Here is a 57,671-nt window from a genome sequence, read left to right as displayed (position 1 = left end):
ATTCGGGAAACCTTCGAAGAAAGCGGCGTGTTGTTGGCAACGACTGCGGACGGGCACCATGCTGATGATCAACGACTGACACGCTTGCAGCAGCGAAGGCGCGCAATCGTCTCACAACCGCAGCTGTTTGCCACGTTATTGCAGGAAGAACACCTGCACTTCGACGTGGCGGCGCTGGTCTACTGGTCGCATTGGATCACTCCATCCGCAGTGTCGAAGCGCTTCGACACTCGCTTCTTCCTCGCCAGCCTGCCGCCGGAACAGCACGCCGTCGTGGACACGATCGAAGCCACCGAGATGAAGTGGATGACGCCGGCCGCGGTGATCGCCGCCGCGCATGACGGCAAGATGAACGTTTCGCGGCCGACGCTTTACAACTTGATGGAGCTTGACGCCAGTGTGCGACAGCACCTTTCCTTGAACGCAATCCTGCGCGCCGAAGCGAATCGCGACGTCGTTCCAGTATTGCCCAAGGTACTCAGTGGAGAATCGCGTCTGATCGTCATGCCTTGGGATCGCGACTATCATGCGTTCGCCGGCAGCGGCGTCTCGCAACACATTTCATATCCGCAACGTTTGTTAGCGCTGCCATCGCGAACCAAGGAGCGTTGACACTACAAAATATATGAATGCATGTCCCTCCTGCTCGGACTACATTCCTCCCGCACGGATGTGATTCTCGCGCCATCGCTTGCGACGCGCTCGAATCAGGAAAGCTCACCAGGAGGTTTGCAGGATGTCTCGACGGCAACGGCTTCATGTTGCAGGCGGCACCTACTACGTCGTCCAGCATGGCAACACGCATCATCCGATCTTTTCTCAGCCCGACGACTATGTGCTGTTCGAGCGATTGCTGGCCACCAGCTTGCGCCGTACCAATGCTCGGGTGCACGGCTACTGCTGGACACCGCAAGCCATTCACTTGATCCTGCAGATCGACGAGGTCTCCGTCGGCCGCATCATGCAAGGGCTCACCAGCCGCTACGCCCGCAGCATGCATCGGCGCATCGGCGAGTCCGGACATTTCTTCCGGCAGCGCTACAAGGCCGTGCTGATCGATCCCGTGCACTGTCTGCTGAAGCTGCTGCACTACCTGCACCACGTTCCGGTCTTGGGCGGGCTGGCCGAGCATCCGGGTGCGGCTGGACACACCAGCCATGGCACGTACTCGCGCCAGTCCGCCACCCCGTGGCTGACGACTCGCACCGCGCTGCGGCTGCTCGAGCTCAAGGATGGCGGCACCGAGTACGACGCATTCATGGCGCGCTGTCCGGATCCTGAAGACGTCGTTCAGTTCGAACGCGTCGGCTCGAACGATCTGCGCGTCATCGGCGGCGCCGAGTTCCTGGAGAACCTGCCTCGCAACTCGCGCACCTATCGCAGCAAGGCGTCGCTGGATCAGATCATTCACACCGTCACTTGCCGCATGGGTGTCGAACGCGACCTCGCGCTGTCCAACTCTCGTCAGCGCGAGTTCACCTTGGTGCGTGCGCTGATCGCGTGGTATGCCACTGAACGCGGCGTTGCAACGCTGAGCGAAGTGGCGCGTTGCCTGCGTCGCGATCCGTCGACGTTGTCGATGGCTATCAGCCGCTATCGCACGCGCCGGCCTGAGCTGTTCAAGATCACCGCGATGCACGACATCTCGCCGCTGGTGCCGATCGGCGGCAGCATCAAGGTTCACTATTGGGATGGCGCCGGCGATGCCCGTGACGGCGACGACGAGGACCGGCCGCAGCAAGGCGCGGCCAGCATGGTCTAGATAAACGCTTGAAGACGTCGCGCACCGAGCGGGCGCGTCGAACCGAGGCCCGACACGGACGTGGGCCGCTTTCGACGATGGGAGCAACAGGGAGTGGGCGGGCGTTGCCGGGCCCGGCAACGCCCGGAGGACGACCTGACCCCTGCCCGGCAACGCGCTGGCAGAACGCGACTGAAACGAAACGGCAGAAAGATGACTGATTGCAGTTGGGCACGAAGATATATCGAGCTTACGGCCGCAAACTATATTGACGCCGCATCGCAAACCTTGCAGGTTTGGCAGGGCAGCAGACCGTTGCTACATCGAGGGAAAGATCATGCAAGAAGTGGATGCGACCGAGAATGCTACCGACATCGAGCTGCTCGACCTGGGCGATGCCACCATCGAAACCAGGCAGTGGCATCTGTGGCCAGTCTGGTACGACTCGATATTTGGCCTGGGGCAAAGAGACGCCTGAGAGGCGTCTTACACCATATAAGTCCCATATAACTCAGTGGTGGTGGGGCTCGCTGCGGCGAGCCCCACTGTGGCAACAGGGATGCATTCAGCGTCGGCCAACCCGGGGTGGCAGGCCATGCACACCGATAAAACTTATTGGTTGCCCGCACACGTACGGGCCTGCTCCACGGCAACGGGTACCGTGTTACTGGACCTGCGCCGCAATCGCTACTTCGGCGTCGGGCAGAAGGAAACGGCCGTGTTGCGCTCGCTCGCCGGCAACTGGGACAGTCCGGTGGCGCCCGCGGCAAGCTTCGCCAGCGACGCGGAGTCCTTGCCACTGCAGGATGCGATTCGCATCGCCGACAAGCTGGTCGAAGCCGGCCTGCTCAGCAAGGACGCACCCGAGCCAGCCGCATTCACGCCCACCCAGGTGGACCTGCAAAGCCTGCTGACCAGCGTCGGCCACCAGATCGATCGCAAATCGCCTATCCGCTGGCACCACATCGTTGCCTTCTTGCGGGCTTGCACCTGGGCGCGCCGCTCGGTGCGCTCGCGCACCCTGTATCTGGTGGCCGAAGACATCGGCAAGCAAAAGAACGCCGCGGCGGCACCGTTCGATGCCGAGCGCGCCGTCGAGCTGGTCAGCATCTTCCGCCGGCTCCGGCCCCATACTTTCGCGGCACGGGACCAATGTTTGTTTCATGCATTGGCCCTGGTCCGGTTCCTGGCGAGCTATCAGCTCTACCCCACGTGGGTGATAGGTGTTCGCACCAAGCCGTGGGCCGCGCACAGCTGGGTACAACACGGCACATTGCTGCTCGACGCCAACCCCGAAGAGGTCTGCGAATACACCGCCATCCTGGCGATCTAGAGCGCGCAAAGGAGCGTGGCGATGTTGCGATATCTTGCGATGGTATGGGACGAAGCCAACCCGCAGCAGCAGGAAACCGCGCGTTTGATCGCCAAGCGTCTGTCGCAATTGTCGCAGGCATGGCGCCAGGAATTCAGCGTGCCGGGCATGCAAGTCTTCTGCGCGGGCATGCGCAGCGATGCGCCGCAAATCCATCGCGTCGGTGACGACGGCGGCATCGTCATCGGCTCACTGTTCACACGCAAGCGCGACCTGTCATCACCCGAGGCCGATACGCCTTTGCAGTTCGGTCCGCTCGAGAGCATGGCGTACGTGCAGAGTCGCGGGCGCTGGCTGATCGAGCATGCCTGGGGCGAGTACGTGGCGTTTGGCTGCACCAGCAAACATAGATGGGTGCTGAAGGATCCGACGGGCTCGTTGCCGTGCCTGCGCAGCCAGTTCCGAGGCGTGAGCATCTTCTGCTCGCGGCTCGGCGATTGCATGGATCTGCAACTGCTGCGCTTCACGATCAACGACGAGTTCCTGCGAGCGCACCTGATGATCGGCACCAGCATGCAGGACCTGTCGGCGCTCAATGAAGTGTCGCCGGTTCGTCGCGGCGAGTGCGTCGAGTTCCTCCATCACGGCTGCGAATGGAGCAGCGTCACGCACGTCTACTGGAGCCCGCTCACATTCACGGGCGCCGACGATTTGATCGAGGACCCGGACGTCGCCGCCTGCGCCATGCGCAACGTGATCAAGGCCACCACTCACAGCCTGGCCAGCCAGCATCGCTCGCTGTTGTTGCGTCTTTCGGGCGGCCTCGATTCTTCCATCGTGGCGGGTTGCCTGAAGGATGCGCCGATCTCGCGTTTCAGCGCCTACACTTATTTCAATCCGCTCGGCCGTTCCGATGAACGCCCGTGGGCACGACAGGTGGCGCAGTACGCCGGCTGCGAGCACATCGAGTATCCACTCTCGCCGCTCGAAATGGACCTGAGCATCGGCTTGCAAATGCAGCCGTCACTGGAGCCCTCGCCGCTGCTCGGCTTCATTCAACGCAGCACGGTCGAGCAGGAACTGACGGCGCGCACGCAGGCCACAGGCATATTCAATGGCGACGGCGGTGATTCGGGATTCTGCGCCGATTCGGTGAACTACGCGGTGCCGGATTTCTTACGCAATCATGGCCTCCGGCCCGGCGTCTTCCGCCTGGCCTCGCAAGTTGCGTTGCTGACGCAACGATCGAGCTGGAGCGTGTTGACCAATGCGATGCGCCGCCGGCTGACCGGCGATGTCGGTACGCCGCGTCATCTTCTGCTTTCCGCGAGTCAACTGGTATCCGCGGAGCTCAAGCACGACGTGCGACTCACGGAAACGATCTCCCATCGATGGTTCCAGGGTCTGCGTCACGTGCCGTGGGGCAAGATCCGCCGCCTGGGCACGTTGGTCATCCTGCCCGACTACTACAATGTCGCGGCTCCCCCCGACGCGCCTGTGCCGGAAATCGTCTCGCCGCTGTATGCGCAGCCTGCCATCGAGCTGCTGCTGAGGATTCCCATCTACACGCATTTCCATCAAGGCCGCGATCGCGGCCTGGCCCGCAAGGCGTTCAGCGCGGACGTGCCGGAACCCAACCTCAGACGCTTGTGGAAAGATCGCGCACCCGGCTTTCACGAGTATATCTTCGAGCGTCAGCGCCGCTTCTTGCAGGAAACATTGCTGGAAGGCACGCTGGCGCGCCAGGGCTTGCTCGACCGCGCGCTGCTCGAGGAAGTGTTGTCCGCCGGACCCAGCAAGAACACGGTGTATCCCGGCGAGATTTTCCGCCACCTGGATACCGAGCTGTGGGCACGTCACTGGCTGCAGGGCACCCAGCAACAGGCCGCCGCCTGAAGCTCAGAAACCCTTGGTCAACCGCACGTAGCCGAGACGGCCGATCAGGTCGCTCTGCGAGGCATCGAAGCCGATGAAGAAACCTGCGTCGGCGAACGGCGGCAACTCGTCGAACAGATTCTTTACGCCGGCCTGCAGGCTCAAGTCATCCCACAGCGGACTGGGACCCAATAGCTCGTCCATCGCGAAGCTCGCCTGCATGTCGACCACCGTGCGCGATGGCAGCCTGCGCCCGGTGAGACCAAACGCACCGGCATCCATATAGCCGGGCCGCCAGTCGAGAGTCGTGGACAGACCGACGCCATTGCGCTTCCAGCCGAGCCCGCCGACCACTCGCCAGCGCGGGATCGAACCCGAGGGGCTGGCGATGCCGACGCGATCGACCGGCGGAGTCTTTGGCACCTCGATGGCAGTGAACTCGTTCACCCATGTGGCGGACAAGCGCGGCGTGAAGTCACCCCAGCGCGTGGCGATCTCGTAGCTCGCTTCGATGTCCACGCCATTGGTATCGAGGCGGCCGAAGTTCAGCCGGGAGATATCCAGCTGCAGCAATTGGCCCGGTATGTTGGCCACCGTGTCAGCCGGTGTCGGCGCGTCGCGCACGAATCGGTCGCCGAACAGTTCCTCATTGGCGAGCAGCGAGGTGAAGTGCAGCAGCGTCACACGATTCTCGGTCCGGATCCTCCAATAGTTCGCCAGCAGGCGTAGCTGTGGCAACGCGCTCGGCGTCAGCACGAAACCCGCCGTCATGGATTCAGCTTCGATCGGCTGCAGATCCGGATTGCCGCCCGACACGAGAACAACCGAGCCGAGCGCGTCGTTGCGAGCAGGATCAGGCACCATGACACTCATGGTCGTCATGCGCGGCGCATGCAGCTCGAACAGCGATGGCGGACGGAAGCTCGTGCCATAAGAGGCTCGCAACAAAAGATCGCGCGCCGGCCGCCACATCAAACCGAATTGCGGATTGACCGTGCTGCCGAAGTCACTGTAGTCGTCGAGGCGCGCGGCAAGCGTCATCGACAGCACATCACCGCGCCCGTGAGCCGCACGGCCGATCAATGGTGCGCGCAGCTCCATAAAGAGCGCCTGCACATCCCGTTCATTCTCGACCGGCTGGAGAGCGTCGTCGTAATTGATTTTCTCGTCGTGCCATTCGCCACCGACCACGACTTCCACGCGACCTGCCGACCACTCGAACAGATCGCCACGCATGAATGCCGAGAGCTGGCGGCCGCGCGAAAAGTGATGATGAACATTGGGCTCGATCAACGATGCCAGCAGCTCGGGACTGCCAGCAGGGCCGTCGACAAAGGGATTCAGGGCACGAGCCGGATCGGTAACGGCCAGCGCTGCATTGACGCGCGCGGCACTCACTTGATTCGTACCGATAGCATCGTCCGTTTCGGTGCTTGCCGTGGCGGCAATTTCCCATTGCCACGACGATCCCAAATGCCCGCGCAATCCCACCGAGCCACGCACCATCTCCAGGTCATGCACGAATTGGCGCGGCTGCAAGCCGTCGAGCAGAAAGTCGACATACACCGGCTGCCCGAAAGGATTGAAAGGATTGTCCACCGGCACCTTTGCGTTCTGCACCGAATAGATTTCATCCTGCGAGGCGGTTTCGCGATTGGTGTACAGCACTTCGGCGACCGCCGTCATCCCGGCGCTGAGATCATATTCGACGAACAGCGCCAGGCTGCGCTGGTGGACTTCGGGAACGATGGACAGCGTGCTCGAGGTGGTAGCGGGATTGCGCATCCCGGCGGTCGCGGCGAAATCCGCTGGCGTGAGACCGACACCGGTACTGCCTTCAGGCACCGTGGCGAACGAAGACGTGAGTCCTGGCAGGTTGCCGCCGGTCGACGAACGTACGGTACCCGGCAGGCCACCGATCGACCGGTAATCCGTGCCGCCATAGCGTGAGTAGTCTTGATCGGCCCAGAGGCCGCGCTCGGCACCGAGCAGAAAGTCACGCGAGTAGTAGTCGAAGATCATCGATGACCGGAAACGGTCGGTCGAGTACCCGGCACTCAACGATGCACGCAGCAGATCTCCGCCGCCGCTTGCCCCGCCATATTGAACATCGACCACCGGCTGCGGAATTTCCTTTTTCAGCACCACGTTGACCACTCCGCCCATCGCGTCCGCACCGTAGATGGCAGACGCCGAATCGGACAGCACCTCGATCTTGTCGACCGCCGCGAGTGGAATCGTGTTCAAGTCGAAAGCGTTTAGCGTCAGGCTGTTCGAGGTCGGCACGACGCGACGGCCGTTGATGAGAATGAGCGTGGTGTCGACGCCGATACCGCGCATCTGCGAATACTGTGCGGCGCTGTAGTAGAAGTGCTCGGGCTGACTGAATGGCTGCTGCGGCACATAGCGCAACACGTCGGGAATGGAGGCAGCGCCCAACGAGTCGATAGTGCGACGTGAGAACACCTGCACGGGCGCGGGACCTTCGCCGCTGCGTTCGATGCGCGAGCCGGTAACGATGACTTCGTCGATCGGAGCGTAGGTCGATCTGCCATCGAGCTGAGCCGATCCCGACGCTGCAGCGTCGGCAGGGAATGATGTCGTCGGCGGCTGTCGTGGTCGCAGATAGGGTCGGCCTTCAGCCAGCTGCGCTGGCTCCGGCTCCGATACGGTCGCACCATTGCGAGGTGTGCCGAACAGTGACGGCGCCATCACCACGAGCGAACGAGCGTTGGTGCGCCTGAATGCCAGGCCACTGCTCGCCAGCAGCCGCGTCAACGCCGCTTCGGCGGTGAACTTGCCCCGCAGCGGCCCCACCAACACGGACTGATCCGTCTGTGCGTCCGGCCAGAAGCTCACCTGCAATCCGGTCTGGGTGGCGAACTCCTTCAGCGCATCGATGATGGGCAGGCGCGAGATGTCGAGGCTATGAGATTGGGGAGATTGGGGAGATTGGGGAGATTGGGGGGATTGGGCGGCTTCGCCCGGCGCCTGCGCGAGCAGATATTCGTTCGGGGCGTCAGCCGCGAGCAGCCGTCCGCCGCCCACGACGATGGACGCTACGAGTCCAGCGATGACTTGCTTCGCCACCATCTCCCCAATTAGATCCCTCTGATAAATCCCTGAAGTCGGACCCGGCCCCGTTGCCGGTCGGTGGCTGGAATCTAACGCATGCCGGGGCGCGGCGCTGCGACTTTGTTACTTAGGAGCCGCTCCCGGCAAAAATATAGCTCGATGCAGCCCACTCACTCGCCATTCCGGCAAGGGTCGGAGGCTCGCAAACCCGCCAGCCAGCGGCTCAGTCCCGCTCGCGGCCCACATTGGTCTTTCGCCTGCCGGTCGGTTTGCTGGACGGTGCCGCCGGCGTGCCCGGAGTCACCGGTTCCTGCCGAGAATCCCAACAGGAAAGCCACCGTCAGGCAGGCTACCGCCGCCGCGATCTTCCATGGCGCCAGCCGGCTTCGGGCTTCCACCGGCTCATGGGGGCGCGGCTGGCGCGGCATGAGCTCGATGACATTCGACAGCTCGTCCGGCTCCGACTCTGCGCCCGCCGGAGGCGTCCGGTTCTCCACCTTGCATTCCCGCAGCAGCGCGTGGACCTGCTGCATGCGCAGCAGCTCGGCGATATTGGCGGGCGACTCCTTCAGCCAGCGCACATTGCGTGCCCGAAGCCGTGTGGCCAGCCGTTCGTCGCGCAAGCGGATGAACCATTCCGCGGCCTCGTCGCTCAGTGCCTGCTTTGCGGCGCGCTCGTGTCGAGTTCCCTTCATGTCCGCGTCCTCATCATCCCTGACGGTCACAAGTCCTCCAATCGTAATTGCACACGCAACGTGCTGTAGGCACGCGTCAGGTCGCGCAATACGATCCGATAGGTCAAGCCACGCTTGCGGGCAATCTGCTTGTACGTGAGTCCCTCGTTCACGTGCAACAACAGAACGTCCCGTTGCCGTGGCGGCAGGCGGTCCACGGCAGCCTGCACATATTCCACTCTCCGCCGCTTCGCCAGGGCATTCTCCGGCTGCTCGGCGGATTCGATCTGGAGCTCGTCCAGCCAGCTGTCGTCATGGGGTTTGCGCACGCGGGAGCGCTCGCGCCATTCGTTGGCGACATTGGCGGCGATCCTGAACAGATAGCCTTGCGGGTTCTCGACGGTGATCTCGTCGCTGTAACGCAGGAGGCGCAGAAAGACCTCCTGGGCCAGATCGTCGATGTCCCCCGACGGCACCGACGCGCGGTTGCGCAGCCAGCTGCGGATCGGTTTGCGCCACAGACCGAACCACTCGACCAGGCGGCCGTTGCCGGGATGGGACCCGGCTTCCTCGGGACGACCGTCCCCTGGGGAGTCTGGCTCATCCTGCCTGGACGAGCTCCAACGACCTGGTTGTGCCGGATGCTTGTGCGGATCGATCACTTGGGCCCCGGAACCAAACGCCACGGTTTGAGCAGGACGAGCAGCCCCTATTGAACAGGACTGGGTCAGGACGACGGGTCATCCCTCCTGAGGGCCATGGCGGCCGGCTATTCGGGCAGGAGGCGGATAACGTCGGCGCTTTCGTAGGCGACCTGCACATCGGGCCGCGCCGCCAGCATGGCGGCGAACGTTTCGGGGTCGTCGAGCTTCACCGTGGTGAAGGGCATCGCAATCTCGCCGATCCGGTCATCGGCCATCACCACCTGCAGGCGATTGCGTCGATTGAACTGCTCGATCGCCTGGCTCACGGTCTCGCCGCGGAATTCGTAGTAGCCAGTGGCCCATTGCAGCTCGCGGGAGGCATCGACGTCTTTCACTGGCTGCGCGCCCGCGGCCGACATCACGATCTGTTGATCGGCGACCAGCTCCGCCACGTCGGCCGAACCGTCATCGGCGGGACGCCCATCGTGCGGCTTGGTCACCGCCACTTTGCCGTGCGCCACTGTCACCACGGCGGTCGTTGCGTTCATGAACGCCACGCCGAACTGCGTCCCGATCGCGCGCACGTCGCCGAGCGGCGTGGTCACGATGAACGGCCGATCGGGATCTTTGGCGACCTCGAAGACCGCTTCGCCTCGACTCAGCACGATGAGCCGTTGGCCGTCGTCGAACGACCAGCGCAACTGAGTATTCGGACCGATGCGCAGTACGCTGCCGTCGGCGAGCATGGTCCGGCCCCATTCGCCCACGTCAGTGGTGATCCGCTGGTCGAAATACGCGACTTTGACGATCCATCCGATCACGACGGTGAAGGCAATGCCAGCAAGCGTGGCGGCGATCTTGAGAACGCGGCGTCGGCGTGGGACCTCGCGCTTGTGATGAACCACGGTCGCCCCACGAGGTGTGAATGGGATGACATTCGCGCCGGAGTCCTCGTTGGGCATGGCGCGTACGTTCAGCTTCGCTTTGCGGCCGTAGCCATGATAGCGATAGATATCGAGCAACGCCTCGACGTGACGGTCCGACGCTTTCAACCACGCCAGGTATTCGCGCCGCTCGCGCGCCGAGAGATCGTTGGCGACCAGCCGGATGAACCAGCCCGCGGCCTGTTCGCTCAGGAGAGCGTCGATCTGCGTGTCGCTGCCCGGTTTCATGCCCCGCCCTCGCCCACCATGCGCGCTACAGATCTTCAGCCTTCAACTGCAGGCGCAGCGAGGCGTAGGCGCGGGTCAGGTCCCGCAACACGATCCGGTAGGTCACTCCCAGACGATCGGCAATCTGCTTGTAAGTAAGCCCCTCGTTGACGTGCAACAGCAGCACCTCGCGCTGCCGCCTGGGCAAGCCCGCCACCACGTTCTGCAAATGTTTGCTGACGCGGTTCTGGAAAGCGGCGTTGTCCGGCTGGTCGGATGGATCGATCTGCAGCTCATGGAGCCAGCTGCGGTCGTGCGGCTGGCGCACGCGCGACCGCTCACGCCATTCATTGGCAACATTGGCGGCGATCCGGAACAGATAGCCTTGCGGGTTCTCGACCGCGATGTCGTCGCTATAGCGCAGCAGCCGGAGAAAAACTTCCTGCGCGAGGTCATCGACTTCGGAGCTCGGCACGGAGGCTCGGCTGGAAAGCCAACCGCGCAGCGGCTGGCGCCAGCGGCCGAACCACGAACCGATGCGGCCGTTGCGAGCGTGCAGATCGCTCACGGGGCTTGCGGCAACCTCTCGCTCGCCGATTTCTCCACCAGGGTGCCTCTGTGCCGCTGCCGTGGACGCACGGGCAACGTCACCTCTCCCCAGATGCTTCTGACGATCCATCACAAGCATTCCCTTATCTGTTGTTAACCCGCTGTGCGCGAGTGTGCGGCATGCGGGAAGAAATCGCCATCAGATAGTAACGGGAGCGCGGTGCCCGCGGCGGTCCTCCGGAAGCAGAGCAAGCCTCCGGAGGCCGCGGCAGTATTATTTGTTTTCGGCAAGAAAGGGACGAAACAATAGTTCTTTGCAAATCACGGACACCAACTCGCGACGCCGCTGATGGTAGGTCCGTAGAGCCAGCTGCAATTCCTCCTTGTTGTTTTCGGTGTAGAGCTGCCGTAGCTGCGACAACTCCTCGACCGCATCTTCGATGATCTCGCTTTCGATCATGCGCGCATGATGCAAGCGGTCGTTGAAGTTTCGGATTATGTCTGCCAGCTCGCCAATGCCCGAACGCGCGGCGATTCGCACGAACAGATCGTCGACCGAGCGTGTGAGTTGCTCAGGCTTGTCCGACAACGGCACGGACGCGAAGACCTTGAACTGCACCTTGATGTCTTCCTCCGCCTCCGCAGCTGCATTCCATTCGAGCAGCGCCGAATCGAGCAACGTTTGATTGAGCGTATACAGCCCGCGCAGTTCGTCCTCCGATGCGGTCTTGGCGAAGAAGCCCCGCTTCGGCGCGAACACGATCAACCGTTCTGCAGCCAGCCTCGTCAATGCTTCGCGCACCGGCGTGGTACTCACGCCAAGCTCTTCGGCCAAGGTGCCGATCTGCAGTAACTGTCCGGGAGCGAGCGTGTGCGCCAGCAGCAGCGCCTTGATGCGGTCGTAGATTCCCTCCACGGCGTGATCGCTGCTGGGCTTGCGACTACCCGCCTCGTCCCTCTTCAACACAAAGATTCGCTTGCCTGGATCCGTCGAGAGCATGATGCGCCCTCCATAGTTGGCCAATGATGAAAGCTCCGAGACGCGGTCGTCTCACCCTGTCGTGGTGTCGTCACCCCTGCCTCCCGAGCGGCGCCGTTCTGACGGTGCGTGCGCCTTGAATTCCCGGGGGTCATGACCCCCGTTGTGATTTGGATACTTGCCGTGGTGTGGGCTGCTCGCCGGAGCGGCGGCTCGCCTCGTTTGCTTTTCCTGCGCGGGAGTGTTGGCCAACTGGCTGAGACCGAGCGGCCCGGCGACGTTGCACGGGCTGCGTTAGCGCGCGCACGGTATTGCGCGCCTGACACTGTTGGATCAAACCCTGCGCGACCTCGAAACTGATGCACGGCCGATTCCTTCGTCCACTACCCTTGTGGGGCGCCAAATCCTTTTTCGATCAATCCCTTGAGTCCTACTGCAACTCGCGAAGGATCGCTCGGCGCCACTGCTTTCCGGTCCTGCAGCGCCGGGCCGCAACGCAATGTGCGGTGCGGCATTCCACCCGATACGCGGCAATGCAGGACCGGGTAAAGCTAACAGAGCCCGGCTGGATGCATCGGCGACGGAACGGCAAATTCGGAAAATGCCTAGAGATGAACTCTCTGAGATAGGCGGTCTAGGACATTTTTTCGGCAACTGGAACGTTGCCGCCCGGTGGCACGACTGCAAGCACGATCTTCCCCCGATGCGCACTGCTTTCCATATACGCATGAGCCTCATTGGCTCGCTCCAGCGCGAACACCTTGTCGACGATGGGCTTGATCTCGCCCCGCTCCAGCAAGGGCCAGACCACCTTCAGCAGCTGATTCTTTATGTTGCCCTTGAAGGTGGCGTCGCGAGCACGCAGCGTGGAGCCAGTGATCGTTAACCTACGCTGAAGAACGCGCAACAGGTCCGCTTCTCCTTTCATGCCCCCTTGCGTGGCAATGATCACCAAGCGTCCCTCGATGGCGAGGCAGGCAATATTCTTCGACAGGTAGCTGCCGCCGACCATGTCCAGGATAACGTTGACGCCGCGCTTGCCTGTTTCTTCGGCGATCACCGTGACGAAGTCTTCGGTCTTGTAGTTGATCGCGCGCTTCGCGCCGAGCCGTTCACAGAATCGGCACTTCTCGTCACTACCCGCGGTTGTGAACACCGTGTGGCCCAAGGCCCTGGCCAACTGAATCGCAGTCACGCCGATGCCGCTCGAGCCGCCGTGCACGAGCAATGTCTCGCCAGGTTGCAACCGGCCGAACCCGAACACATTGCTCCACACCGTGAAATACGCTTCGGGCAATGAAGCGGCTTCGATCATGCTCAACGAGCCGGGCACGGGCAGGACCTGGCGTTCGTCCGCCGTACAGTATTCGGCGTAGCCGCCACCCTGAAGCAGGGCACACACTCTGTCGCCAACTTTGAATTCGCGGACCGCGGCTCCAACCGCGGTCACGACACCTGCCGCTTCCAATCCGGGATAGCTAGGCGCGCCCGGCGGCGGTGGATAGCCACCTTTCCTCTGCAGTACGTCCGCGCGATTGATGCCCGCCGCCTCGATCTTGATCAGGACCTCGGTAGGTTGCGGCGTCGGCACCGGCCGCTGCGCGACCACCAGTGCATCCGGACCCCCTGGATGCGGGACATCAATGACTCTCACTCGTCACTCTCTTCCGGACCCGGGCGGGTCAGTTCTTGACGCCCTCGGTCCGCAGTTCTGCCAGTCCATCGAGGTCCAGCTCTTCAGCGGCGGCGCGCAGCTCACGCACGCTGCCCGCGGTACCCTCGACCTTCACGGTGAAGCGATCGCCCACCACCACCGTATATTGACCTCTGGAATCGTTGCTGTCCCACTCTTCATGAATCAGCCGGCCATCGTCGCGAAAGGTCTTCTCGTAACGGCCGTCGGCTTGCTTCTCGCCTTCGACACCAGCCCAGCCCGCCAATCCCAGCAGGCCCTTGGCGCTGCCGGCATCGGTGATCTCCAGCCGCACTTCGCGGCCCGAATCATCCGAGTATGTGGCGTTGGCCTGAGACACCTGCAGCCCCAGCGCACCATTGCGCTCGGCTGCAATGCTCGATCGTGACAATCCCGCGAGCTCGTCGGGCACGAACGCTTTCAAGCGGTCCGGTGCGAGCGACTCGACTTGAGCGCCACCGCTCATCGCCGCGCCGAACACCGCTTTCAATGCCTCTTCCTGAGCCCCCTGATCGCCGGACTTCTGTGCCGCCTCGAGCTGCTTGCTGGCGGCTTCCATGGCCTTGCCCCACTGCTCCATCTTGCCCAGCGGACTGTCCTTGTCGAACTGCACGTCATCGCTCGAGGAGCGGTAGCCTGCGCCGCTCATCATGCCGCCCACGCCGGCGATGCCACCGACCAACGCGGCCGTGACGAAACCCAGCACGATGGCAATGATGATGGAGACGGCGGTGTATCCCGCTGCTTTCTCCGGCGGGCACTTCATGGTGTGCGGCAGGCCGAGATACAGCAGATAGATGCCGTAGACGGCGCCGGCCAGCGAGATCAGGAAGCCAAGGCCCGGAATGATCGCTGCAATACCCGCAACCCAGCTGGCCGTGTATGCATACGCGACCACCTTCAGCGCCTGAATGTTGCTCTTCTGCGCGCTGAACGTCGGCGCGAGCGCATCGACGATCAATGCCATGACATACACCATGATCAGCGCCAGCGCGTAGCCCACCACCATCGAGGTGAGGCCCGCGCCCACGCCGATTCGGATCGTGCCGGCGAACGGCACAGAGACCCCGATCACGCTCATCTGCAGGAAACCGAAAATCGCGGGGATCGCGGCCAGCGGAATGATGTACCCCTTGTACAGGTCCGCGACGGTGGCAGGCTCGCCGGCGATCACCGGCCATTCGCTCTTGGGGGACAGCAGAATCGCTTTGGCGCGAGCCACTAATTTATTGAGATCCACAAGGACTCTCCTGGTTCGTGTAAAGAATGTGGCGGCTGCATTCGGCACGTCGCGCAGGCGGGCGGCCCGGCCGTGCTGTTGTACTGCTCGGTAAGTATCTAATACGTCTGGGAAACAGGCAATCGGCGCGAACCGGATCGCAGCCACACGCGGCTATGTATGCCAGAAGGCGGCCAGCACCATTACTGACCTTTAGTGCAGGCTCCACGAGCGGAGCTGACGCGAATGAATCAAGCCAGCGTGCTGGCCAGCTCGCGGTAGCGACAATAGGCGTTCGCCAACTGTATTTGTCGTGGTGTCGAGCAGGCAGGCTCGAAGATGACTGGCGCGGCGATGAGCACGCACACACATTTCGCGCGCGAGACCGCGACGTTCAGCCGGTTCAAGCTGTACAGAAACTCCATTCCTCGTGGCGCATCGGCATGCGAAGACGTCGTCACCGAATAGAGCACGATCGCCGCCTCCTGGCCTTGAAACTTGTCCACCGTGCCGACACGAGCTTGCGGCAGGCGACGCTGGATCTCGAAAACCTGCGAGTTGTACGGCGCGATGATCAGGATGTCGTCCAGCGTGAGCCCGCGCACTCGTCCGTCGCGGTCGATCCACGTTCCACGCGCCGCCAATGTTTCTTCGACCAGCCGTGCGATCGCGTCCGCCTCTTCCGGCGAAGAGTTCTGATTGCCCTCATGCGCCACCGGCAGATAGCGCAGGCCGGCACCGTGAATCCGGCTCGTCGATTGCACCTCCTGTCGTTCGACGCCGCCTCGACAGCGCAATCGCCCCTCATAGAAAAGCTCCGACGTGAACGAGCAAATGTCTGGATGCAGGCGCCAGGTCTCCTCCAGGAACAAGCCCTGCTCGTTACTGACGGTCTTGGCGCCATCGAGCATGTGCTGAAGCGCTGACACATCCGTTCCTTCCGGATGGCTGCCCTGAATCGGCTGCTCCAGCTGCTGCGGGTCGCCGAGCAGGACCAGTGATCGACACGCCTGCGACACCGCCAGCACATTGGCCAATGACATCTGTGCGGCCTCATCCACGAACAGCGTGTCGACGACTTCGAACGCATCGCTCCGAGACCAGAGCCACGCCGTTCCCGCGACCACCTGGCACGATGTGCCGATCGCCGCGATGGCCTTCTCGTTGTCCGTCTCGAAGCGGATGCCATGCACGGCCTCGGCTTTCTCGGAGAGCTTCTGCAGACATTGAATGGACAGGCGCGACTGATCGGCGATTTCGACCACTTTATCCAGCAAGTTGCGGATGACCTTGTGGCTGTTGGCGGTCACACCCACCTTCTTCCCTGCTTTCACCAGCGCACAGATCATCTGCGCGGCCGTAAATGTCTTGCCGGCGCCGGGCGGACCCTGTATCGCCAGCACGCCCTGCGTGAGCTTCGTTGCTACGCGGACCGCCGCATCGCTGGCGGTTTCATTTGGCAACTGCAGGCGCTCACCACCGAGACGCGGAGGATGTTTGAGCAGCAAGTCTCGCGCTGCCTGATACCAACCCGGGCCCTCGATACCTCGCTCCGCAACGAAGCTACCAAGGTGCAGCAGCGCGTCCGCAATCACGTCGGTTCGCACCAGGTCGTGTGCAAAGGCCGCATGTGGATGGAGCTGCGTTGTATCGCCGCGTTTCTTTATATCGATCGTGCCGCTCTCGGCATGGACCGCGTCCACTGTCCCGAGCTTCTGTTCGGGGCTGACGTGCAGCGTCTCGCCACCGCGCAACTCGACTTCCTGCGGCGGGAATCGATAGCGATGGATCGGGGCCTTCGTGGTTCCACCCACGGCGCCTTGGAATGCCAGGCCGGCAATGCCGTAACGCTCATCCAGCAGGTTCTCGGCCGACAACTCGGCGAGGCGAAAGAACTCCCACCACGCAGACTTCAGCTCGCGTCGGTGCCAATCCAGCGAATGCGCCAGTATCCAACGCGCCTGCTGCTCACGCGTCCGCTCCGCACCATCAGTCGGCACATTCGCTGTCAGACGCTCGGCCAGGTCCGCAACTTGACGTTGCCGCTCGTCCAACTCCGGTGTGGGCTCGGGATCGCCTGGCGCCGGGCGAGGGATCACTACGCCATCCGCGACCAACTTGCCGCGGATCTTTTCCAGCCAGTCGCGCAATTCCAGCGCCGATAAACAGTCGTCGCGGTTGTAGCGAAGCACCACGTCTTTGCTGTCTTCCGTGATCGAAGCGGCGTCGCTCAGCTCGAGGCGCGCCTGCAATTTCGCCAGCGCGCTCCTGACTTCGACCAGCGGCACGCTGCGCTTGAAGTCGTAGAGCGGCTCCAGATTCTTGATGGAGTAACTCTCCACGCTCGCTCGGATGCTCTGCCGGGCGATGGTGTAGAGATCGACGAACAGCGACGCACGTAACATGCGGTCGATCTGATCCTCGCGGGTTGCATAGCGACCCATCAGCCGCTTCAGCGCGCTCGGCTCGTACGGTGCGTAGTGATAGATGTGCAGGCCCGGATGCTTGGCCCAGCGCGCCATCACGAAATCGACAAAGCGCTCGAAGGCGCTGCGCTCTTCGTCACGCGTGAATGCCCACTCGGCGACGTACCTGCCAGCGCCGCCCTTCGCGTCGATCGCGACATAGCCGAACAGGAATTCGAGCCCTTCCTCGCCGACGAACGGGTCCGCTTCGAGGTCGAGAAAGATATCTCCCGGCGAAGGCTCCGGCAGGCGATGCAATCCGGCATCTGGCGCTAGCGGCAATGTTTCATAGAGCACTTTCGCCGCCTGCCTGCCTTCCAGCTGTATCCGCGCCTGCTCGCGGCTGCGCTCGTAGGACTGCGGCAAGCCTCGCTCCGGCTTCCATGGCAAGGGCAGAGGCAACTCCGCCAGTCCGGTGAGCGTCGTGACTCCATGTCGTGACAGCTCGGCAATCTGTGAAGCGGAGATGCCCGCGACCAGGCACAAATGATCGTCGTGGCGCCGGCGAGCGTCGCATTCGTTTCGCCAGCGGCAGATATCGCAGTGATCCTTGGGATTCGGATAGGTCAGGGCAGCGTTGTTTTGCGCGAGGGAACGCTCCAACGCCGTGCGCACATGTCGGTAATAGGCGACGTACTCCGCCGTTCTATAACTGACCGGCCGGAAACTGCAGCCTGGAATTACGACGTGCATTTGCTCGGGCGGGCGGCCTTGCGCGCTGGCCAACAGATCCGAGTACAAACACAACTGCAGTACGGTACCGCCCTTGGTCTCGCGGGCGAGCTTTGTATCCACGACCTCATATGACCAGTCGCCCAACGCACTCGCGATTGGCACGCGGACGAGTACGTCGGTACGGCCGCTCCAAGCTCCCTGCAGAAACGCGCCCTGAACGATGACATCAACGCCCGCGCGCATGGCGACCACTGTTTGCTCGGCCTGCGCCGGCGAGATCCCGATGCCCGCGATCTCGACGATCTTCAATCCCTGCGCGCGCAGATGCTCCACATAGGCGCGCTCGTGCGCGGCGCCCCGCTCCCACAACACTTCCAGCGATGGGTCCCAGACTTCAGGTTTCGGCCTGGCGCCGGTGGCGACCAGCGTGTCGAGATGCGTGAGATGATGGCAATTGAGATAGCCAACCAGATCCGACGCGCTGAGCTGAATCGTTGGGCCGAGGTTGAGCAATGAAAAATTCCCGAGCTTGCAGCCCCGTCCTCCATGAGAGGCTGCTGTTCAGTTTTGGCTCGTTGCGGTGCCCGGTTCAGCAAGATTCGCAGCGGACCTCATCCGTGAGATCCACTACAAACCACCAAGGGCGAACCATAGCACCAAGGTTCTTGTGGTTAATCAGTCTCTATGTCACTTGGACCGGCTGACCGTGCCCACTTTACCCCTATTCTTTTATATTTTCACGCTATGAATCCATGATTCTCACCATGGCCGTAGCACGTATTGCTGTTGACTAACGGTAAGCGCAAGTTTCCCGACGGGCAGCGGGACGGTGTAACAATTCCTCAAAGGAACCGTCATGAACGACAGAAGAATGATGGAAGAGATTGAGATTGATGAGCTGGAGATGATCGATTTTGGGAATGCTGCGAGGGAGACCCGCAATTTTCACCCCGCGCAAGTAATTGTGGACAACTCGTTCCAGTTGGGAATTCTTTTCTTCCAGTGAATGACTCGCGCGAGAGGCCACTTGGACAGGCCTCTTGCGCCTTGACCGCTAGAATCCTTTTGCTATCCGAACGTATGCAAACCGTTGCTGCAACTTGGCAATCGATGGATCGTAGCCAAAAAAACGACCGACATTGGCAAAGTCTGCTTCTTTGTCGAACAGATTCAACACGCCGCCTGTCACCTTCAGTTCATCGAACGCTCTGGAACCAAACACCTGATCAAGCTTGACCCAAGTTTGTAGATCAACGATCGTGCGGGACGGCAGATGCCGATCGAGCACACCGTTGGGGCCAGAATCGCGGTACCGCGGTATAAACGATGCCACGGCGGAGGCACCCCAACCCTGCCTCTCCCAAGCCAACGAGCCGATCAGGCGCCACCTCGGAATTGTGCCTTGGATGTTTGCAATGCCAACTCGATCTTCCGGGAAGATCGAACCGATCTCTTGGGACGCGTACTGATCCACCCAGGTAACCGCAAATGCCGACTTGAGGTGACCCAGTTTCACATCTACGTCATACGACAGATCAAAATCGATTCCATCAGTCTCCAGCCTTCCGTAGTTCAGTAGTGACATGTCGATGGACTCGATCGGACCCGGCCACCCAGCCAACCTGTCTTCCTCAGCGGGCAGCGACCGCCGGACGCGGTCTGGGAATGAACCTTCTAGAGCATCCAAAGCTGCGCTCCGAGGAGAGACGATGCGGTTTTCCATGGCAACTTTCCAGTAGTGAACCCCGAGCTTGAACCCAGGCCACCAGCTTGGCTGGTACGTCACGCCAGTTGTAATTGAGTGCGCCGCCACGTTATCGAGCTCCGGGTTGCCCCCGTCTTAACTCTGACGTTAGATATGGCCCCCCCGCGACGCAGGTCGACAACGGGTAGCACGTATTCCGGATTGAGCGTAAGGAGCTCCAACAAAGACGGAGGCCGAAAGCTCCTCCCATATGCCGCGCGTATCAACCAGTCCCGTGTCGGGCGCCAGACGAGACCATACTGAGGGTTGATCGAGTCTTTGCTCGCCTCATAGGCGTCCCCTCGCACGGCCAGCTTGATTGACAGCTTTTCAAGCAGCGGCAGCTTGATTTCAGCAAACCAAGACGCGATGTCACGTCTTCCCTTCACGTCAATTCCTTCCTCCGCAGTCGCCCCATCGAAGAAACTGACTTTCTCTTGCCGCCACTCGCCTCCGACGACAAACTTGCTTGCACCGCCAGGCGCATCGAACAACTCGCCCTGCACGAATCCCGAAAGCTGCAAGGCTTCCGTGGAATAGGCGAAATCCAGGGGCCTGCCCACCAACGATGACAACAGAGCAGCGTCTCCCGCAGGTCCGTCTGAAAACAAGTTCAACACTCCCCCCGGTGCATTCGGCTCTAACGCCGCCTGAACGAGAGCGAGATCCAACTCGTTGAACCTTACTAAGTCAAATTTCTCATCACTCGCGGTAAGCACCAGCTCCCAGTCCCAGCGCTGCCGATTGCTGCGCGCTCCGAGCACGAATCTGCCGAGATCCGTGGTCGACTGCCTTGTTATGGGCTTCATCCCTGCCATGGAATAGTCCACAGCTACCGCCACGCCGAACGGGTTGTATGGATTGTCCTCGGGGACGATCTGTCCCACCAATGCCGGCAAGCCACTGAGGGCGACAGCGCCGGAGCGCGTCCAAAGTGCTTCACCAAAAACTGACCAACTCTGGCGCGGCGAGAATTCAGCCGAACCAAACACAGATCTTCGGTCTGACGCCGGTACGATGGACCAGGCTGCCATGGCACTATCCAGGCTCAGCACTCCAGCCGTCGATGAGAAGGCATCGGGCGTCAGCCCAACGCCCGTGCTACCCACGGGAACCGACGCCTGGCGCGTCTGTAGTCCCGGAAGCGGTTCGGCGGTTAGGGAGTAGACGTTGCCGGGATTTGCCGTGGGCACTCTGTAATCGGTGCCACCGAAACGCCCGTAGTCCTGGTCTCTCCAAAGATCACGATCGGCGCCAACGAGCATGCCTCGTTCGAAATAATCGAATGTGAGCGCAGCCTTGAAACGCTCGCTGGATTTGCCAAAGGAGCCAGCAGCGCGCCGCTCCTCCCCGCCGCCCGCCAAAGTCCCGTAATGCAGGTGCAGCTCCGGCGACTCGATGTTCGTTTTCAGGATAATGTTTACGACACCGCCGATTGCATCCGCGCCATAGATAGCTGACGCTGAATCAGACATGACCTCGACCCGGTCTACCGCGGTGATCGGAATGGCGTTCAGATCGAAGGCGTTCACCGAGACGCTGGACGCACTCGGTGAGGCTCTCCGGCCGTTGATGAGCACCAGCGTGGTATCTACGCCCAACCCTCTCATCTGAAAGTATTGAGCTCCGGCCGCATGCGACCAGTCACTCGTGGAGAACGCTTGTTGCGTGAAATAGCTCGCCAAGTCGGCCACGCTACGAGCTCCGAGTCGATCGATCTCTTCGCGCCCGTAAACACGAACCGGTGCCGGCCCCTCCTTCTCATCAGGAATTCGGCTTCCGGTGACGACCATCGCCGTCACGTTGCCATAGCCGTGCGGCGCTACAACCGGATAAATCCGCACCGTCCTGCGACCGTGCCATTTCGCCACGAGGCCGGTGCCGTCAAGAATGCGGCCGAGCGCCACTTGGGGAGTCAGTGATTCGTTGATATCGTCCACCGGTCGATCCTCGACACCCGGCGGCTCCCAATCGGCAGTGACCTGAATGCCCGTCTGTTCCGAGAACTGCTTGATCGCCTCGATCAGCGGGCTACGGTTGATACGGATGGCAATTGGCGATTCCATCTCTTCGCCCTGCGCGGCAGCGCGACCGAACCACGCGCTGAGCAGTGCGACGAGCACCGTCCGCAGGATGCCCCAACCGCCGTGAGACACGACTACTTGTTCCCTGAAGCACGCAGCAGCAGAGTCGAGCCATCTCTAGTCACGGTTACTCCCCGGCTTTCCATCACCTCGATGAAATCCTCGACGTTGTCGACATACATCAGCGCGAGGTCGACCGGCCGACTGGCAAGCTCGGCACTCTTGATATCGGCTTGTATTTCATGACGGCGATTGAATTGACGCACGATCTCGCCGAGCGTCGTGTTTCTCATTTCGAGGCGGCCCGTCACCCACGACAACTCGCGCGTTGCGTCCACTTCGGCGATGTTTGCTACGGAGAGTGTGGAGCGGGCCGCGGGCTGCACATACAGTTGCTGGCCCTTGTGCAGGAAGACAGCCGATCCCTCTCGCCCGTCGCGCGCCGTGACCTTGACAATGCCATCCTGCACGATGGTCCTGACACCCTTGTCGACTTCCACGCCGAAGCGCGTACCCACCGCCGTAACCTCGATACCAGCGGCGTTCACAACGAACGGCCGCCGGCTCTCCTTCACGACATCAAAGAATGCCCAGCCGTGATCGAGATGAATGACGCGTCGCTCCGCGGTGTACTCGACTCTGATGCGAGTGCGAGCGTCGAGATGAGCAATGCTGCCGTCGTCGAGCGTCACGCGTTGCCACTGGGCCGCCTGTGTCTCGACGACACGCCCGGACATTCCATTGAATGCAAAGTACGTAAACGACGTCGCCACTGCCAACATCGCCACGGCGGCGGCCTTGGCCCACGTCGACGACAGCATTTTCCGCCAGGACCCGGGGTCACTGATCTTGTTTTTCCGGATTACCACGTCGCTGACGGACTCGCTCGGCTGATAGTCATACTGACCGATGCCCGCGCCAAAGTCGGGCTCGATGATGTTCGATTCCTGGGAGCCACCGATGCAGTCCCGCAGCTTGCACTGCGCCAGCATGCCGTCGATCTCGGCCAATCTCAGGAAGGCAGTGACATTCTCCGGCGAGAACTTCCGCCAGCGGACCAACTTCAGACGATCGGCGCGCGGCATCCGCCGTTCATCGAACCAGCGGCAATACCAGTACGCGGCTTGCTGAGCCACGATCTGCTTGCGATCCGAGTCCAAGGACATGGCATTGCCCTCGTGTGCATCCGTCACTGGAGGTCTTGGCGATCGAACCAGGTGCGCAACTGACCGTAGGCGCGAGTCAGATCTCTGAGCACGATGCGCGGTGACAGCCCGAGCCGTGCCGCGATCTGCTTGTAAGTCAAGCCCTCGTTTATACGCAGCAGCAGCACTTGCCGCTGCCGCACCGGTAACCTATCGACAGCCCTCTTCACACTTTCATCGGTGTGCTTCTGGCTTACGGAATTTTCGGGTTCCTGCTCGGACTCGATCAGCAGGTCATCGAGCCATTCCTGATCGTGCGGCCTCGCGACGCGCGCGCGTTCCCGCCACTCGCTGGCCACATTACCCGCAATGCGAAGCAGGTAGCCCAATGGATTCTGGACGGTAGTCCTTTCGCTATAACGCAGCAGACGCACGAAGACTTCTTGCGCCAGATCATCCAGCTCCGCTGCCGGCACGGACGCGCGGCGTGACAGCCAATGTTTCACGGGTTGACGCCAATCCTTGAACCACTGCGCTATACGGTTATCGGCGCCGGGGGCGACATAGTTGGAATCGTCAGCGCTCGATTCCGATTTGTCGCCAGCGGTCACGGACGTTTGTTCTGCATCGGACGTAGCCGAGCTTTCTGCAGCCGAGCGGTCGCCGCGCCTGGGTGTATTCGAAGACGACATTGTTTCCCCAATTCTCCGGCAATGGATCACGAGCCTTGTAGGAGCCGAGCCTGCGACCACTCTTCTTGTATTACATTCAGCAGCGCACCTGAGTTTTATCCTGGCCGCGGCATGTTACGCAAAGAGGGATTACCACTGGGGAAGACCGGTTTCAGCGCCACCAATCCCCCCTGAAATTTCCGAAAAATTTCTTGTGGCGCAATACCTTAAAATTAAACGGCAGAAATGGCTGCCGCATTGCACGCGGCGTCGCTGAACAACGACCGGAGGGCGGTGACCGAGCAGGAATATTTGCATCGTGGCGCGGCTGATTGCACAGCCGCGCCACGAACGAAGATCGCGCGAGCGATCGGAGCAGCGTTGCTAGCGAGCGGCTTTCTTTTTCGGCACGTATAGATCGGTGAGCGTGCCTTCGAACGCTTCCGCCGCGAGCATGATGGTCTCGGACAAGGTCGGATGCGGATGAATGGTCAGACCGAGATCGGCGGCGTCGCAGTTCATTTCAATCGCCAGCGCAAGCTCGGAGATGAGATCACCGGCGTTCGGACCGACGATGCCGCCACCGATGACACGATGAGTCTGTGGATCGAACAACACTTTCGTCATGCCATCGTCGCGACCGAGCGTGAGTGAGCGCGCATTCGCGGACCACGGGAAGCTGCCCTTCTCGAATGCAATGCCCTTGGCCTTGGCTTCCGTCTCGGTCACGCCGACCCACGCGATCTCCGGATCGGTGTAAGCAACTGACGGAATCACGCGAGCATCGAAGTAACGTTTCTCGCCGTACGCAACCTCCGCCGCGAGCTTGCCCTCGTGCGACGCTTTGTGAGCAAGCATGGGCTGACCGACGATGTCGCCGATCGCGAAGATGTGCGGCACATTGGTGCGCATCTGCTTGTCGACGGGAATGAAGCCGCGCTCGTTGACCTTCACACCCGCAGCCTCGGCAGTGATCTTCTTGCCGTTGGGGCTGCGGCCGACAGCCACCAGCACCTTGTCGTAAATCTGCGGTTCCGGCGCCTGCTCACCTTCGAACGTGACGCGAATACCTTCTCTCAGGGCTTCGACCTGGGTGACCTTGGTCTTCACCATGATCTTTTCGTAGCGCTTGCTGATGCGCTTCTCCAGTGGCCGCACCAGGTCACGATCGCACCCAGGAATCAGTCCCTCGGTGAGCTCGACGACGCTGACCTTCGTTCCGAGCGCGTCGTACACGCAGGCCATCTCCAGCCCGATGATGCCGCCACCGATCACCAGCATGCGCTTGGGCAGATCGAGATCGAGCGCGCCCGTGGAATCGATGATGCGCGGATCGTTCGGCAAACCAGGCAAGCGCACCGATTCAGAGCCCGCGGCGATGATGCAGTTCTTGAACGAGATCTTGCGCGCACCTTCGCCCGGTGCATTCTCGCCCTTCGACAACACCGTCGTGGTCGGTGTCATGTCGGTATTGGCGATGGAAATCTCATGCGGCGATACAAACCGGCCGATGCCGCGAATCACTTCCACCTTGCGCTGCTTGGCGAGCATGCTCAGACCGCCGGTGAGCTTGCCGACCACTTTGCCTTTCCAAGCGCGCAGCTTCGTTGCATCGATCTGCGGTTGGCCGAAAGTGATGCCAGCGGTCTCGATCTCGTGAGCTTCTTCGATCACCTTCGCGGCGTGCAGCAACGCCTTGGAAGGAATGCAGCCGACGTTCAAACATACGCCGCCGAGCTGCGGCCAGCGCTCGACCAGCGCGACCTTCATGCCAAGGTCGGCGGCGCGGAACGCGGCGGTGTATCCGCCGGGACCGGCGCCGATCACGACCATGTCGAAATCATACGAGCCGCCGGAAACTGACGTCGCCGCCGGCGCAGCGGATGTTTGCGCGCTCGAAGCGGCAGCGGGCTCTTCTCGGACGATGGTCTCGGTGAACGGAACATCCTCTTCCGCGGCCGGAGCCTTCTCTGCCTTCGGTGCTTGTTCCGCAGCCGGCGCTGGCTCGGCCTTCTTGCTTTGGGCAGCGGCGCCCGCGGCCTCGACCTCCAGAATCAAGCTGCCCTTGGAAACCCGATCGCCCTTCTTCACCGCGACGGACTTCACGATACCAGCCGACGACGACGGCACATCCATCGTCGCCTTCTCGGTCTCCAGCGTGATCAGCGGCGTTTCCAGCGCGACCTCGTCGCCGGGCTTGACCAGCACATCGATGACTTCCACATCCTTGAAGTCGCCGAGATCGGGGACAGTCACTTGGGTCACGGAACAGCCTCGATGAGTCCACGAACGTCGGCGAGCTTCTGCGCCAGGAAGGTGGTGAAGCGCACGCCGGCAGCGCCGTCGATCACGCGATGGTCGTAGGCCAATGTGAACGGCAGCATCAGGCGCGGCACGAACTGGCCGTCCTTGTAGACGGGCTTCATGCTCGACTTGGCCACGCCGAGAATCGCGACTTCCGGCGCATTGATGATCGGCGTGAAGCCGACGCCGCCAATGCCGCCCAAGCTGGAGACGGTGAAGGTCGCGCCTTGCATCTCCGCAATCGTCAGCTTGCCTGCACGGGCTTTCTCGGAAAGCGTCGTCAGCTCGCGCGCGATCTCGTAGATATCCTTCTTGTCGGCATCCTTGATCACCGGCACGACCAGCCCGCCCGGCGTGTCGGCGGCGAAGCCGAGATTCATATACTTCTTGACGATCAGGTTCTTGCCCGACGGCTCCAGCGAGCTGTTGACGATCGGGAATTCCTGCAGCGCCTTGACGCAAGCGCGCAGCACGAACGCCAGCGGCGTGAGCTTGATGCCTCGCTGCTCGGACTCGCCCTTCAAACGCTTGCGGGTTTCTTCCAGCTCGGTGATATCGGCCTCGTCCATCTGCCACACGTGCGGAATGTTCAGCCAGCTGGCCTGCAGATGCGGACCGGAAATCTTCTGGATGCGGCTGAGCGGCTTGACCTCGATCTCGCCGAACTTCGAGAAATCGATTTCGGGAATCTTCGGCAGCGCGGTGCCGCCAGCAGTCGCAGCAGCAGCCGGCGCGCTGGACGTGAGCGCCTGTTTGACGAACGCCTTCACGTCGTCGGGTGTGATGCGAGACTTCGGGCCCGTGCCTTTGATGCGCGTCAGATCGACTCCGAGCTCGCGAGCGAACTTGCGCACCGATGGGCTGGCGTAAGCACGCGCAAAGCCGGCTTCATCGATTGGCGGCAGACCCGTCGGCGCTTTCGCAGCCGAGGGGGCGGGAGCCGGCGCCTCGGTCTTCTTTGCAGGCGGCGGAGTGGCGGCAGCCTTCGCCGGCGGTGCCTCTACGCGTTCCGGGCTCGCCTTCTTCTCCGGTTCTGCCTTGGCAGATGGCTTGGAGACAGGAGCCTCGGGGGCGCCGCCTTCCAACTGCGCGATCAAGCTGCCCTTGGAAACACGATCGCCCTTCTTCAAGGCCAGCGATTTGACGACGCCCGCCGCCGTCGAAGGCACATCCATGGTCGCCTTCTCGGTCTCCAGCGTCAGCAACGGCGTATCCACTTCGACACGGTCGCCGGGCTTGACCAGCACGTCGATGACTTCCACATCCTTGAAGTCACCCAGGTCGGGGACACGCACTTCGCCGCCACCGGAAGCGGGCTTGTCGTTCGAGGCAGGCGGGCTCGCCGCCGGGGCGCTCGGCGCGGCATTACGCTCCGAGGCTTCGATGCTCAGAGAGTGCGTGGAGACGGGCTCTTCCGCCGTGCCGCTCTTCTTCGTCGGCGCGGCCGGTGGCGGCGCGGCGCTGCCAGCAGGCTCCATCTGTCCGATCAAACTGCCCTTGGAAACGCGATCGCCTTTTTTCAGAGCGAGCGAGGTGATCACGCCGGCGGCCGTCGACGGCACGTCCATGGTCGCCTTCTCGGTTTCCAGCGTCAGCAGCGGCGTGTCGACGTCGACTTGATCGCCAGGCTTGACCAGCACGTCGATGACTTCGACGTCCTTGAAGTCGCCGAGATCGGGGACTTTGATATCTGTTGCCATGCTTGATTGCTTGAGTAACCGGGCGCCTTACTGCGTCACCGGATTCGGCTTGTCCGGATCGATGTTGAATTTCTTGATGGCCGCTTTCACGGTCGCCATGTCGAGCTTGCCTTCGTCCGCAAGCGAACGCAGCGAAGCCACGACGATGTGGGCCGCGTCCACCTCGAAGTGCCGGCGAAGCTCGGCACGCGAGTCGCTGCGGCCGTATCCATCCGTGCCGAGCACGATGAAACGTCCAGGGACCCACTGACGTATTTGATCGGCCACGATGCGCATGTAGTCCGTCGCCGCGATGAAGGGACCGGCGCGATCGCCAAGCACCTGCCGCACATACGGCACACCTTGCGGCGCGTCAGGATTCAGCAGGTTTCTGCGTTCGATATCCAACGCTTCGCGGCGCAGCTCGGAGAAGCTGGTCGCGCTGAACACGTCGGCGGGCACGCCGTAATCCTTCTCCAGGATCTCGGCAGCCTTGATCACTTCGCGCAGGATGGTGCCCGAACCCATGAGGTTCACGCGCACCTTGCCCTTGCCGCCAGACTGCAGCAGGTACATGCCTTTGAGGATGCCCACCTCCGCGCCGTTCGGCATGGCAGGGTGCGCGTAGTTCTCGTTCATCACCGATAGGTAATAGAAGACGTCTTCCTGCTCGGCGAACATGCGGCGCATGCCGTCCTGGATGATCACTGCAAGCTCGTACGCAAACGTCGGATCGTAGGCGACGCAGTTCGGAATCGTGCTGGCCGCGAGGTGGCTGTGGCCGTCCTGGTGCTGCAAGCCCTCGCCCGCCAGCGTGGTGCGGCCCGAAGTGCCGCCGAGCAGGAAGCCGCGCGCCTGGCTGTCGCCCGCCGCCCAGATGAAATCGCCAATGCGCTGGAACCCGAACATCGAGTAATAGATGAAGAACGGGATCATGTTCACATTGTTGTTGGCGTACGAGGTGCCGGCCGCGATGAAAGAGCACATGGCGCCCGCTTCATTGATGCCTTCCTCCAGGATCTGCCCCTTCTTGTCTTCTTTGTAGAACATGAGCTGGTCGGCATCCTGAGGCGTGTACAGCTGGCCCATGGAGGAATAGATGCCGATCTGACGGAACATGCCCTCCATGCCGAAGGTGCGCGCCTCGTCCGGGACGATGGGCACGATGTTCTTGCCGATGTTTTTGTCCTTCACCAGCATCTGCAGGATGCGCACGAACGCCATGGTGGTGGAGAACTCGCGCTCGCCCGAAGACTGCAACAGCGAATCGAACGTCTCCAGCGGCGGAATCACCAACGACGGCGCATTTGCGCGACGCTGCGGCAGCGAGCCGCCGAGGCGCTCGCGGCGCTCGCGCAGATACTTCATCTCCTCGCTGTCTTCCGGCAGCCGCTGGAAGGGCGACTGCGCGAGCTGCTCGTCCGGAATGTCGATGTGGACGCGCTTGCGGAATTCCTTCAGCGCCTCGTCGTCGAGCTTCTTCTGCTGGTGGGTGATGTTCTGGCTCTCGCCCCACTTGCCCATCAGGAAGCCCTTGACGGTCTTGCACAGGATGACGGTGGGCGCGCCCTTGTGATTCACGGCCGCGTTATAGGCATTCCAGACCTTCTTGTAGTCGTGGCCGCCGCGGTTCAGGCGCCAGATGTCGTCGTCGGACATGTTGGCGACCATTTCCCTCAGCTCTGGATACTTGCCGAAGAAATGCTCGCGCGTGTAGGCGCCGCCCTTGGCCTTGAAATTCTGGTATTCGCCGTCGACGCACTCCTCCATCACCCGGCGCAGCAGGCCCTTGGTGTCCTTGGCCAGCAGCGGGTCCCAACGCGAGCCCCAGATGACCTTGATGACGTTCCAGCCCGCGCCCAGGAACGCGGCTTCCAGCTCCTGGATGATCTTGCCGTTGCCGCGCACCGGACCATCGAGCCGCTGCAGGTTGCAGTTGATGACGAAGACCAGATTGTCGAGCTTCTCGCGCACCGGCATGGTGATCGCGCCCATCGACTCGGGCTCGTCCATTTCGCCGTCGCCGAGGAACGCCCAGATCTTGCGGTCGGTCTCCGGCACGATGCCGCGGTGCTCGAGGTAGCGCTGAAAGCGCGCCTGGTAGATGGCCATCATCGGACCGAGGCCCATGGACACGGTCGGGAACTGCCAGAAGTCCGGCATCAGCCAGGGATGCGGATACGAGCTCAGGCCCTTTTCCGGGCTGGCCACTTCCTGGCGGAAGTAGTACAGGTTCTCTTCCGTCAAACGCCCCTCGAGGTAGGCACGCGCATAGATGCCCGGCGCGACGTGACCCTGGATGTAGATCATGTCGCCGGGATGCTTTTCCGACGGCGCGCGCCAGAAGTGGTTGAAACCCACTTCGTACATGGTGGCCGACGACGCGTAGCTGGCGATGTGTCCGCCGTATTCCGAGCTCTGGCGGTTGGTGCGCACCACCATGGCCATCGCATTCCAGCGAATGAACGCTTCGATGCGCCGCTCGATGCTGCGATCGCCCGGGTATTCCTGTTCCTGCCCCGGTGAAATGGTGTTCACATAGGCGGTATTCGGCTTGAACGGCAGGTACGCGCCGCTGCGGCGTGTGAAGTCGATCAACCTTTCGAGCAGAAAGTGCGCCCGGCGGGCGCCTTGCGCCTTGATCACCGAGTCGATCGATTCAAGCCATTCCCGGGTCTCTTCGGGATCGAGATCATCAAACCTGGAGGGTTCGGACATGTCGGGTGTGCTGCAAAAGGTGGCCGCGTATCATCGGAGTTTGAGAATTTTCGGTCAAGGAACCTGCTGTGGTGGAATTGCTTCCCGCAGAGCGCGACATCCGTATTTTTCAGCGGCGCGCGCCATTGAGCGAAAGCTCGATGAAAAAACACGATGCGTGCATAGTCATTTGCGACCGCGAACGCGCTGAAACCGGGCTCGGCAAGCTGCCTTTTGGCGCAATCTGGCAGCGGCTGTATCGAGAAGCCAAGGCGCGCGGGCCTGTATCTATTCTCAGTGCCCGGCTCACCGACGAAGCGCTACCGGTGGTGGTAGCGCTTGCAAAACGTTCAAGTTCCGCGTTCGAGCGCCTTTCGCTGGCCGCGCGCGCCTGGAAAGAATTGTCCGCGCCGCCCGGCGCAAAAGTGCTGGTGTCGACGCAGGGGCTCGAAGCCTCGCACAGCGCGGCGATGCTTGAAGCGGTCACCGCCGCGGCATTGGCAGCGACGGCGCCGATGCCTGTCATAAAATCGAAGGCGCCCAAAGCTCCCGAACCGCCGCAGCTCACTCTGACCGGTGATGGCCCGGACATCGATGCGGAATTGTCGGTCGCGATCGACCGCGGCAATCACCTCGCGCGTTGGCTCACGACCTTGCCGCCAAACGTGCTGAACACCAACAACTATCGAAAGGCGCTGCGCGAGTTGGCCAAGCGTGAAGGCTGGGCCTTTTCCCTTCTGGACGAACGCACCTTGAAACGCTTGAACGCGGGCGCTTTTCTCGCGGTAACGCGCGCCAACGAGCATCGAGACGCCGGCATCGTTCGCTTACGTTATCGCACCGGCGGCGATGGCACGCGCAAGCGGCTCGCGCTGGTGGGCAAGGGAATTTGTTTCGATACGGGCGGCATCAATTTGAAGCAGCACAAAAGCATGTATCAGATGCATGAAGACATGCAGGGCAGCGCCGTCGCGGTCGGCACGCTGCTCGCGCTGACGCGGCTCAAAGTGCCTTATGACATCGATTGCTGGCTGGCCATCACTGAAAACCAGATCGGTCCGAACGCTTTTCGTCCGCAGGAAGTCGTGCGGGCCGTGAATGGCGTGACCATACAGGTTGCGCACAGCGACGCAGAAGGCCGCATGGTGCTCGCCGACACCCTCGCGATCGCGTCTCGCGAGAAGCCAGACTTGATCATCGACTTCGCGACACTCACCGGCACGTGCATCTCTGCGCTCACAGAACGTTACTGCGGGGCGTTCACCAATCGGCCCGAGTGGCACGGCACTATCGAAACCGCCGGCCGCGAAAGCGGCGAGCGCGTGTGGCCATTTCCAATGGACGAGGATTTCGACAGCGATCTGGAATCTTCCATTGCCGACATCCTTCACTGCACCCAAGACAGCAAAGGTGATCACATCCTCGCTGCGCGCTTTCTGAATCGCTTTGTGCCCGAGGAAATTCCCTGGATCCATATCGACCTCGCCGCCGGCAATCGCTCAGGTGGACTGGGGCACGTACCGACGGATTTCACGGGATTCGGTGTCAGGTACATGGCGGAGTTGCTGCTGGAGCAGGACTTGCTCGCGGCCGGTCGCGGCAAGAGACCGCGCAGGGAGTGAAGAATGTGTCGCGACGACCCATCGTTCGCGTCGATTGCGCGCCCGCTAAGCATAGAAGTCAAACCCGGCCTCCGTGTGTCAGCTTTACTGCAGCTGCCATCGAAAGCACGCGCCTGTTTCGTACTGGGTCATGGCGCTGGCGCCGGAATGGCGCACTCATTCATGTCTGATATCGCGACGGCCCTGGAGTCGCGGCAAATCGGCACGCTGCGCTATCAGTTTCCTTACATGGAGCTCGGCTCGAAGCGCCCCGATCCACCCGCACTTTGTCATGCCACTGTCCGCGCCGCAGTGGAGGAAGCCCGCAGACAAGCACCTGGTGTCGCATTGATTGCCGGCGGCAAGTCCTTCGGTGGCCGCATGACTTCGCAAGCTCAAGCTGCAAGTCCACTGCCCCACGTGCGCGGACTCGCTTTCGTCGGCTTCCCCCTGCATCCCGCGAAGAAGCCCTCTGTTGAACGCGCCGCACATCTCTCGCAAGTAAACATTCCCATGCTGTTCCTTCAGGGAACCCGCGACGATCTCGCAGACCTCACTCTGCTCGAACCTATCGTCGACAAGCTGGGAACACGCGCCACACTCAAACGCATCGAAGGCGCCGATCACTCATTCCATGTTCTAGCCCGCTCGGGCCGCAATGATCGTGAAGTGATGGAAGAACTCGCGGATGCCATCGCGAGTTGGACAGGTACACTGGACTAGATTGTGACGCGGTGAACGGCTTGGACCGTCCCGCTAATTTTCCTAAAGCCCCTCACCCCTTTGGGAGAGGGGTTGGGTGATGGCCGTCCCCCTCACCCCGGCCCTCTCCCCGAAGGGGAGAGGGAGATAGGAGATGGGAGATGGGTCTTAGCCCCTCTCCCTTTGGGAGAGGGGTTGGGGTGAGGGCACCGAGCCCCTTAGCCCCTCTCCCTTGGGGAGAGGGGTTGGGGTGAGGGCACCGAGCCGCTCGGCCTACCCCACCGCCGCCTTCATCGTATTACAGATCTTGCAGAACAACTCTGCAGTCTTCTGCGCATCGTACGCCGCCGAATGCGCCGCGCCCGAATCCCATTCAATCCCTGCTGCCTGCAACGCTTTGCCAAGCACCGTCTGCCCGTAAGCAACGCCCGCCAGCGTGGCGGTGTCGAAGCTGGAGAAGGGATGAAAAGGATTGCGTTTGATTTCGGTGCGAGCGATGGCAGCGTTGATGAAATTCAGGTCGAAGTAGGCGTTGTGACCAACCAGGATGGCGCGAGTGCAATCGTTCTCCTTCATCGCACGGCGAATCTCCTTGAACAGCCGGGTCAAAGCCTCTTTCTCAGGAATCGCAGGACGCAGCGGATGAAACGGATCGATGCCGGTCACCGCGAGTGAGGCCGGTTCCAGATTCGCGCCGGGAAAGGGTTGTACGTGATAGCGCCAGCTCTCGCCAGGAAGCAGCGTGCCGTCGCCCTGGATCTCGAGCAGCACCGCGGCAATCTCCAGCAACGCATCGGTGTTGGGATTGAACCCGCCGCACTCGACGTCGACGACCACAGGCAGAAAGCCGCGAAAGCGGCGAGCCATGGGCAGCTTGGCCTGGACATCCACACTCGCTGCTTCGCTCAAGACGGAATTTCCTCGGCCAGCTGCCACGCAATGCTCTCGCCCGCTCTGAACGGCGTGAGCTCATCGTTACCAAATCGATACACGGCTGGTGGCGACCAGGCCGTGCGCTTCAAAGTGATCTTGGTTGTATTTCGCGGCAGGCCGTAGAAATCCGCGCCGCGTTCGGAGGCGAACGCTTGCAACCGATCCAAGCGACCTGCCGCTTCAAACGCTTCGGCGTACAACTCGATGGCCGCATGCGCCGAGAACACACCAGCGCAACCACAGGCATTCTCTTTGGTATGACGCGCATGCGGAGCACTGTCTGTGCCCAAGAAGAATCGCGCATCGTCACTGGTAGCCGCCTCGAGCAGCGCCTGACGATCGTGCTCGCGCTTGAGCACTGGCAAGCAATAGTTGTGAGGACGAATGCCCCCCTGAAAGATGGCATTGCGATTCAACAAGAGATGCTGCGGTGTGATGGTCGCAGCGACACCGGCACGAGTCCCTTTCACAAACTGCACACCCTCTCGCGTCGTCACATGCTCGAACACCACGCGCAGCTTCGGGAATCTCTCCACGATGTCCGCCATGACGCGATCGATGAACACCTTCTCGCGATCGAACACATCGACACTGTGCTCCGTCACCTCGCCATGCACCTGGAGCACCAGATCCGCTTCCTGCATTGCTTCGAGCACGGGAAAGATCTTCTCGATGGCAGTCACGCCCAAATCGGAGTTCGTGGTGGCGCCTGACGGATAGAGCTTGGCGCCGACGACGAAGCCGCTTTGCTTCGCCGTGAAGATCTCCTTCGGCGAGATCGAATCCGTCAGATACAACGTCATCAACGGCTCGAAACGCAGCCCAGCAGGTACGGCCTGCAGAACGCGATCACGATACGCAGCGGCGGCCGCAACCGTAGTCACGGGCGGCTTGAGATTCGGCATGATGATGGCGCGAGCGAATTGCCGCGCGGTGAAGGGAACGACGCTGGCGAGATGGGCACCGTCGCGCACATGCAAGTGCCAGTCGTCGGGACGAAGCAGGGTCAACTGAGTCATGCGGGAAGTGTACGGGACCGCGACACAGAAGGCTCGCCCGGACTCACCCTCTCCCGTCCGATTTCGGGCGGGAGAGGATAAGGATGAGGCCCCGAGGCCTGTCGACCGATCAGCCGGTGGCGTTAGCGGCCTCGCCGATCAGCTTCTGCAGCTCGCCGCTCTTGTACATCTCGATGATGATGTCGGAGCCGCCGATCAGCTCGCCATTGACGTACAGCTGCGGGTAGGTCGGCCAGTTCGAGTACTGCTTCAGCGCCTCGCGCAGCTCCGGATCCTCGAAAATGTTGACGTGCTGGAACTCCGCGCCCACGGCGCCGAGCGCGCGCACCGCCGCGGCCGAGAAGCCGCACTGGGGGAAATCAGGCGTCCCCTTCATGTACAGCACGACCGGGCTGGAGGACAGCTGCGACTTGATGCGTTCGATGACGTCCATACAAAACCTCGATAAAGCTCGAATCGATTCAGGAAGCGGCCTCGCGGCGCCGCTGCTGCGCCCGGATCACGACCAGGCGCCGCTGCTCTTCCGTCAGGCGCGACCATTGGCTGATCTCGTCAATGGTGCGGCCGCAGCCGACGCAGACATTCCGTGCATCGAGTACACAGACTTTGACACAGGGAGATGCGACGGGAGGGGGCGGGGGCGTCATGACGGAAAGAGCTGACAACCGGATTATGGGGACGCCTCCCCCATTCTTCAAACGCTTTTTGCTGACAAATGCCGTAGTCCGGGTACGCCAGCGGCCCCGGGGCAGCATGGACCCCGGCTCGGGCCGGCGCCGCGTTTTGGCGGCCGGCGAATCCAGCGTATCTTTCGCGTCTGGTATTCGAGGACGAATTTTCATGTCGATTGACCTGCCCAGCGCCGATTACATCTCCCGCACGGTCGCCCTTGCCCTGGAGGAAGACGTCGCCACCGGCGATCTGACAGCGCAACTGATCCCCGCGGACCGCACTTCCACGGCCACCGTCATCACGCGAGAAGACGCGACCTTGTGCGGCCGGGCATGGTTCGACGAGGTGTTTCGTCAAATCGACTCGAAGGTGCGAGTGACCTGGAAGGCTGCGGACGGAGATCGGATTCGCGCCAATCAGGTGCTATGCGAGCTGTCCGGCCCGTCGCGGGCGCTGCTGACGGGTGAGCGTAGCGCGCTCAACTTCCTGCAGTTGTTGTCGGGTACGGCTACCGAGACGACCCGCTACGCCGAAGCGTTGAAGGGTACTCAGTGTCGGGTGCTCGATACGCGCAAGACCATTCCAGGATTGCGACTGGCGCAGAAATACGCCGTGCGTTGTGGCGGCGGGACCAACCATCGCATCGGGTTGTTCGATGCCATTCTCGTGAAGGAAAACCACATTGCCGCCGCGGGCTCGATTGCGGCGGCGGTGGCGGAAGCGCGTCGCGTGAGCGGCAAGGTGATGGTGGAAGTGGAAGTGGAGAATCTGGAGGAGTTACAGCAGGCGTTGCAGGCCAAGGTTGATCGGGTGCTGCTGGATAACTTTTCCAATGAGGACTTGAAGGCGGCGGTGCGCATTACTCGAGGGCATCCGAATGCGGGCATCGAGTTGGAGGCCTCCGGGAACATGTCGCTGGAAACGCTGCGCGCGGTAGCGGAAACGGGTGTCGATTTCGTTTCGGTTGGGGGTCTCACCAAGCACGTGAGGGCGGTGGACTTGTCGATGCGGTTCGCATAACGCAGCCGCAGTTGATTTTTCTTTTGACCTGCGGCGGGCAAGCCAGGAAAGAGGTAGATCAATTCCGCACTGGGGCGTCTAACGCGGCCGCAGTTGATTTTTCTTTTGGCCTGCGGCCGGCCGCCCGGAAAGAAATAGAGCAATTCCGTACAGGGGCGTCCAACGCAGCCGTAGCTGATTTTTCTTCTGGCCTGCGCCCGGCGCTTCCACAAGAAGCGCGGCGGGAAAATGGTTAGAACGTTTCGCCGCCCGAAGCGAGTTTCATGACGCGCTGAGGCGTTGCGATACCGTAGCCCTGCGCATAGTCGACGCCGAGGCTGCGAAGCATCTCGATGATTTCGACGTTCTCCGCGAACTCGGCGATGGTCTGCTTGCCGGTGAGATGGCCGATTTCGTTGATCGAGCGCACCATCTCACGGTCAATGGGGTCGTGCAGGATTTCTTTGACGAAACTGCCGTCGATCTTCAGGAAGTCCACCGGGAAGTGCTTCAGGTAACCGAACGACGACAACCCGGTGCCGAAGTCGTCGAGCGCGAAGCGGCAGCCCAGGTCCTTCAGCGCATGAATGAACCGGTTCGCCTGCGAGAAGCTGGCGATGGCCGCGGTCTCGGTGATCTCGAAACAGATCTTGGACGCATCGATGCCGCTGCGATGGAAATGATCGATCACGAACGGCAGGAACTTGTCGTCGCCGAGGCTCTGGCCGGACAGATTGATGGAGCACAGCTCGAGCTTCTCGCGCTCGTCCGCCTCCGACACCAGCCAGCGCAGCGCATGCTCGATCATCCAGCGATCGATGTTCGGCGTCAGGCCGTAACGCTCGGCGGCCACGATGAACTGATCCGGCGCGACGATCTTGCCCGCCTCATCGCGCATGCGTAACAACAATTCGTAGTGCAAGCCAGTACTCGAGTTCTGGGCCTGCAGCGGCTGGATGACCTGGCGGAAAATCTCGAATCGATTGTCTTCCAACGCGTTGTTGATGCGCGCGGCCCACTGCATTTCGCGGCGGCGGCGCATCAGGTCGATGTCGTTCTCCTGGAAACTGTAGATGCGATTGCGGCCGCTTTCCTTGGCCGCGGCGCAGGCGCTGTCAGCGGCCGAAATCAGCGAAGCGACATCCTCGTTCTCCGGCGACAGCGGCACCACACCAATGCTCGCGCCCAAGCGGAAGGTGCGCTCCTCCCACACGAACCTGTAATTGCGGATCGCCTCGCGAAGCATCTCGGCGTTGCGCACGGCCTCTTCGAGCGAGCAGCTTTCCAACAGCACGCCGAATTCGTCGCCGCCCAGACGCGACACCGTATCGCGCCATCGAATCTTCGACTTGAGCAACGCGCCAACCTGGCCTAGCAGGGCGTCGCCCGCGCTATGACCGCAGTTGTCGTTGATGATCTTGAATTGATCCAGATCAATGTGACACAGCGCGTATGAAGCTTCGCGCGCCTTCGCGCTTTTCAGTGCCCGCTCCAACCGCGACTCGAATTCCCGACGATTCACCAGGCCGGTGAGAATGTCATGGCTGGCGTGATACGACAGCTTGCGATTCAACTCGCGGCTTTCGCTCACGTCATGGAACACCAGCACGCCGCCCGAGACATTGCCGGCGCCGTCGCGGATCGGGGAAGCACAGCTCTCGATATACAACTCGTTGCCGTCACGCCGGATCAGCAATGTCGGGCGAACCGACTTGATCGCCCGTGTGCGGCGGATTGCCACCGCCAGCGGATTCTCCAGCGGCTCGCAGGTTTCTTCGTGGAAGCTGCGGAAGATCTCGTCGACCACGCGGCCCTGAGCGTGCTCCAGCCGCCAGCCCGTGAGCTGCTCGGCGACGGGATTGAGATACTCGATACGGCACTTCGAATCGGTCGTAATCACGCCATCGCCGATGGACTGCAGCGTGATCTGCGCGCTCTCCTTCTCCTTGAACAGCGCCTCTTCATACAACTTGCGCTCGGTGACATCGAGGTCGACACCGACGATGCGTCGCGCCCGGCCATGCTCGTCGACGCGAGCCTTGGCCCGGCTCTCCACCCACAGCCACACGCCATCGCGATGGCGCAGCCGGTGGACGCTCTCGAACAAGGGCTCCTTGCCGGACAGGTGATCGCGCAGCGCCGAGCTGACGCGCAGCGTGTCATCCGGATGTAACAGTTGTTGCCAGTCGGTCAGCGGCTCGACGTCATCGTCGCTGTAGCCGAGCATGGCCTTCCAGCGCGGCGAGAACCAGGTCTTCTGGGTATCGACATCGAAGTCCCACAGACCGTCGTTGGCGCCGTGCAAGGCGAGCTCATTGCGCTCTTCCAGCTGATGAAAGTGCTTCTGGTAGCGCAACCTTTCCACGCCACTGGAATAACTCGAGCCGAGCAGCTTGAGCATCAAATGCAGGTTGGCGTCCCAGGAATCGCGCGGCAAGGTCGAGCACAGCGCGATGAACGCCTGGACGCGGCCTTGAATGGCCACGCCCACCACCAACGCGGCGCCGATGTGCAAGGACGCGAAGCGCGCGCCTTCGGCCGTCAGCTCGCGGCGCGGGTGGGCGGTATCGCGAATCTCGACGATGCGCAGATGGCCGAGCTTGCTGCGAAGATACGGCAAACGCTCCAGCGGCTCGCCATGGAACACGATGGGATTGAACGTCGCGAACAGCCCGCTGGCCGCGACCACATGCTCGATGCTCTGGCGGGCTTCGTCGAACGTCGCGATGACGATAGCGTCGAGGCCGGCCGCATCGCGCAGCGCCTCCAGATTGTGTTTCAGCTGCGGATCGTCGCGTTCGGAAGCGAGATTCTGAAAATCGATGGAGGCCTTGGTGAGCAGCACATCCAGCCCGGCTTTGCGGCGCGGACGAGCGGAGAACAAGGTATCGCCACTCGGCGCGGACACCACGATCGCATGCTCTGTCGGATTGCTTGCCACTTGAGAAGCGCGTCAGTGCCTGATCGACGCCGAACCGCGGGCACGCGGGCTCGACGACCGGCAGCGATTCAAATTCTTCGCCGCCCCTGCATCTTTGCAGTTTTTATCGCGGATACGGGCGTTCTTGCGAACTCCGCGCACCGCTGACTGATCCGCCAAGTGGGCTGAGACAGTCATTCAGGGCATCCTCCCGAATCGAAACTTGATCCGCCGACACGTGCTGCTGAGCGAATATGAATAGCAATGCGGCGATCGTCCGATTGTGGCACAGCGAAATATGCGATGAAAAGCACACTGCCAAGTGTGGCACTCGACCAGCGACGCCGATCAGCGACAATTCTCTGTGCAGGCCGTACGCGATCCGACGGATTCTCCGTCAGATGCACGGCTCATTCGGCGGGCAGGCTTTCCCGGATGCGGATCTGCGGCGGGTTTCTGAGAATCAGCCAGCGCACTCCAAACAGATCGACAATGCCCACCCAGAGCCGGTTGCTCAGCCCGTACTTGGAAACGCCGTGCGTGCGGGGCCGATGGCGCACCGACACCGAGACCACGCGAGCGCCGGCGCGTTGATACAAGGCCGGCAGAAATCGGTGCATGTGGTTGAACCAGGGCAAGCGCATGAACGTGGCCCGGTGCATCAACTTGATGCCGCAGCCGGTATCGGGAGTGCCATCGCGAAGCAGTCCACCGCGTACACGATTTGCAACACGTGAAGAAATCCGGCGCAGCCAGGTGTCTTTTCTTGTGGTGCGGTTGCCCATCACCAGTTTCAGCGACTCGTCGCCTGCCGCCGCTGCCGCCGTCACGGCCTTGAGCAACTCAGGGATATCCGCGGGGTCATTCTGGCCATCGCCGTCGAGGGTCGCGATCCACTCGGCGCGCGCAGCCTCCACGCCGGTACACACCGCCCGGCTTTGACCGCACCGCTGCGAGTGCTCCAGCAGGCGAATCTCCGGGATGCCGGCGGCGCGGGCCGTCTTGACGGCCTCGACCGTGCCGTCGGTACTGCCATCGTCGACGAAGAGGATCTCGAAAGGCCGGTAGTCCGCCAGGGCGGCCTGGATTTCGCGGGCCAGCGGCCCGACATTGTCAGCCTCGTTGCAGACCGGAATGACGACGGAGAGGTTCATGCGCACGCGGATTATAGGACCCGTGAAGTCAGACGTCTGGCCGCGCAAAATCAATCGCCTTATTCTGACTCCATGAACGACCACCGGCACAGGGCCGGCGAACACCGGCATGACGCCGGCGGCGTTGCCCACTCAACCCCTCACGCGGGCCCGCCTTCGACTGGCGCTCGCAGCCACAACCATGACCATGGCCATGGCCATGGCGCGCACGATCATGGCCACGGACACAGCCATGGTGGTCACGACCATGGGCATCACGATCACGACCACACTGCCGGAGCCAGTGGCCGCGTCCTGGGTATCGCATTCGCGCTGACGGCTCTATTCATGGTGGTCGAGTTCGCCGGCGGCCTGCTGGCGAGGTCGCTGGCCCTGGTCGCCGATGCAGGCCACATGCTGACCGACGCGGCCGCGCTCGCCCTGGCCTGGGCAGCGGTGCACATCTCGAGCCGCCCGGCCGATGCCAAGCGCTCGTTTGGCTACCAGCGCCTGCGGGTGCTCGCCACTTTCGTCAATGGCTGCGCCCTGCTGTTCATCGTCGCGTGGATCTCATTCGAAGCCATCGAACGGCTGCTCAATCCGGTCGCGGTCAATGCGCAGATGATCCTGTGGATCGGCTCGATCGGCCTCGCGGTCAATCTCGTCGTGTACGCGATGCTGAGCCGGGGCGACTCGCACGACATGAACGTTTCGGCAGCGACCCTGCACGTGCTGGGCGACCTGCTCGGATCGGCCGCCGCCATCATCGCGGCGCTGGTGATCCTGTGGACGGGCTGGCTGCCCATCGATCCGCTGCTCTCGCTGGTGGTGTGCGCATTGATCGTGAAGAGCGCGGTATCGCTGGTCAGCCGCTCAGCGCACATCCTCATGGAAGGTTCGCCCGAATGGCTGGACCAGGACGAGCTGCGCCGCACCCTGGAACAAAGGATTCCGGCGATCCGCGACGTACATCATGTGCACACATGGTCGGTGGGGCCGCACGAAACGCTGCTGACCATGCACGCACTGGTGAGCGCCGAGGCTGATCATGCGGTCGTGCTGAGAGAGACCAAGGCGGTGCTCGCCGAACGCTACGGCATCACCCACGCGACCATTCAAATAGAAGTGGAAGATTGCGTCGACAAGGGCTGCGGCGAGCAGCCACAGCGCGTAGCGCGCAGCTAGGCTTCTCGCAGCGCGCGCTCGGCGATCTTGTACGTTTCGTGCAGCCGCCGCTCCAACTCCTCCTGAGCTGCGGCCATTTCCTCGTCCGTCATTCTTTTCGGCGGAAAGTAGGGCTCGCCGATCGCGATGCGCAGCCGCGCGAACGGGAAAGGAATGACGAACTTGTCCCACGTTCCGAGCAATCTTGCCGGGCTGGCGGCATAGGCAATCGGCACGACGGCCTTGCCGCTGATCTGCGCCGTGAAGATCGCACCAGGCTTCATTTTGAACCGCGGACCGCGCGGACCGTCCGGCGTGATGGTGGGCGAAATGCCTTCCTTCACGATGGCGTTATAGACCCCGCGAACCGCGCGCATTCCCGTGTACGAGCCCGAACCGCGAACGACGCGCGCGCCATAGAACTCCGCGAGCATGGTCGGCGCCTGGCCATCCACCGAGGGCGAAATCATGAAGCCCGGCTTGATGCCCTTGATCTTGTTGGAGCACATGAAGCGCGCGGCCATCAGCAGGTGCTGATGCCAGAACACCGGCACCACCGCGCCCTGCTCCTTCAGCAAGGTTTCCAAGCGGTCCAGGTGGATGATCTTCAAGCGGCTGGTGCGCCAGAGCACCTCGATAATCAGCGACCCGAGATACACGGCGAGCCGATAAGCGAACATGCGAGCTGGCGTCAGCTTGCGCTGTGATTTGGTCCGCGCAGGCAACGTCGGCTGCGCACTTTCTTCCGACAAGCTTTCGCTCCTCTACTCGTCTCGCTGTAGCTGGGCGCGCAACTCGATTTCCTTGCCTTCACGCCACACCGTCAGGCGCACCGTGTCGCCCGGCTTGTAATCGTCCAGGCGCGCCGACAGCAGCGCACCGCTATAGACGGCCTCGCCATCGACCGCAATGATGACATCGCCTGGAATAATGGAATTGCGCTTTCCCAAACGAGCCCCGCGCAGCCCAGCGCGATCGCCGGTGCTGCCTGGCTGCACCCTGAGAATGGCGGCGCCGCGGACACCGAGTTGACGCGCAATCGCCCGGCTCAGCACTTCATCGACCTCGACTCCCAAGCTAGGCGGCGCATAGCGCCCGGTCGCAATCAGCTGCGGCGCCACGCGATTGATCGTGTCGACCGGCACAGCGAAACCGATCCCCGCGCTGGCACCCGATGGACTGAAGATCGCCGTGTTCATGCCGATCAAGCGCCCGGAGCTATCGAGCAAGGGCCCACCGGAGTTACCCGGGTTGATGGCGGCATCAGTCTGGATCAAGTGTTGAATGACGCGACCGTCCTCGCCGCTGAGGGAGCGATCGAGCGCCGACACGATGCCCGTGGTCAAAGTCCAGTCCAGGCCGAACGGATTGCCGATGGCAAACACCTTCTGCCCGACCTGCACGTCCGCGCTGCTGCCGACGGGAATCGGTGCCGGCGCGTTGCGCGCAGCCTCGATCTTCAGCACCGCGATATCGTGCGCGGCGCTGCCACCCACGAATTTCGCCTCGAAGTCGCGGCCATCCGCGAGTTTCACGATCGCCTGGCTGCCGCCCTCGATCACATGCAGATTGGTGATGACGTGGCCCTGCTCGTCCCAGATGAATCCCGAGCCCGTGCCTCGCGGCACCATCATCACGTTGCGCGTCCAGAAATCCAGAACGCGCTCCTGAGTGGAGATAAAGACGACCGAGCCCTTCGCGGCTTCGAACAAGCCGATCACCGCCTGCTCTTCCCGCATCAGCTCCCCTCGCGGCACCACCGGCCGGGGCGCTGCATCGACGCTGATCCTGCGCCATGAGTCGGTGCTCAAGTGCCACGCACCCCACGCAGCGAGCGCGAATACGATCAGGCGGGACACGATCCGCCAGCGGGTAACACGAGGGGTTCCGGGCGATGTCATTCGTATTGGGAAGGAGAGATGGTGCGACTCGCGGCACCCCTTTCTATGCCTAACATCTTGAAAGGCACGGAATTATTCCAGCGCCAGCAAGGCCATTACCCCCAAAGTTTCCCCATGTACTCCCCGGTTGTCCAGGGCGCCGTCCGCCGTGGGATTCAGCCACGACGGGCGGCTAACCACAACCTGCACAACTGAGGTGCAAGTCATGGCTACAGGAGAGTCTATCCCGTCGCCGCTAGCCGCCTATGCGCCGCCCATTCTCGGGCGGCGGGGCGGTCGGGCATGAGCGACCAAGAGGTATCGGTTCGGGAGCGTCTAAACGGTTCAGGTTCGGCGTCTGCAGAGAGCTGCCGCCGTCCTGGCGTGTATTCAATACGTGGCGGAATACGAGGAGGATTTCGAGTTCAGTCTGGCCGACGCGGTCAGCGTCGTGGTGGAGATGATCGACGACGTAGCGGACGCGGTGAGCTTCACAGCTTCGCTTCACGCGGTTGCTCCGAGTTACTTCTTGCGCCGCTTCTGCCGCGTGGATCGCGTAGGGACCCGGATTTCGCCGCGCTCAATGCTGCTGCGGATCTCGATCAGTTCTCGCCGAAGAGGCGCCGCCCACTTCTGCAGGATTGAGGGAATGTCACGTCCCTGCCGAACGACAGCCACTATGGCAATGAATTGAGTCCCGAGAGGTTCGTAGACGATGTAGTGCTCACGAACCGGATACAACAACAGCGCAGTCCCTCCGGCGAGTTCCTGGCGGTCACGGAAGGACGCATAGTTTTCCGCGATGTATTGCGCGCCCTCATGCAGATCTTCGAAGTAGCGGGTCGTCAGTTCCTTGCCCCATCGAGCACGCGACCAGACTCGCGCCTCGCGCAGATCGGCTACCGCGCGGGCAGTCAGAACGTATGACTTCCGACGCACTCGATCTCAATCCTCATCCTGGAGGTCAAGGATCGATTTGTCGGAAAACCTGCCCTGCCGCAAGTCCGCCAATCCTTCCAGAATGTTCAGAGCAACCGCCCGATCCTGCATGTCTTGGCGGATCAGGTCGCGAATGTATTCGCTGGGTGTCGCATAGACATCCTTGTCGCTCGCGCGCTCATCCACGTACTTCCGCAGGGCGTCGGTCAGCTGCACATTCAGGCTGCTGCTCATGATCGGCTCCGGTCCAAATCTCTTCCCGAGGGTTTTAGGCCGGTCTGGCAATAGATGTCAATAGTTGCCAGAGAGCTGCTTGGAGCGGAGCGCGCCGATGGACAGCCAAGGAACGTGGTGGAACAAAACGCCTGTGATTACAGGTGTTTGTGGGAGTAAGGGGACCTTACTGGAAGCGCCTGGACGAGGAGATGGTGCCGACTCGCGGAATCGAACCGCGGACCCACGCATTACGAATGCGTTGCTCTACCAGCTGAGCTAAGTCGGCACCGAAAAAAACGAAGCGGCACCGGCGGGGCCGGTGCGGCGGGGGGCGAAGTATAGGGGAAGAAGTTCCGAGCGAACAGGCCGCGCACTTCAACTTAGAACGGCTTCACGAGCTCGCCGGGACCCGCTTGCGGCGCAGGCGGATCACCACCTCGACCCCCTCGGCCTCCATGCCCTCGGGCAGTGTCGGGAAACGGCTGAAGGCGATGTCGTTGGGATCGATGTCGCGCAGCTCGCCGGTTTCCAGGTCGTGGAAATGGTGATGGGGCTCGATGGTCGAGTCGTATACCGAGCGCTCCGGGTCCAGGTGGATCTGGCGCACCAGGCCGCGCTGGGCCAGGACTTTCAAGGTGTTGTAGACCGTGGCCTTGGACACCCGCTCGCCGCCCCGGCGGATCTCCGCCAGGATCTGCTCGGCGGTCATGTGGGCGGGAGCGCCCATGAGGATCTCGGCCACTCGGACCCGCTGGTGGGTGGGCTTCAGGCCGTGCTGATGCAGCTGTTGCACGATCCGATCTCGCGTCGGCGTGCCTGGGTTGTAATCCGGAGTCACGTAAGAACCCGCCACTGATAAATCCGGGCAAATACTCTACGCCGAGCATACATCGGCATGCGCCTGGAGGCGAGAAACCGGTCAAAAAAGCCCGTAAATCGACGCCTTAGGCGCCCGTCGGGCGCTTATGTTGAGCGGGTTCGCTACCGTGCGAAGGAACGCACCATGCTCGCAACCCGCTTGCCCCGGTCCCGGGGCGTCACCCTGCTGGAAATGATGATTACCCTGGCGGTGTCGGCCGTCCTGCTCGGCCTGGCCGTGCCCTCCTTCGCCGGGATGTGGCTGGACTCCCAGCGGGCGGTGGCCGTGAATGCATTGATCCACGGCATCTTCCTGGCTCGCACCACGGCCGTCGTTCGCAAACATGTGGTGAGCATCTGCCGCTCCTCCGACGGCCAGACTTGCAGCAACCAGTTCGAAGACTGGCAGCACGGCTGGATCGTGTTCGTGAACCACGATCGCGACGACCCGCCGGTGCGAGACCCGGGCGAACCCGTGCTTGCGGTGCAAGCCCCCTGGAAAGAGGGGACGATCACCTCGAATCGGCGGGCCTATTCGTTCAGGTCGTTTCGGCACCGTGTCGTCAATGGCACCCTGGTGTTCTGCGACCGTCGCGGCTCGGCTCAGGCACGCGCCATCATCATCAACAGCGCCGGCCGGCCACGCGTCTCCAAGCGAGACAGCGACAATCGCCCTTTACGCTGCCCCAGCGGATAGCCATCATGCCTTCCGTATGGGAGGACAAATCACGACGCTGCGTGGCCCGAGGCGCGCACGTGGATTCAACATCGTCGAAGTGCTTGCTGCCTTGCTGGTCATTGCCGTGGCCATGGTCGGCGTCGCGGCACTCTATTCGGACCAGACCCACATTCGTGCGGATGCTCGTCTGCCGCTGCGCGCGGCGGAGCTCGCTGAAGAAATGGCCCAGCGCATCCGCGCCACTCCCGAAGGCCGGGACGGCTTTGCGACGACCGTTGGAGTGATCTGCAATCCCAACAAGAAAATGAAACTGCCGCAGGACCAGGCAGCACTGATCGCCGCATGCTGGGAAGACGAAGTGGAACGCTCGCTGCCGAGCGGGTTGGGAACGATTTCGCGAGACACCTCGGTGACGCCGGCGAGCTATGTCGTCGCGGTCAGTTGGTCGGCACCAGGCTCCGGCGCAGCGTCCTATGTGACCCGCGTGGATCTCAAGAATTAACCCGCGATTTATTTGTCCGCCGCCGCGGCCTGCCGCTCCACGCGCGTGATCGGCACGCGCAATTCCTTCGGCAGGCTGAACACGACATTCTCGACCTCGCCCTGAACGTTCTCAGGAGCCTCGCCGCCCCACTCTCGCAGCCGCGCAACGACGCGCTCGACGAGCACTTCTGGAGCGGACGCACCGGCCGTCACGCCAACCACGCCTTTGCCATCAAACCACTCGCGCTGAAGATTCTCCGGACCATCGATCAGGTAACCCGGAATCCCCGCCTTCTCCGCGATCTCGCGCAAACGGTTGGAATTGGAGCTGGTGGGCGAGCCGACCACTAGAATGATGTCGCAGCGTTCCACCAACCGCTTCACCGCATCCTGCCGATTCTGCGTCGCGTAGCAGATGTCTTCCTTGCGCGGCGTCGTCAGCGTCGGAAAGCGACGGCGCAATGCATCGACGACGCGCTGCGTATCATCGACGGACAACGTCGTCTGCGTGACGAACGCGAGGCGCGAGGGATCTTTGATCTCGAGCTTGTCCACGTCCTCCGACGTCTCGACCAGCAAGATGCGGCCACCGTAGCGCGTGTCGAACTGCCCCATCGTGCCTTCGACTTCCGGATGCCCTTCATGGCCGATGAGGATCACTTCGCGACTCTCGCGCGCATAGCGCGACACTTCCATGTGAACCTTGGTGACTAGCGGACAGGTCGCATCGAACACCTTGAGCTCGCGGCGACGCGCTTCTTCCTGCACCGCCCGCGCGACACCGTGCGCGCTGAATATCACCGTCGCATCGTCCGGCACTTCATCCAGCTCTTCGACGAACACCGCGCCCAGGCTCCGCAGGCGCTCCACGACGTAACGGTTGTGAACGACTTCATGCCGCACGTAGATAGGCGCGCCGAACAGCTCGATCGCACGCTCGACGATGTCGATCGCACGGTCGACGCCAGCACAGAAACCGCGGGGATTGGCGAGGAGAATCTGCATGCTCACTTGCCCGGCGTTTGCGGCGTACCGTTCGCCGGCCGTCGGTCGTGCCCGCTCTCGAGAAAAGCATCTATGAGCAGGCACGCGGCGCCGATGGAGATGGCCGTATCGGCGATGTTGAACGCCGGGAAATCCCAGGTGCGCCAATTGAAATAAATGAAGTCCACCACGTAGCCATGCATGACGCGGTCGATCACGTTGCCGAGCGCACCGCCCAGCACCAGCGACAGGCCGATGGCCAGGATGGTCTGGTCCGAACGGATCCGCCGCAGCCAAAGCATCAACGTCACGCTGACGACCACCGCGAGCAAGATGAAGAACCATCGCTGCCAACCCGCCGCTCCCGCCAGGATGCTGAAAGCCGCGCCGGTATTCTCGAGATACACGATGTCGAGGATGGGCAGCAGCGCGATGCTGTCTTGCAGCTTCACCGTGCCGATGACCAACGCTTTGGTCGCCTGGTCCAGGATCACCACCAGGAACGACAGCCAGAGCCAGTTGCTGCCGCCGCGCGTGGGCGTGAACCAGACTTTCGCCAGGGGGTTGGTCATTGCATCAACCTCAGGTAAAGCGCCGCTGCTCGCCCGGCCCTTCCACGTTGGTCACGCAGCGGCCGCAAAGTTCCGGATGCCGCGCATCGTGGCCCACATCGGGGCGCTTGTGCCAGCACCGCACACACTTCGCCGCTGTGGTCGGCTTGACCACGATCCAGGTTGTGTTGCCCTCGCCTTCGCTGGCCGCAACTGCCTCCGCCGGACGACTCTCGGCGGCATGCGCCCGAGCAGCTGAAGTGATGAACACAAAGCGCAGTTCCTCGCGGAACGACTGCAACGTTTCCAGCAAAGGACCCTTGGTGTACACGTCGACTTCCGCATCCAGCGGTGCACCGATCGAGCCGGCGTTGCGCAGCTTCTCCAGCTCGCGCGAGATGGCGCTGCGAACGTCGAGGATCGCGCTCCAATCGATCGCGGGCTGCTCGGTCAGCTCCTTCGGGAACTCGAAGAAAGTCTCGAAGAACACTGACTCGCTGCGCTTACCAGGCATGTACTGCCACATCTCTTCAGCCGTGAACGACAGAATCGGCGCGATCCAGCGCACGAAGGCTTCGGCGATATAAAACATCGCCGTCTGCGCCGACCGGCGCGGCAAGCTCTTCTTGCCGGTGGTGTAGAGCCGATCCTTGGTGATGTCGAGATAGAAACCGCCCAGGTCGACGCTGCAGAAGTTGTGCACCTTCTGATAGATCAAGTGGAACTGATAGCTGCGATACGCCGCCGTCACTTCCTGCTGCAACTGCTGAGTACGCCACACCGCCCAGCGATCGACTTGCACCATCTCCGAGGCCGGCACCTTGTCGGTCGCCGGATCGAAGCCGTCGAGGTTGCCGAGCAGGAAGCGCCCTGTGTTACGAAGGCGGCGATAGGACTCGGCGACGCGCTTCAGGATCTCGTCCGACAGCGCCATTTCATTGGCATAGTCGGTCGCGGCGATCCACAAGCGCAGCACGTCGGCGCCGAGCGTGCCGATGACCTTTTGCGGCACGACCACGTTGCCGAGCGACTTGGACATCTTTCGGCCCTTGTCGTCGATCGTGAAGCCGTGAGTCAGCACCGCCTTGTAAGGCGCGCGATCGTGTTGAGCGACCGACGTGAGCAGCGAGCTGTGGAACCAGCCGCGATGCTGGTCGGAGCCCTCCAGATACAAATCGGCGGGTGCGGTCACGTCACTGTGCATCTTGGGCACCGAGTGATGAGCGATGCCGGAGTCGAACCACACGTCCATGATGTCCGTGACCTTCTCGTACTCCGCAGCCTCCTGACTCAGGAGCTCCGCCGGATCGAGATCGAACCATGCGTCGATACCGCCCACTTCCACACGCTTGGCCACTTCCTCGATCAATTCGACGGTGCGCGGATGTAACTCGCCCGTCGCTTTGTGAGTAAACAACGCGAGCGGCACACCCCACACGCGCTGACGGGAAATACACCAGTCCGGACGGTCGGCGATCATGCTGCTGATGCGATTCTCGCCCCAGCCGGGAACCCACTGCACCTTGGCGATCTCACGCAGCGCGCCTTTGCGCAAGCCGGCTTGATCCATGCTGATGAACCACTGCGCGGTCGCGCGATAGATGACCGGCGTCTTGTGACGCCAGCAATGCGCGTAGCGGTGACTCAGCGTCGTGTGATGCAACAGCGTGCCGTGTTCCTTGAGCACTTCGACCACGTGCTTGTTCGCATCGAACACGCGCTCACCTTCGAACAAGGGCGTGCCCGCCACGAAGCGGCCGTCGCTGCCGACCGGATTGTTCACTTCGAGCTTGTACTTCAGGCCGACCTCGAAGTCTTCCGCACCGTGACCCGGCGCGGTGTGCACGGCGCCAGTACCGTCATCGAGCGTGACGTGATCGCCGAGAATCACCGGCACCACGCGCTCGTAAAACGGATGTTGCAACTGCAGCCCTTCGAGCTTGGCGCCTTCTACTTCGGCGATGCGCGTCGACTGCTCGATGCCGGCGCGCTTCAACACACGCTCGGCAAGCTCGGTGGCGAGCACCAGCACTTCATCGCCAGTATCGATCAGCGAATAGCGAATCTCGGGCCCGAGCGCCACGGCCTGGTTGGCCGGCAACGTCCAGGGCGTCGTGGTCCAGATCACGATGCTGGCGGACGGCTTCGTGTTCTGGACACCAAAGCGCTTCGCCAGCTCGCCCAGATCCTTCACCCGGAAGCGAACGTCGATGGCCGGCGACGTTTTGTCTTCGTACTCGACTTCCGCCTCGGCCAGCGCCGAGCGGCAGTCCAGGCACCAGTGCACCGGCTTCAAACCTTTATAAACATGGCCGTTGCGCAGGATCTCCGCGAACGCGCGCAGCTGTTCGGCCTCGTACTTCGGCGCCATTGTGATGTACGGACGATCCCAATCGCCCATCACGCCGAGGCGCTTGAAGTCCTGGCGCTGGCCGTCGATCTGCGACTGCGCGAACTCACGGCACGCCTGCCGAAACGCGCGAGGATCGAGCGACTTCACTTCCTTGCCGCGCGTCTTCTCGATCTGATGCTCGATCGGCAGGCCGTGACAATCCCAGCCCGGCACGTATGGCGCATCGAAGCCGTCAATTGAACGCGACTTGACGACGATGTCCTTCAACACCTTGTTGATGGCGTGGCCGAGGTGAATCGCGCCGTTCGCATACGGCGGGCCGTCCTGGAGAATGAACTTTGGCCGCCCCTTCGCAATCTTGCGCAGCTGCGCATAGATCTGGCTGTCCTCCCAACGCTTGAGGATGTCCGGCTCGCGACGGGCCAGATCCGCCTTCATCGGGAAGCGGGTCTGGGGCAGGTTGATTGTTTGCTTATAGTCCATGGAAGTGGTTAGCGGTTAGTGGCTAGTGGTCGGTATGGAAATACGCGCGGCAGCGCCGCGCCTGCCGCCGCCGCAATTCGGAAAGTGTGGAGGTAATCTCTCATTTGCCCAGCCCTTCTTACTAACCACCAACCGCTAACCGCTAACCGCTAACATCTGCCGCGCCTGCGCGGCGTCTCGATTCATCTGCTCGATCAATGCGTCCATGTCGGCGAACCAGCGCTCCTCGCGCAGGTAGGCGATGAAGTCGACGTGCAACACCTGGCGATACAAGTCGCCTGCGAAGTCGAACACGTGAGCTTCCAGCAACAGCTCCTTGCCGTTCACCACTGGCCGCGTTCCAAGGTTCGCCACTCCCGGCGCATCCTTCAGCCCGGCGCCGGTCACTCGGATCGCGAAAATGCCGGCCACCGGCGTCGCGCGACGATGCAATCGCAAGTTCGCGGTGGGAAAGCCGAGCTTGCGCCCGAGCTTCTCGCCATGGATCACCTTGCCGGTCATTCGATACGGCCGACCGAGCAACTTCGTGGCCCGCGCCATGTCGCCGACCGCCAGCGCCTCGCGGATCGCGGAACTGCTGACGCGCTCGCCCTCGACCTCGAACGGCGGCACTTCAGTGACCTCGAAACCCGCCGCCGCACCGAGCGTCCGCAGGCAATCGATGTCACCCTGGTTGTCGCGCCCGAAACGAAAATCGTGCCCTACGACGATGTGGCGGGCGCCAAGCGCCTTTACCAGTACCTCGTTCACGAAATCCTCGCGGCTCAGACGACGCATGCGGTCGTCGAACCGCAGGCACACGAAGCGATCCACTCCATAACGATCGAGCGCTTCGAACTTCTCGCGGAAGCGGGTCAGGCGGGCCGGCGGCGCACCTTTGGCGAAAAACTCGCGCGGCGTCGGCTCGAACGACAACAGGGCCGCCGGCAACCCGTGCTGTGTCGCACGCTCGCGCAGCACACGGATCATCTCCTGATGGCCGAGATGGATGCCGTCGAACGCCCCAATGGTCAGCACGCAGCCACGCTGCCCGGCACGCAGGTTATACAGGCCCCGAATGAGCTCCACCGCGGCCCCTCGTGCTCCGCAAGTCCAAAAGGAGCCGCATTATAGGGAAGTCGCGGCCGGCTGCAGTCGGAACTGGCCGGCGCGTACGCCCATCACCCACAAGGCAGCGAAATAGAGGGCGATTCCGCCCACCACCAGGCCCGCCAGCCAGACGATCCGCTCGATCTTGCCGGTTTCCAGCCAGGTACCGACATCGCCGCCGAACCACCACAGGAAGGCCGCCATCAGGGCGCTGGCCAGGACGATCCGGATCAAGAGGCCGCGCATGGCCTGGCCCCGCCGCAGCACATTCGTGCGCAACAGCCCGAGATAGAGCAGCGTGGCGTTCATCATCGCGCCAACACCGTTGGTCAGTGCCAGCAGCGCGTGGGCGCCCGGCGTTTGGAGATGGTCCGTGAGCCACAGGCCGGCGACCACGATCACGTTGAGCACCATGGTCAGGCCGAGCGCGCGCATGGCGATTTTCACGGGGCCTTTGGTGTTTTGCTGGGCGTAATAACCGGTCGCGAGCACCTTGATCATGCTCCACCCCAGCAAGGCCAGCGAGAACGCCATCAGCGCGAGGCGGGTCATTTCCACGTCCTGCGGCCGGTACTGACCATAGTGATAGAGCGCGACGGTCAGCGGCCCCGACAGCGCGAACAGCGCCACCGACGCGGGAATGACGATGAGACAAACGAGCCGCACGGCCCAGGCCATCGTCGCGGAAAACTCCTCCGGTGCTTCTTTGGCGTGCTGGGAGGACAAGCTCGGCAGGATCACGGTTGCCAGCGCGATGCTGAACACGCCGAGCGGAAACTCGACCAGCCGATCCGCGAAGTACAGCCACGTCATGCTGCCGTCGGCCAGCAACGAGGCGATGCCCGTGCTGATCATCACGCTCAACTGCCCCATCGAGGAGCCGATGATGGCCGGGCCCATGAGCCTGGCGATGCGCTTCACCGCTTCATGCCGCAAATTCCAGTGCGGACGCCGAATCACGCCCAGCTTGAGCAGCGCCGGCAATTGAATGAAAACCTGCAACAGACCGCCGACGAACACACCCACCGCGAGTGCCACGACCGGCTGCTCGAAGTGCGGTGACACCACGGCCGCGAACACGATCATCACGATGTTCAGCACCACCGAGGTGAACGCCGGCAAAGCGAATTGCTGGTAACTGTTGAGCACGCCGCCGGCGAGCGCGGTCAGGGATACGAACAGGAGGTAAGGAAACGTCCAGCGCAGCATCTCCACGGCCAGCGCGAACTGCCCCTCGTCCTTGGTCGCGAATCCCGGCGCGCAGATGAGCACGATCACTGGCGCGGCGAGCACGCCGAGCAAAGAAAGAATCGTGAGGAACCCACCGAGCGTGCCGGCCACCGAGTCGACCAGCTCGCGCACCTCCTCCTTGGAACGCTTGGTCTTGTACTCGGCCACCACCGGCACGAACGCCTGCGAGAACGCCCCTTCGGCGAACAAGCGGCGCAGCAGGTTGGGGATCTGGTTGGCGAGGACGAACACCTCCATGAACACCGCCGGGATCACCGTCGCGTACACGACGTCCCGCACCAGCCCCGTGATCCGGGACAGCAGCGTAGTCATTCCGACGATGGCGGTACTGCGGAAGAAGCCGCGGCTCATGGCAGGCCGGGCTCGAAGTCGATGGAAATTGGGCGGGGCATGGGGCGGCAATGGTAGTGAAGATGAGGACCGGCTGCTCAGGGAGTTCAAGCTCGGCAGTCCTCATGTTCGCGGCCGATTATGGCGAGTTGCGGGCAATCGAAAAGCGGCCAGCCCTCCGGCCCTCTCCCCCTCACCCCGGCCCTCTCCCCCCTCACCCCGACCCTCTCCCCCCCCTCACCCCGACCCTCTCCCCAAAGGGGAGAGGGAGATAGGACTCCTCAGCCCCTCTCCCCAAAGGGAGAGGGAGATAGGACTCCTCAGCCCCTCTCCCCCTGGGAGAGGGGTTGGGGTGAGGGCCCCGTCCAGGCCCGAATCGGGGCAAAATTCCCGCCGTGGGGCACTTTGCCCTTGCCTTACGCCAGTCTCATCGGCAGAATTCGCGACCTATTTTTTGGAGCATTCACGACCGTGGCCAATATCAAGTCCGCAGAAAAGCGCGCCCGCCAAACCGTCAAGCGCCGTGCCCGTAACGTCGCCGGCCGCTCGAAGCTGCGTACCGCCATCAAGGGCGTCGTGAATGCCGTGGAAGCCGGCGACAAGGAAACTGCCGTCGCCAAGCTCAAGGCCGCCGGCCCGATCATCGACTCGGCCGTGAACAAGGGCCTGATCCATCGCAATAAGGCCGCTCGCCACAAGAGCAGCCTGAATGCCCGCGTGAAGGAGCTGTCGGTCGCCGGCTAAGCCGCTGGTTCGACCTGTGAATGCGAAAAAGCCGGGCTTTGCCCGGCTTTTTTATTGGGTGCTGGCGAGCTGATACCTCTCAGCCCACCTCGACCTCGCGCGGCGCATCGATCTCTTCCAGCCGCCTCATGATGGCCTCGCACAGCTCCTCGGTACCCCGACGCGCCAGGCCGGAGATGCGAAACACCGGCCCCTTCCAGCGCAAGCGGCGCACGATGTCCTTGCAGACCTTGTCCGCCTCGTCCGGCGGCAACAGATCGACCTTGTTCAGCACCAGCCAGCGCTCCTTCGCCGCCAATTCCGCGCTGAACTTCTTCAATTCGGCGATGATCGCGCGCGCATCCTTCACCGGGTCGGCCTCCGGATCGGGCGGCGACACATCGACGAGGTGTAGCAGCACCCGCGTGCGCTGAAGGTGCTTCAAGAACTGAATGCCGAGGCCAGCGCCTTCCGCCGCCCCCTCGATCAGCCCCGGAATGTCCGCCATCACGAAGCTGCGATGGACACCAACGCGCACCACGCCGAGGTTCGGGTGCAAGGTGGTGAAGGGATAGTCTGCGACCTTGGGTTTCGCCGCCGACACCGCGCGAATCAGCGTCGACTTGCCGGCGTTCGGCAGGCCGAGCAGACCGATATCGGCCATCACCTTCAGCTCGAGTCGCAGCTCGCGCTTCTCCCCAGGCAGTCCCGGCATGGCCTTGCGCGGCGTGCGATTGGTGCTGCTCTTGAAGCGCGCATTGCCCCAGCCGCCCTTGCCGCCTTTGGCGACGAGCAGTCGCTGGCCGGCTTCGGTGATGTCGCCAAGCTCTTCTTCGGTGTCGACGTCGACGACTACGGTGCCGATCGGCACCTCGACTTCCAGATCCGTCCCGCCCGCGCCAGTGCAGTCCTTGCCGGAGCCTGCGGTCCCGTGCGGCGCGCGGAAGCTGCGGTTGTAGCGAAAGTCAGCCAGCGTGTTGATGCCCGCCTTGCCGACGAGATAGATGTCCGCGCCCTTGCCGCCGTCACCGCCGTCCGGCCCGCCGAACGGGATGAACTTCTCGCGGCGGAAGCTCACGGCACCGCGCCCGCCGTTGCCGGCTTGAACCTTGATGGTGGCTTCGTCGACGAAACGCATGGCTTGGAAGTGACTAGTGACTAATGACTAATGAACGGTCGGAACGGCGCCGGTCCAAAGCTCGGCGTGGCTGCCGCGCGCTGAGAACCTAGTCTGGAGTTGCCGGGGCCCGAAAAAAAGAGCCCCGGCGCTGGCCGGGGCTCTTTCGATACTGCATGAACGCGGCCGCGCTTACTCGGCGACGACGCTCACGAAAGTCTTCTGCTCGATACCGCGCTTGCGGAACTGCACGCGACCTTCGGCCTTCGCGAACAGGGTGTAATCCGTGCCCACGCCGACGTTGTCGCCGGCACGGAACTGCGTGCCGCGCTGGCGGACGAGGATGTTGCCGGGAATGACCTTCTCGCCACCAAACTTCTTGATACCAAGTCGTTTGGACTCTGAATCGCGGCCGTTCTTGGTACTGCCGCCTGCCTTTTTATGTGCCATGGCGTGTGTGCTCCGAAATCAGTAGAAAATTAGCCGCCGACGATGCCGGTGACCTTCACTTCGGTGAAGGGCTGGCGATGCGTGCCCTGGCGCAGGTAGTGCTTGCGGCGACGGAATTTGACGATGACCTTCTTGTCGCCCTTGCCGTGGCTCTGCACGGTCGCGGTGACCTTGCCGCCGTCCAGGAACGGCGAGCCGATCTTGACCTGATCGCCCGAGCCGACCAGCAGCACCTTGTCGAACTCGACATCGGCGCCAGCCTCGGCTTCCAGCTTCTCGATGCGCAGCACCTGGCCTTCGCTGACGCGATACTGCTTACCACCCGTGGAAATGACGGCGTACATGACCTTTGCAAGCTCCGGGAGCCGGGAGCCCCCGGCTGAAAAGGGCGTGAAGTGTACGGAGCGGACGCGCTACTGGCAACTGCTGCGTCCGCATCCGGCGTAAAAACCCGGGCGAAAGGCTGGGTGGGCGGCAGATTGCTCGGGATTCGCCCTATTCCAGCGCCCGGCCGTCGCGCGGAATGTGGTCCGTTCGCCGCCATTTTCAGGGATTTCACCGCACGGTGACGACAACGAAGTCTGTGACATGCGACAGCTGGCGCCCCTGATGGGCTACCATTCGCGCTCGGCTTTTTCTCCTTGGAATCCATGAGCTTCGAGTCCGTCAAAGCGCTGGTCGAACCCGACCTGCGGCAAGTCGATGTGGTCATCCGCAACCGCCTCGCCAGCGATGTCGTCCTGGTCAACCAGATCGCCGAATACATCGTGGGCAGCGGCGGCAAACGCCTGCGGCCCCTGCTGGTGGTAGTCGTCGCCCGGGCCTGCGGCTATCGCGGTGAGCGGCATTCCGAAGCCGCCGCGATTATCGAATTCATCCACACCGCCACCCTGCTCCACGACGACGTAGTCGACGGCTCCAAACTCCGCCGCGGCCGCGACACCGCCAATGAAGTGTGGGGCAACGAGGCCAGCGTGCTGGTGGGCGATTACGTCTACTCGCGCTCGTTCGAAATGATGGTGAGCCTGGAAAGCATGCGGATCATGGACGTGATGGCCGGCGCCACCAACAAGATCGCCGAGGGCGAGGTGCTGCAGCTGCTGAACGCCAACGACCCGGACACCACCGAAGAACGGTATTTCGAGGTCATCTACCGCAAGACCGCCAAACTGTTCGAGGCCGGCGCGCAGATCGCCGCCATCCTGGCCGGCGTTTCCGCGGAAACGGAACGGGCCATGGCCGCCTACGGCCGGCACTTGGGCACCGCTTTCCAGCTCATCGATGACGTACTGGATTACCAGTCAAACAGCGAAGCGCTCGGCAAAAACCTCGGCGACGACCTCGCCGAAGGCAAACCCACCCTCCCTCTTATATATGCGCTCCGCACCGGCAACGACGAACAGCGCGCCCTGATCCGCCGCAGCATCGAGCAAGGCACCATCGACCAGCTCGCCCAGATCACCGCTGCAATTGAATCGACCGGGGGCCTTGCGTACACTTCGCGCCTCGCGCGGCGGGAGGCCGCCCTCGCCATCGAGGCAATCGCCGTATTGCCGGACTCGGCGTACAAGCAAGCCTTGCGCGAACTCGCTGAATTTGCGGTGGAACGCAGCTACTAGCGTTTGGAAGTGTCTCGGGCTGTTCTTTCGGCTCCAGACCAGACCGCGGTTCGAATTTCGGGGTGTAGCTCAGCCTGGTAGAGCGCTACGTTCGGGACGTATAGGTCGCAGGTTCAAATCCTGTCACCCCGACCATTCAAAACATTC

Annotated in this window: 50 protein-coding genes and 2 tRNA genes (1 of these 52 running past the window's edge); 16 read left to right on the top strand and 36 right to left on the bottom strand. The window is 62.3% G+C overall.

Annotated features, from left to right (window positions below):
* The 5 genes from VGE08_RS16655 to VGE08_RS16635 form a co-directional block, all read left to right on the top strand.
* On the top strand, window positions 1-612 hold the 3' portion of the coding sequence (locus VGE08_RS16655) for a hypothetical protein (protein WP_331069039.1). The gene continues 297 nt to the left of window position 1, outside the view; only the last 612 of its 909 coding nucleotides appear in the window; its start codon lies beyond the left edge, outside the window; the stop codon is at window positions 610-612.
* Window positions 613-736: 124 nt separating this feature from the next.
* The gene (locus VGE08_RS16650; protein ID WP_331069038.1) at window positions 737-1,762 is read left to right on the top strand and encodes a transposase; all 1,026 of its coding nucleotides are present in this window, start codon (window positions 737-739) and stop codon (window positions 1,760-1,762) included.
* Window positions 1,763-2,078: 316 nt separating this feature from the next.
* The gene (locus VGE08_RS16645) at window positions 2,079-2,219 is read left to right on the top strand and encodes a hypothetical protein (protein ID WP_331069037.1); all 141 of its coding nucleotides are present in this window, start codon (window positions 2,079-2,081) and stop codon (window positions 2,217-2,219) included.
* Window positions 2,220-2,336: 117 nt separating this feature from the next.
* Complete coding sequence (locus VGE08_RS16640; RefSeq protein ID WP_331069036.1) at window positions 2,337-3,074, top strand: lasso peptide biosynthesis B2 protein; 738 nt, start codon at window positions 2,337-2,339, stop codon at window positions 3,072-3,074.
* A 21-nt stretch (window positions 3,075-3,095) separates the two neighbouring features.
* Window positions 3,096-4,949, top strand: coding sequence for an asparagine synthase-related protein (locus VGE08_RS16635; protein ID WP_331069035.1), 1,854 nt, complete (start codon window positions 3,096-3,098; stop codon window positions 4,947-4,949).
* Window positions 4,950-4,952: 3 nt separating this feature from the next.
* On the opposite strand, the gene VGE08_RS16630 is transcribed toward VGE08_RS16635, so the two are convergent.
* From VGE08_RS16630 to VGE08_RS16590, 9 genes are all read right to left on the bottom strand, one after another.
* A complete protein-coding gene (locus VGE08_RS16630; protein ID WP_331069034.1) occupies window positions 4,953-8,018 on the bottom strand; it encodes a TonB-dependent receptor in 3,066 nt (1,021 codons plus the stop codon).
* A gap of 155 nt (window positions 8,019-8,173) precedes the next feature.
* Complete coding sequence (locus tag VGE08_RS16625; RefSeq protein WP_331069033.1) at window positions 8,174-8,698, bottom strand: FecR/PupR family sigma factor regulator; 525 nt, start codon at window positions 8,696-8,698, stop codon at window positions 8,174-8,176.
* Between the two features lie 26 nt (window positions 8,699-8,724).
* Entirely contained in the window at window positions 8,725-9,339 is a 615-nt protein-coding gene (locus VGE08_RS16620; protein ID WP_331069032.1) for an RNA polymerase sigma factor, read from the bottom strand.
* Window positions 9,340-9,446: 107 nt separating this feature from the next.
* Window positions 9,447-10,493, bottom strand: a complete 1,047-nt coding sequence (locus VGE08_RS16615) for a FecR family protein (RefSeq protein WP_331069031.1) — start codon at window positions 10,491-10,493, stop codon at window positions 9,447-9,449.
* A 25-nt stretch (window positions 10,494-10,518) separates the two neighbouring features.
* On the bottom strand, window positions 10,519-11,040 hold the full coding sequence (locus VGE08_RS16610) for an RNA polymerase sigma factor (RefSeq protein ID WP_331069030.1): 522 nt from the start codon (window positions 11,038-11,040) through the stop codon (window positions 10,519-10,521).
* 255 nt (window positions 11,041-11,295) lie between these two features.
* Complete coding sequence (locus VGE08_RS16605) at window positions 11,296-12,021, bottom strand: GntR family transcriptional regulator (RefSeq protein WP_331069029.1); 726 nt, start codon at window positions 12,019-12,021, stop codon at window positions 11,296-11,298.
* A gap of 613 nt (window positions 12,022-12,634) precedes the next feature.
* Entirely contained in the window at window positions 12,635-13,654 is a 1,020-nt protein-coding gene (locus VGE08_RS16600; protein WP_331069028.1) for an NAD(P)H-quinone oxidoreductase, read from the bottom strand.
* A gap of 28 nt (window positions 13,655-13,682) precedes the next feature.
* A complete protein-coding gene (locus VGE08_RS16595) occupies window positions 13,683-14,933 on the bottom strand; it encodes a Yip1 family protein (protein WP_331069027.1) in 1,251 nt (416 codons plus the stop codon).
* 230 nt (window positions 14,934-15,163) lie between these two features.
* A complete protein-coding gene (locus VGE08_RS16590; protein WP_331069026.1) occupies window positions 15,164-18,565 on the bottom strand; it encodes a TM0106 family RecB-like putative nuclease in 3,402 nt (1,133 codons plus the stop codon).
* A 343-nt stretch (window positions 18,566-18,908) separates the two neighbouring features.
* On the opposite strand from VGE08_RS16590, the gene VGE08_RS16585 reads away from it, so the two are divergent.
* Window positions 18,909-19,058 carry a hypothetical protein gene (locus VGE08_RS16585; protein WP_331069025.1) on the top strand — a complete coding sequence of 50 codons (150 nt, stop codon included), beginning with the start codon at window positions 18,909-18,911 and terminating at the stop codon, window positions 19,056-19,058.
* A gap of 48 nt (window positions 19,059-19,106) precedes the next feature.
* Here the strand turns inward: VGE08_RS16585 and VGE08_RS16580 are convergent, their stop codons facing one another.
* The 7 genes from VGE08_RS16580 to aceE all read right to left on the bottom strand — a co-directional run bounded on the left by VGE08_RS16580 (window position 19,107) and on the right by aceE (window position 30,397).
* Window positions 19,107-19,838, bottom strand: a complete 732-nt coding sequence (locus VGE08_RS16580; protein WP_331069184.1) for a TonB-dependent receptor domain-containing protein — start codon at window positions 19,836-19,838, stop codon at window positions 19,107-19,109.
* Window positions 19,835-21,952, bottom strand: a complete 2,118-nt coding sequence (locus VGE08_RS16575; RefSeq protein ID WP_331069024.1) for a TonB-dependent receptor — start codon at window positions 21,950-21,952, stop codon at window positions 19,835-19,837. The genes VGE08_RS16580 and VGE08_RS16575 overlap by 4 nt, the downstream gene beginning before the upstream one ends.
* Window positions 21,953-21,954: 2 nt before the next feature.
* Window positions 21,955-23,046: a FecR family protein gene (locus tag VGE08_RS16570; protein ID WP_331069023.1), complete on the bottom strand. Its 1,092-nt coding sequence runs from the start codon at window positions 23,044-23,046 to the stop codon at window positions 21,955-21,957.
* Window positions 23,047-23,069: 23 nt separating this feature from the next.
* Window positions 23,070-23,636, bottom strand: a complete 567-nt coding sequence (locus VGE08_RS16565) for a sigma-70 family RNA polymerase sigma factor (protein ID WP_331069022.1) — start codon at window positions 23,634-23,636, stop codon at window positions 23,070-23,072.
* A gap of 444 nt (window positions 23,637-24,080) precedes the next feature.
* Window positions 24,081-25,961 (bottom strand): dihydrolipoyl dehydrogenase, encoded by a 1,881-nt coding sequence (gene lpdA, locus VGE08_RS16560; protein ID WP_349258723.1) that lies wholly within the window; start codon window positions 25,959-25,961, stop codon window positions 24,081-24,083.
* Entirely contained in the window at window positions 25,958-27,700 is a 1,743-nt protein-coding gene (gene aceF / locus VGE08_RS16550; protein WP_331069021.1) for a dihydrolipoyllysine-residue acetyltransferase, read from the bottom strand. The genes lpdA and aceF overlap by 4 nt, the downstream gene beginning before the upstream one ends.
* 27 nt (window positions 27,701-27,727) lie before the next feature.
* Complete coding sequence (gene aceE, locus VGE08_RS16545) at window positions 27,728-30,397, bottom strand: pyruvate dehydrogenase (acetyl-transferring), homodimeric type (protein WP_331069020.1); 2,670 nt, start codon at window positions 30,395-30,397, stop codon at window positions 27,728-27,730.
* A gap of 140 nt (window positions 30,398-30,537) precedes the next feature.
* Here aceE and VGE08_RS16540 point away from each other — a divergent pair, with 140 nt between their 5' ends.
* The gene (locus tag VGE08_RS16540; RefSeq protein WP_331069019.1) at window positions 30,538-31,998 is read left to right on the top strand and encodes a M17 family metallopeptidase; all 1,461 of its coding nucleotides are present in this window, start codon (window positions 30,538-30,540) and stop codon (window positions 31,996-31,998) included.
* 3 nt (window positions 31,999-32,001) lie between these two features.
* Window positions 32,002-32,700 carry an alpha/beta family hydrolase gene (locus tag VGE08_RS16535; RefSeq protein WP_331069018.1) on the top strand — a complete coding sequence of 233 codons (699 nt, stop codon included), beginning with the start codon at window positions 32,002-32,004 and terminating at the stop codon, window positions 32,698-32,700.
* Between the two features lie 252 nt (window positions 32,701-32,952).
* Here the strand turns inward: VGE08_RS16535 and rnt are convergent, their stop codons facing one another.
* The 4 genes from rnt to VGE08_RS16515 all read right to left on the bottom strand — a co-directional run bounded on the left by rnt (window position 32,953) and on the right by VGE08_RS16515 (window position 35,278).
* Window positions 32,953-33,546, bottom strand: a complete 594-nt coding sequence (gene rnt / locus VGE08_RS16530) for a ribonuclease T (RefSeq protein WP_349258726.1) — start codon at window positions 33,544-33,546, stop codon at window positions 32,953-32,955.
* 38 nt (window positions 33,547-33,584) lie between these two features.
* A complete protein-coding gene (pyrC, locus tag VGE08_RS16525; RefSeq protein ID WP_331069016.1) occupies window positions 33,585-34,631 on the bottom strand; it encodes a dihydroorotase in 1,047 nt (348 codons plus the stop codon).
* A 109-nt stretch (window positions 34,632-34,740) separates the two neighbouring features.
* Window positions 34,741-35,064 carry a Grx4 family monothiol glutaredoxin gene (grxD, locus tag VGE08_RS16520; protein ID WP_331069015.1) on the bottom strand — a complete coding sequence of 108 codons (324 nt, stop codon included), beginning with the start codon at window positions 35,062-35,064 and terminating at the stop codon, window positions 34,741-34,743.
* A gap of 28 nt (window positions 35,065-35,092) precedes the next feature.
* Window positions 35,093-35,278: a DUF1289 domain-containing protein gene (locus VGE08_RS16515; RefSeq protein WP_331069014.1), complete on the bottom strand. Its 186-nt coding sequence runs from the start codon at window positions 35,276-35,278 to the stop codon at window positions 35,093-35,095.
* A gap of 193 nt (window positions 35,279-35,471) precedes the next feature.
* On the opposite strand from VGE08_RS16515, the gene nadC reads away from it, so the two are divergent.
* Complete coding sequence (gene nadC / locus VGE08_RS16510; RefSeq protein WP_331069013.1) at window positions 35,472-36,323, top strand: carboxylating nicotinate-nucleotide diphosphorylase; 852 nt, start codon at window positions 35,472-35,474, stop codon at window positions 36,321-36,323.
* A 232-nt stretch (window positions 36,324-36,555) separates the two neighbouring features.
* Here nadC and VGE08_RS16505 read toward each other — a convergent pair whose 3' ends face one another.
* On the bottom strand, window positions 36,556-39,210 hold the full coding sequence (locus tag VGE08_RS16505; protein WP_331069012.1) for an EAL domain-containing protein: 2,655 nt from the start codon (window positions 39,208-39,210) through the stop codon (window positions 36,556-36,558).
* A gap of 422 nt (window positions 39,211-39,632) precedes the next feature.
* Window positions 39,633-40,376, bottom strand: a complete 744-nt coding sequence (locus VGE08_RS16500; protein ID WP_349258725.1) for a glycosyltransferase family 2 protein — start codon at window positions 40,374-40,376, stop codon at window positions 39,633-39,635.
* A gap of 181 nt (window positions 40,377-40,557) precedes the next feature.
* On the opposite strand from VGE08_RS16500, the gene VGE08_RS16495 reads away from it, so the two are divergent.
* A complete protein-coding gene (locus VGE08_RS16495) occupies window positions 40,558-40,692 on the top strand; it encodes a hypothetical protein (RefSeq protein WP_331069010.1) in 135 nt (44 codons plus the stop codon).
* 11 nt (window positions 40,693-40,703) lie between these two features.
* Window positions 40,704-41,540, top strand: coding sequence for a cation diffusion facilitator family transporter (locus tag VGE08_RS16490; protein ID WP_331069009.1), 837 nt, complete (start codon window positions 40,704-40,706; stop codon window positions 41,538-41,540).
* Here VGE08_RS16490 and VGE08_RS16485 read toward each other — a convergent pair.
* The 6 genes from VGE08_RS16485 to VGE08_RS16460 form a co-directional block, all read right to left on the bottom strand.
* Window positions 41,537-42,271 carry a lysophospholipid acyltransferase family protein gene (locus VGE08_RS16485; RefSeq protein ID WP_331069008.1) on the bottom strand — a complete coding sequence of 245 codons (735 nt, stop codon included), beginning with the start codon at window positions 42,269-42,271 and terminating at the stop codon, window positions 41,537-41,539. The genes VGE08_RS16490 and VGE08_RS16485 overlap by 4 nt on opposite strands.
* A 12-nt stretch (window positions 42,272-42,283) precedes the next feature.
* Window positions 42,284-43,420: a S1C family serine protease gene (locus tag VGE08_RS16480; RefSeq protein ID WP_414717504.1), complete on the bottom strand. Its 1,137-nt coding sequence runs from the start codon at window positions 43,418-43,420 to the stop codon at window positions 42,284-42,286.
* A gap of 501 nt (window positions 43,421-43,921) precedes the next feature.
* Complete coding sequence (locus VGE08_RS16475) at window positions 43,922-44,338, bottom strand: type II toxin-antitoxin system RelE/ParE family toxin (RefSeq protein WP_331069006.1); 417 nt, start codon at window positions 44,336-44,338, stop codon at window positions 43,922-43,924.
* A 6-nt stretch (window positions 44,339-44,344) separates the two neighbouring features.
* Window positions 44,345-44,572: a hypothetical protein gene (locus VGE08_RS16470; RefSeq protein WP_331069005.1), complete on the bottom strand. Its 228-nt coding sequence runs from the start codon at window positions 44,570-44,572 to the stop codon at window positions 44,345-44,347.
* Between the two features lie 192 nt (window positions 44,573-44,764).
* Window positions 44,765-44,840 (bottom strand) — tRNA-Thr (locus VGE08_RS16465).
* 105 nt (window positions 44,841-44,945) lie between these two features.
* Complete coding sequence (locus tag VGE08_RS16460) at window positions 44,946-45,407, bottom strand: Fur family transcriptional regulator (RefSeq protein ID WP_331069004.1); 462 nt, start codon at window positions 45,405-45,407, stop codon at window positions 44,946-44,948.
* 150 nt (window positions 45,408-45,557) lie between these two features.
* On the opposite strand from VGE08_RS16460, the gene VGE08_RS16455 reads away from it, so the two are divergent.
* Together VGE08_RS16455 and VGE08_RS16450 are read left to right on the top strand one after the other, a co-directional pair.
* A complete protein-coding gene (locus VGE08_RS16455) occupies window positions 45,558-46,109 on the top strand; it encodes a GspH/FimT family pseudopilin (RefSeq protein WP_331069003.1) in 552 nt (183 codons plus the stop codon).
* A gap of 16 nt (window positions 46,110-46,125) precedes the next feature.
* Window positions 46,126-46,593, top strand: coding sequence for a prepilin-type N-terminal cleavage/methylation domain-containing protein (locus VGE08_RS16450; protein WP_331069002.1), 468 nt, complete (start codon window positions 46,126-46,128; stop codon window positions 46,591-46,593).
* A gap of 8 nt (window positions 46,594-46,601) precedes the next feature.
* Here the strand turns inward: VGE08_RS16450 and ispH are convergent, their stop codons facing one another.
* From ispH to murJ, 5 genes are all read right to left on the bottom strand, one after another.
* On the bottom strand, window positions 46,602-47,579 hold the full coding sequence (gene ispH, locus VGE08_RS16445) for a 4-hydroxy-3-methylbut-2-enyl diphosphate reductase (protein ID WP_331069001.1): 978 nt from the start codon (window positions 47,577-47,579) through the stop codon (window positions 46,602-46,604).
* A gap of 2 nt (window positions 47,580-47,581) precedes the next feature.
* Window positions 47,582-48,130, bottom strand: a complete 549-nt coding sequence (lspA, locus tag VGE08_RS16440; RefSeq protein ID WP_331069000.1) for a signal peptidase II — start codon at window positions 48,128-48,130, stop codon at window positions 47,582-47,584.
* 10 nt (window positions 48,131-48,140) lie between these two features.
* Window positions 48,141-50,945 carry an isoleucine--tRNA ligase gene (gene ileS, locus VGE08_RS16435; protein WP_331068999.1) on the bottom strand — a complete coding sequence of 935 codons (2,805 nt, stop codon included), beginning with the start codon at window positions 50,943-50,945 and terminating at the stop codon, window positions 48,141-48,143.
* A 135-nt stretch (window positions 50,946-51,080) separates the two neighbouring features.
* Window positions 51,081-52,013: a bifunctional riboflavin kinase/FAD synthetase gene (locus VGE08_RS16430; RefSeq protein WP_331068998.1), complete on the bottom strand. Its 933-nt coding sequence runs from the start codon at window positions 52,011-52,013 to the stop codon at window positions 51,081-51,083.
* A 39-nt stretch (window positions 52,014-52,052) separates the two neighbouring features.
* A complete protein-coding gene (murJ, locus tag VGE08_RS16425; protein ID WP_331068997.1) occupies window positions 52,053-53,636 on the bottom strand; it encodes a murein biosynthesis integral membrane protein MurJ in 1,584 nt (527 codons plus the stop codon).
* 450 nt (window positions 53,637-54,086) lie between these two features.
* On the opposite strand from murJ, the gene rpsT reads away from it, so the two are divergent.
* Window positions 54,087-54,359 carry a 30S ribosomal protein S20 gene (gene rpsT, locus VGE08_RS16420; RefSeq protein ID WP_331068996.1) on the top strand — a complete coding sequence of 91 codons (273 nt, stop codon included), beginning with the start codon at window positions 54,087-54,089 and terminating at the stop codon, window positions 54,357-54,359.
* A gap of 79 nt (window positions 54,360-54,438) precedes the next feature.
* On the opposite strand, the gene cgtA is transcribed toward rpsT, so the two are convergent.
* The 3 genes from cgtA to rplU all read right to left on the bottom strand — a co-directional run bounded on the left by cgtA (window position 54,439) and on the right by rplU (window position 56,249).
* On the bottom strand, window positions 54,439-55,476 hold the full coding sequence (gene cgtA, locus VGE08_RS16415; protein WP_331068995.1) for an Obg family GTPase CgtA: 1,038 nt from the start codon (window positions 55,474-55,476) through the stop codon (window positions 54,439-54,441).
* A 171-nt stretch (window positions 55,477-55,647) separates the two neighbouring features.
* Complete coding sequence (gene rpmA, locus VGE08_RS16410; RefSeq protein ID WP_331068994.1) at window positions 55,648-55,905, bottom strand: 50S ribosomal protein L27; 258 nt, start codon at window positions 55,903-55,905, stop codon at window positions 55,648-55,650.
* A gap of 29 nt (window positions 55,906-55,934) precedes the next feature.
* The gene (gene rplU / locus VGE08_RS16405; RefSeq protein ID WP_331068993.1) at window positions 55,935-56,249 is read right to left on the bottom strand and encodes a 50S ribosomal protein L21; all 315 of its coding nucleotides are present in this window, start codon (window positions 56,247-56,249) and stop codon (window positions 55,935-55,937) included.
* A 306-nt stretch (window positions 56,250-56,555) separates the two neighbouring features.
* On the opposite strand from rplU, the gene ispB reads away from it, so the two are divergent.
* Window positions 56,556-57,524 carry an octaprenyl diphosphate synthase gene (gene ispB, locus VGE08_RS16400; protein WP_331068992.1) on the top strand — a complete coding sequence of 323 codons (969 nt, stop codon included), beginning with the start codon at window positions 56,556-56,558 and terminating at the stop codon, window positions 57,522-57,524.
* Window positions 57,525-57,582: 58 nt separating this feature from the next.
* Window positions 57,583-57,659 (top strand) — tRNA-Pro (locus VGE08_RS16395).
* Window positions 57,660-57,671 lie beyond the last annotated feature (12 nt).

It is taken from the genome of Steroidobacter sp. (assembly GCF_036406195.1).
Taxonomy (GTDB): domain Bacteria; phylum Pseudomonadota; class Gammaproteobacteria; order Steroidobacterales; family Steroidobacteraceae; genus Steroidobacter.
The sequence above is the reverse complement of the archived record's forward strand: the minus strand, read 5'-3'. Positions and strand labels throughout refer to the sequence as shown.

Excerpts from the sequence above, each read along its gene's own strand:
- VGE08_RS16650 (WP_331069038.1), top strand. The coding sequence starts at position 737 with ATGTCTCGACGGCAACGGCTTCATGTTGCAGGCGGCACCTACTACGTC.
- VGE08_RS16645 (WP_331069037.1), top strand. The coding sequence starts at position 2,079 with ATGCAAGAAGTGGATGCGACCGAGAATGCTACCGACATCGAGCTGCTC.
- VGE08_RS16640 (WP_331069036.1), top strand. The coding sequence starts at position 2,337 with ATGCACACCGATAAAACTTATTGGTTGCCCGCACACGTACGGGCCTGC.
- VGE08_RS16635 (WP_331069035.1), top strand. The coding sequence starts at position 3,096 with ATGTTGCGATATCTTGCGATGGTATGGGACGAAGCCAACCCGCAGCAG.
- VGE08_RS16625 (WP_331069033.1), bottom strand. The coding sequence starts at position 8,698 with ATGAAGGGAACTCGACACGAGCGCGCCGCAAAGCAGGCACTGAGCGAC.
- VGE08_RS16615 (WP_331069031.1), bottom strand. The coding sequence starts at position 10,493 with ATGAAACCGGGCAGCGACACGCAGATCGACGCTCTCCTGAGCGAACAG.
- VGE08_RS16605 (WP_331069029.1), bottom strand. The coding sequence starts at position 12,021 with ATGCTCTCGACGGATCCAGGCAAGCGAATCTTTGTGTTGAAGAGGGAC.
- VGE08_RS16585 (WP_331069025.1), top strand. The coding sequence starts at position 18,909 with ATGAACGACAGAAGAATGATGGAAGAGATTGAGATTGATGAGCTGGAG.
- VGE08_RS16570 (WP_331069023.1), bottom strand. The coding sequence starts at position 23,046 with ATGTCCTTGGACTCGGATCGCAAGCAGATCGTGGCTCAGCAAGCCGCG.
- aceF (WP_331069021.1), bottom strand. The coding sequence starts at position 27,700 with ATGGCAACAGATATCAAAGTCCCCGATCTCGGCGACTTCAAGGACGTC.
- aceE (WP_331069020.1), bottom strand. The coding sequence starts at position 30,397 with ATGTCCGAACCCTCCAGGTTTGATGATCTCGATCCCGAAGAGACCCGG.
- VGE08_RS16540 (WP_331069019.1), top strand. The coding sequence starts at position 30,538 with ATGAAAAAACACGATGCGTGCATAGTCATTTGCGACCGCGAACGCGCT.
- VGE08_RS16535 (WP_331069018.1), top strand. The coding sequence starts at position 32,002 with ATGTGTCGCGACGACCCATCGTTCGCGTCGATTGCGCGCCCGCTAAGC.
- rnt (WP_349258726.1), bottom strand. The coding sequence starts at position 33,546 with ATGGCTCGCCGCTTTCGCGGCTTTCTGCCTGTGGTCGTCGACGTCGAG.
- pyrC (WP_331069016.1), bottom strand. The coding sequence starts at position 34,631 with ATGACTCAGTTGACCCTGCTTCGTCCCGACGACTGGCACTTGCATGTG.
- grxD (WP_331069015.1), bottom strand. The coding sequence starts at position 35,064 with ATGGACGTCATCGAACGCATCAAGTCGCAGCTGTCCTCCAGCCCGGTC.
- VGE08_RS16515 (WP_331069014.1), bottom strand. The coding sequence starts at position 35,278 with ATGACGCCCCCGCCCCCTCCCGTCGCATCTCCCTGTGTCAAAGTCTGT.
- nadC (WP_331069013.1), top strand. The coding sequence starts at position 35,472 with ATGTCGATTGACCTGCCCAGCGCCGATTACATCTCCCGCACGGTCGCC.
- VGE08_RS16500 (WP_349258725.1), bottom strand. The coding sequence starts at position 40,376 with ATGAACCTCTCCGTCGTCATTCCGGTCTGCAACGAGGCTGACAATGTC.
- VGE08_RS16495 (WP_331069010.1), top strand. The coding sequence starts at position 40,558 with ATGACCATGGCCATGGCCATGGCGCGCACGATCATGGCCACGGACACA.
- VGE08_RS16490 (WP_331069009.1), top strand. The coding sequence starts at position 40,704 with ATGGTGGTCGAGTTCGCCGGCGGCCTGCTGGCGAGGTCGCTGGCCCTG.
- VGE08_RS16480 (WP_414717504.1), bottom strand. The coding sequence starts at position 43,420 with ATGACATCGCCCGGAACCCCTCGTGTTACCCGCTGGCGGATCGTGTCC.
- VGE08_RS16470 (WP_331069005.1), bottom strand. The coding sequence starts at position 44,572 with ATGAGCAGCAGCCTGAATGTGCAGCTGACCGACGCCCTGCGGAAGTAC.
- VGE08_RS16455 (WP_331069003.1), top strand. The coding sequence starts at position 45,558 with ATGCTCGCAACCCGCTTGCCCCGGTCCCGGGGCGTCACCCTGCTGGAA.
- VGE08_RS16450 (WP_331069002.1), top strand. The coding sequence starts at position 46,126 with ATGGGAGGACAAATCACGACGCTGCGTGGCCCGAGGCGCGCACGTGGA.
- ispH (WP_331069001.1), bottom strand. The coding sequence starts at position 47,579 with ATGCAGATTCTCCTCGCCAATCCCCGCGGTTTCTGTGCTGGCGTCGAC.
- lspA (WP_331069000.1), bottom strand. The coding sequence starts at position 48,130 with ATGACCAACCCCCTGGCGAAAGTCTGGTTCACGCCCACGCGCGGCGGC.
- ileS (WP_331068999.1), bottom strand. The coding sequence starts at position 50,945 with ATGGACTATAAGCAAACAATCAACCTGCCCCAGACCCGCTTCCCGATG.
- murJ (WP_331068997.1), bottom strand. The coding sequence starts at position 53,636 with ATGAGCCGCGGCTTCTTCCGCAGTACCGCCATCGTCGGAATGACTACG.
- cgtA (WP_331068995.1), bottom strand. The coding sequence starts at position 55,476 with ATGCGTTTCGTCGACGAAGCCACCATCAAGGTTCAAGCCGGCAACGGC.
- rpmA (WP_331068994.1), bottom strand. The coding sequence starts at position 55,905 with ATGGCACATAAAAAGGCAGGCGGCAGTACCAAGAACGGCCGCGATTCA.
- rplU (WP_331068993.1), bottom strand. The coding sequence starts at position 56,249 with ATGTACGCCGTCATTTCCACGGGTGGTAAGCAGTATCGCGTCAGCGAA.
- ispB (WP_331068992.1), top strand. The coding sequence starts at position 56,556 with ATGAGCTTCGAGTCCGTCAAAGCGCTGGTCGAACCCGACCTGCGGCAA.